The sequence below is a fragment of the Glaciecola sp. 1036 genome, assembly GCF_050306235.1.
Taxonomy (GTDB): domain Bacteria; phylum Pseudomonadota; class Gammaproteobacteria; order Enterobacterales; family Alteromonadaceae; genus Glaciecola.
On record NZ_JBLWFH010000017.1, the window covers coordinates 1 to 57,283 of the forward strand.

At 40.4% G+C, this 57,283-nt stretch carries 64 protein-coding genes (1 of these 64 cut by a window edge); 53 read left to right on the plus strand and 11 right to left on the minus strand.

What is annotated here, in order from left to right; genetic code table 11:
- Positions 1-81 precede the first annotated feature (81 nt).
- On the minus strand, positions 82-483 hold the full coding sequence (locus ACNKW3_RS17605) for a hypothetical protein (protein ID WP_427400643.1): 402 nt from the start codon (positions 481-483) through the stop codon (positions 82-84).
- Positions 484-914: 431 nt separating this feature from the next.
- Between ACNKW3_RS17605 and recC the strand changes: the two genes are divergently transcribed.
- Genes recC through recD form a run of 3 tightly spaced genes read left to right on the plus strand, consistent with a single transcriptional unit; the run spans position 915 to position 9,927 of the window.
- Positions 915-4,259 (plus strand): exodeoxyribonuclease V subunit gamma, encoded by a 3,345-nt coding sequence (gene recC / locus ACNKW3_RS17610; protein WP_427400644.1) that lies wholly within the window; start codon positions 915-917, stop codon positions 4,257-4,259.
- Positions 4,259-8,062 carry an exodeoxyribonuclease V subunit beta gene (recB, locus tag ACNKW3_RS17615; RefSeq protein ID WP_427400645.1) on the plus strand — a complete coding sequence of 1,268 codons (3,804 nt, stop codon included), beginning with the start codon at positions 4,259-4,261 and terminating at the stop codon, positions 8,060-8,062. Before recC ends, recB begins: the two co-directional genes overlap by 1 nt.
- A complete protein-coding gene (gene recD / locus ACNKW3_RS17620; RefSeq protein WP_427400646.1) occupies positions 8,059-9,927 on the plus strand; it encodes an exodeoxyribonuclease V subunit alpha in 1,869 nt (622 codons plus the stop codon). Before recB ends, recD begins: the two co-directional genes overlap by 4 nt.
- Here the strand turns inward: recD and ACNKW3_RS17625 are convergent.
- The gene (locus tag ACNKW3_RS17625) at positions 9,907-10,614 is read right to left on the minus strand and encodes a YIP1 family protein (protein WP_427400647.1); all 708 of its coding nucleotides are present in this window, start codon (positions 10,612-10,614) and stop codon (positions 9,907-9,909) included. The two genes, recD and ACNKW3_RS17625, sit on opposite strands and share 21 nt — an antisense overlap.
- A 248-nt stretch (positions 10,615-10,862) precedes the next feature.
- Positions 10,863-11,687 (minus strand): hypothetical protein, encoded by an 825-nt coding sequence (locus tag ACNKW3_RS17630; RefSeq protein ID WP_427400648.1) that lies wholly within the window; start codon positions 11,685-11,687, stop codon positions 10,863-10,865.
- Between the two features lie 258 nt (positions 11,688-11,945).
- Between ACNKW3_RS17630 and ACNKW3_RS17635 the strand changes: the two genes are divergently transcribed.
- On the plus strand, positions 11,946-14,042 hold the full coding sequence (locus ACNKW3_RS17635; protein WP_427400649.1) for a winged helix-turn-helix domain-containing protein: 2,097 nt from the start codon (positions 11,946-11,948) through the stop codon (positions 14,040-14,042).
- Between the two features lie 77 nt (positions 14,043-14,119).
- Here ACNKW3_RS17635 and ACNKW3_RS17640 read toward each other — a convergent pair whose 3' ends face one another.
- Positions 14,120-14,377, minus strand: coding sequence for a hypothetical protein (locus tag ACNKW3_RS17640; protein ID WP_427400650.1), 258 nt, complete (start codon positions 14,375-14,377; stop codon positions 14,120-14,122).
- A gap of 310 nt (positions 14,378-14,687) precedes the next feature.
- Entirely contained in the window at positions 14,688-15,320 is a 633-nt protein-coding gene (locus ACNKW3_RS17645; RefSeq protein ID WP_427400651.1) for a class I SAM-dependent methyltransferase, read from the minus strand.
- Between the two features lie 150 nt (positions 15,321-15,470).
- Here ACNKW3_RS17645 and ACNKW3_RS17650 point away from each other — a divergent pair, with 150 nt between their 5' ends.
- Together ACNKW3_RS17650 and ACNKW3_RS17655 are read left to right on the plus strand one after the other, a co-directional pair.
- A complete protein-coding gene (locus ACNKW3_RS17650) occupies positions 15,471-16,073 on the plus strand; it encodes a Crp/Fnr family transcriptional regulator (protein WP_427400652.1) in 603 nt (200 codons plus the stop codon).
- A gap of 100 nt (positions 16,074-16,173) precedes the next feature.
- Positions 16,174-16,362 carry a YgaP family membrane protein gene (locus tag ACNKW3_RS17655; protein WP_427400653.1) on the plus strand — a complete coding sequence of 63 codons (189 nt, stop codon included), beginning with the start codon at positions 16,174-16,176 and terminating at the stop codon, positions 16,360-16,362.
- A gap of 49 nt (positions 16,363-16,411) precedes the next feature.
- On the opposite strand, the gene ACNKW3_RS17660 is transcribed toward ACNKW3_RS17655, so the two are convergent.
- Complete coding sequence (locus ACNKW3_RS17660; RefSeq protein WP_427400654.1) at positions 16,412-17,839, minus strand: ankyrin repeat domain-containing protein; 1,428 nt, start codon at positions 17,837-17,839, stop codon at positions 16,412-16,414.
- Between the two features lie 206 nt (positions 17,840-18,045).
- On the opposite strand from ACNKW3_RS17660, the gene ACNKW3_RS17665 reads away from it, so the two are divergent.
- Complete coding sequence (locus ACNKW3_RS17665; RefSeq protein ID WP_427400655.1) at positions 18,046-19,248, plus strand: glycoside hydrolase family 18 protein; 1,203 nt, start codon at positions 18,046-18,048, stop codon at positions 19,246-19,248.
- An 87-nt stretch (positions 19,249-19,335) separates the two neighbouring features.
- Here ACNKW3_RS17665 and ACNKW3_RS17670 read toward each other — a convergent pair whose 3' ends face one another.
- Complete coding sequence (locus ACNKW3_RS17670) at positions 19,336-19,881, minus strand: hypothetical protein (RefSeq protein WP_427400656.1); 546 nt, start codon at positions 19,879-19,881, stop codon at positions 19,336-19,338.
- A gap of 336 nt (positions 19,882-20,217) precedes the next feature.
- Between ACNKW3_RS17670 and ACNKW3_RS17675 the strand changes: the two genes are divergently transcribed.
- Both ACNKW3_RS17675 and ACNKW3_RS17680 read left to right on the plus strand, forming a co-directional pair.
- Positions 20,218-21,618, plus strand: coding sequence for a sensor histidine kinase (locus ACNKW3_RS17675; protein WP_427400657.1), 1,401 nt, complete (start codon positions 20,218-20,220; stop codon positions 21,616-21,618).
- On the plus strand, positions 21,615-22,985 hold the full coding sequence (locus ACNKW3_RS17680; RefSeq protein WP_427400658.1) for a sigma-54-dependent transcriptional regulator: 1,371 nt from the start codon (positions 21,615-21,617) through the stop codon (positions 22,983-22,985). The genes ACNKW3_RS17675 and ACNKW3_RS17680 overlap by 4 nt, the downstream gene beginning before the upstream one ends.
- Positions 22,986-22,987: 2 nt before the next feature.
- Here ACNKW3_RS17680 and ACNKW3_RS17685 read toward each other — a convergent pair whose 3' ends face one another.
- The 3 genes from ACNKW3_RS17685 to ACNKW3_RS17695 form a co-directional block, all read right to left on the minus strand.
- A complete protein-coding gene (locus tag ACNKW3_RS17685) occupies positions 22,988-23,701 on the minus strand; it encodes an NYN domain-containing protein (RefSeq protein WP_427400659.1) in 714 nt (237 codons plus the stop codon).
- 689 nt (positions 23,702-24,390) lie between these two features.
- Positions 24,391-25,461, minus strand: a complete 1,071-nt coding sequence (locus ACNKW3_RS17690; RefSeq protein WP_427400660.1) for a toll/interleukin-1 receptor domain-containing protein — start codon at positions 25,459-25,461, stop codon at positions 24,391-24,393.
- Positions 25,462-26,098: 637 nt separating this feature from the next.
- Positions 26,099-26,734, minus strand: coding sequence for a S24 family peptidase (locus ACNKW3_RS17695; protein WP_427400661.1), 636 nt, complete (start codon positions 26,732-26,734; stop codon positions 26,099-26,101).
- Positions 26,735-26,856: 122 nt separating this feature from the next.
- Between ACNKW3_RS17695 and ACNKW3_RS17700 the strand changes: the two genes are divergently transcribed.
- From ACNKW3_RS17700 to ACNKW3_RS17835, 28 genes are all read left to right on the plus strand, one after another.
- Positions 26,857-27,138, plus strand: a complete 282-nt coding sequence (locus tag ACNKW3_RS17700) for a helix-turn-helix domain-containing protein (RefSeq protein ID WP_427400662.1) — start codon at positions 26,857-26,859, stop codon at positions 27,136-27,138.
- Between the two features lie 32 nt (positions 27,139-27,170).
- Positions 27,171-29,315, plus strand: coding sequence for a Mu transposase C-terminal domain-containing protein (locus tag ACNKW3_RS17705; protein WP_427400663.1), 2,145 nt, complete (start codon positions 27,171-27,173; stop codon positions 29,313-29,315).
- Positions 29,312-30,022, plus strand: a complete 711-nt coding sequence (locus tag ACNKW3_RS17710) for an AAA family ATPase (RefSeq protein ID WP_427400664.1) — start codon at positions 29,312-29,314, stop codon at positions 30,020-30,022. Before ACNKW3_RS17705 ends, ACNKW3_RS17710 begins: the two co-directional genes overlap by 4 nt.
- Positions 30,023-30,034: 12 nt before the next feature.
- Positions 30,035-30,592, plus strand: coding sequence for a hypothetical protein (locus tag ACNKW3_RS17715; protein WP_427400665.1), 558 nt, complete (start codon positions 30,035-30,037; stop codon positions 30,590-30,592).
- 2 nt (positions 30,593-30,594) lie between these two features.
- Entirely contained in the window at positions 30,595-30,900 is a 306-nt protein-coding gene (locus ACNKW3_RS17720; protein ID WP_427400666.1) for a hypothetical protein, read from the plus strand.
- A 2-nt stretch (positions 30,901-30,902) separates the two neighbouring features.
- On the plus strand, positions 30,903-31,172 hold the full coding sequence (locus ACNKW3_RS17725) for a hypothetical protein (protein WP_427400667.1): 270 nt from the start codon (positions 30,903-30,905) through the stop codon (positions 31,170-31,172).
- Between the two features lie 11 nt (positions 31,173-31,183).
- A complete protein-coding gene (locus tag ACNKW3_RS17730) occupies positions 31,184-31,843 on the plus strand; it encodes a DUF3164 family protein (RefSeq protein WP_427400668.1) in 660 nt (219 codons plus the stop codon).
- 8 nt (positions 31,844-31,851) lie between these two features.
- Positions 31,852-32,040, plus strand: coding sequence for a hypothetical protein (locus tag ACNKW3_RS17735; RefSeq protein WP_427400669.1), 189 nt, complete (start codon positions 31,852-31,854; stop codon positions 32,038-32,040).
- A 73-nt stretch (positions 32,041-32,113) separates the two neighbouring features.
- Complete coding sequence (locus ACNKW3_RS17740; protein WP_427400670.1) at positions 32,114-32,269, plus strand: hypothetical protein; 156 nt, start codon at positions 32,114-32,116, stop codon at positions 32,267-32,269.
- The gene (locus ACNKW3_RS17745) at positions 32,254-32,787 is read left to right on the plus strand and encodes a gp16 family protein (RefSeq protein WP_427400671.1); all 534 of its coding nucleotides are present in this window, start codon (positions 32,254-32,256) and stop codon (positions 32,785-32,787) included. Before ACNKW3_RS17740 ends, ACNKW3_RS17745 begins: the two co-directional genes overlap by 16 nt.
- Positions 32,780-33,214 carry a Mor transcription activator family protein gene (locus ACNKW3_RS17750; protein WP_427400672.1) on the plus strand — a complete coding sequence of 145 codons (435 nt, stop codon included), beginning with the start codon at positions 32,780-32,782 and terminating at the stop codon, positions 33,212-33,214. Before ACNKW3_RS17745 ends, ACNKW3_RS17750 begins: the two co-directional genes overlap by 8 nt.
- A gap of 8 nt (positions 33,215-33,222) precedes the next feature.
- The gene (locus tag ACNKW3_RS17755) at positions 33,223-33,447 is read left to right on the plus strand and encodes a hypothetical protein (RefSeq protein WP_427400673.1); all 225 of its coding nucleotides are present in this window, start codon (positions 33,223-33,225) and stop codon (positions 33,445-33,447) included.
- Positions 33,448-33,449: 2 nt separating this feature from the next.
- Entirely contained in the window at positions 33,450-33,653 is a 204-nt protein-coding gene (locus ACNKW3_RS17760) for a hypothetical protein (protein WP_427400674.1), read from the plus strand.
- Positions 33,654-33,655: 2 nt separating this feature from the next.
- A complete protein-coding gene (locus ACNKW3_RS17765) occupies positions 33,656-34,552 on the plus strand; it encodes an AAA family ATPase (protein WP_427400675.1) in 897 nt (298 codons plus the stop codon).
- A 194-nt stretch (positions 34,553-34,746) separates the two neighbouring features.
- The gene (locus ACNKW3_RS17770; protein WP_427400676.1) at positions 34,747-35,253 is read left to right on the plus strand and encodes a hypothetical protein; all 507 of its coding nucleotides are present in this window, start codon (positions 34,747-34,749) and stop codon (positions 35,251-35,253) included.
- On the plus strand, positions 35,253-35,474 hold the full coding sequence (locus ACNKW3_RS17775; protein WP_427400677.1) for a hypothetical protein: 222 nt from the start codon (positions 35,253-35,255) through the stop codon (positions 35,472-35,474). The genes ACNKW3_RS17770 and ACNKW3_RS17775 overlap by 1 nt, the downstream gene beginning before the upstream one ends.
- On the plus strand, positions 35,474-35,851 hold the full coding sequence (locus tag ACNKW3_RS17780) for a DUF2730 family protein (RefSeq protein ID WP_427400678.1): 378 nt from the start codon (positions 35,474-35,476) through the stop codon (positions 35,849-35,851). The genes ACNKW3_RS17775 and ACNKW3_RS17780 overlap by 1 nt, the downstream gene beginning before the upstream one ends.
- A complete protein-coding gene (locus tag ACNKW3_RS17785; RefSeq protein ID WP_427400679.1) occupies positions 35,851-36,144 on the plus strand; it encodes an ArsR family transcriptional regulator in 294 nt (97 codons plus the stop codon). Before ACNKW3_RS17780 ends, ACNKW3_RS17785 begins: the two co-directional genes overlap by 1 nt.
- Entirely contained in the window at positions 36,144-36,350 is a 207-nt protein-coding gene (locus ACNKW3_RS17790) for a hypothetical protein (RefSeq protein WP_427400680.1), read from the plus strand. The genes ACNKW3_RS17785 and ACNKW3_RS17790 overlap by 1 nt, the downstream gene beginning before the upstream one ends.
- Positions 36,337-36,588, plus strand: coding sequence for a hypothetical protein (locus tag ACNKW3_RS17795; RefSeq protein ID WP_427400681.1), 252 nt, complete (start codon positions 36,337-36,339; stop codon positions 36,586-36,588). The genes ACNKW3_RS17790 and ACNKW3_RS17795 overlap by 14 nt, the downstream gene beginning before the upstream one ends.
- On the plus strand, positions 36,581-37,153 hold the full coding sequence (locus ACNKW3_RS17800) for a DUF3486 family protein (RefSeq protein WP_427400682.1): 573 nt from the start codon (positions 36,581-36,583) through the stop codon (positions 37,151-37,153). The genes ACNKW3_RS17795 and ACNKW3_RS17800 overlap by 8 nt, the downstream gene beginning before the upstream one ends.
- The gene (locus ACNKW3_RS17805) at positions 37,153-38,808 is read left to right on the plus strand and encodes a hypothetical protein (RefSeq protein WP_427400683.1); all 1,656 of its coding nucleotides are present in this window, start codon (positions 37,153-37,155) and stop codon (positions 38,806-38,808) included. The genes ACNKW3_RS17800 and ACNKW3_RS17805 overlap by 1 nt, the downstream gene beginning before the upstream one ends.
- Positions 38,808-40,385 (plus strand): DUF935 domain-containing protein, encoded by a 1,578-nt coding sequence (locus tag ACNKW3_RS17810; RefSeq protein WP_427400684.1) that lies wholly within the window; start codon positions 38,808-38,810, stop codon positions 40,383-40,385. Before ACNKW3_RS17805 ends, ACNKW3_RS17810 begins: the two co-directional genes overlap by 1 nt.
- Positions 40,386-40,682, plus strand: coding sequence for a hypothetical protein (locus ACNKW3_RS17815; RefSeq protein WP_427400685.1), 297 nt, complete (start codon positions 40,386-40,388; stop codon positions 40,680-40,682).
- Positions 40,672-42,084: a phage minor head protein gene (locus ACNKW3_RS17820; protein ID WP_427400686.1), complete on the plus strand. Its 1,413-nt coding sequence runs from the start codon at positions 40,672-40,674 to the stop codon at positions 42,082-42,084. The genes ACNKW3_RS17815 and ACNKW3_RS17820 overlap by 11 nt, the downstream gene beginning before the upstream one ends.
- Entirely contained in the window at positions 42,081-42,281 is a 201-nt protein-coding gene (locus ACNKW3_RS17825) for a hypothetical protein (protein ID WP_427400687.1), read from the plus strand. Before ACNKW3_RS17820 ends, ACNKW3_RS17825 begins: the two co-directional genes overlap by 4 nt.
- Positions 42,268-42,711, plus strand: coding sequence for a phage virion morphogenesis protein (locus ACNKW3_RS17830; RefSeq protein WP_427400688.1), 444 nt, complete (start codon positions 42,268-42,270; stop codon positions 42,709-42,711). Before ACNKW3_RS17825 ends, ACNKW3_RS17830 begins: the two co-directional genes overlap by 14 nt.
- Positions 42,704-43,045 carry a DnaT-like ssDNA-binding domain-containing protein gene (locus ACNKW3_RS17835; RefSeq protein ID WP_427400689.1) on the plus strand — a complete coding sequence of 114 codons (342 nt, stop codon included), beginning with the start codon at positions 42,704-42,706 and terminating at the stop codon, positions 43,043-43,045. Before ACNKW3_RS17830 ends, ACNKW3_RS17835 begins: the two co-directional genes overlap by 8 nt.
- Positions 43,046-43,186: 141 nt before the next feature.
- Here the strand turns inward: ACNKW3_RS17835 and ACNKW3_RS17840 are convergent, their stop codons facing one another.
- Entirely contained in the window at positions 43,187-43,417 is a 231-nt protein-coding gene (locus ACNKW3_RS17840; protein ID WP_427400690.1) for a hypothetical protein, read from the minus strand.
- Between the two features lie 250 nt (positions 43,418-43,667).
- On the opposite strand from ACNKW3_RS17840, the gene ACNKW3_RS17845 reads away from it, so the two are divergent.
- The 16 genes from ACNKW3_RS17845 to ACNKW3_RS17920 all read left to right on the plus strand — a co-directional run.
- Positions 43,668-44,177: a hypothetical protein gene (locus ACNKW3_RS17845; RefSeq protein ID WP_427400691.1), complete on the plus strand. Its 510-nt coding sequence runs from the start codon at positions 43,668-43,670 to the stop codon at positions 44,175-44,177.
- A gap of 72 nt (positions 44,178-44,249) precedes the next feature.
- Positions 44,250-45,365, plus strand: a complete 1,116-nt coding sequence (locus ACNKW3_RS17850; RefSeq protein ID WP_427400692.1) for a phage protease — start codon at positions 44,250-44,252, stop codon at positions 45,363-45,365.
- Between the two features lie 70 nt (positions 45,366-45,435).
- Entirely contained in the window at positions 45,436-46,362 is a 927-nt protein-coding gene (locus tag ACNKW3_RS17855) for a Mu-like prophage major head subunit gpT family protein (protein WP_427400693.1), read from the plus strand.
- Between the two features lie 67 nt (positions 46,363-46,429).
- Entirely contained in the window at positions 46,430-46,756 is a 327-nt protein-coding gene (locus tag ACNKW3_RS17860) for a hypothetical protein (protein ID WP_427400694.1), read from the plus strand.
- Positions 46,757-46,765: 9 nt separating this feature from the next.
- Positions 46,766-47,185 (plus strand): gp436 family protein, encoded by a 420-nt coding sequence (locus tag ACNKW3_RS17865; RefSeq protein WP_427400695.1) that lies wholly within the window; start codon positions 46,766-46,768, stop codon positions 47,183-47,185.
- Positions 47,185-47,613, plus strand: coding sequence for a phage tail terminator protein (locus ACNKW3_RS17870; RefSeq protein WP_427400696.1), 429 nt, complete (start codon positions 47,185-47,187; stop codon positions 47,611-47,613). The genes ACNKW3_RS17865 and ACNKW3_RS17870 overlap by 1 nt, the downstream gene beginning before the upstream one ends.
- Entirely contained in the window at positions 47,606-47,782 is a 177-nt protein-coding gene (locus ACNKW3_RS17875; RefSeq protein ID WP_427400697.1) for a hypothetical protein, read from the plus strand. The genes ACNKW3_RS17870 and ACNKW3_RS17875 overlap by 8 nt, the downstream gene beginning before the upstream one ends.
- 3 nt (positions 47,783-47,785) lie before the next feature.
- Positions 47,786-48,730, plus strand: a complete 945-nt coding sequence (locus ACNKW3_RS17880) for a hypothetical protein (RefSeq protein ID WP_427400698.1) — start codon at positions 47,786-47,788, stop codon at positions 48,728-48,730.
- A gap of 72 nt (positions 48,731-48,802) precedes the next feature.
- Positions 48,803-49,186 (plus strand): hypothetical protein, encoded by a 384-nt coding sequence (locus ACNKW3_RS17885; protein ID WP_427400699.1) that lies wholly within the window; start codon positions 48,803-48,805, stop codon positions 49,184-49,186.
- 17 nt (positions 49,187-49,203) lie between these two features.
- The gene (locus ACNKW3_RS17890) at positions 49,204-49,500 is read left to right on the plus strand and encodes a hypothetical protein (RefSeq protein ID WP_427400700.1); all 297 of its coding nucleotides are present in this window, start codon (positions 49,204-49,206) and stop codon (positions 49,498-49,500) included.
- The gene (locus tag ACNKW3_RS17895) at positions 49,500-51,842 is read left to right on the plus strand and encodes a tape measure protein (protein ID WP_427400701.1); all 2,343 of its coding nucleotides are present in this window, start codon (positions 49,500-49,502) and stop codon (positions 51,840-51,842) included. Before ACNKW3_RS17890 ends, ACNKW3_RS17895 begins: the two co-directional genes overlap by 1 nt.
- A complete protein-coding gene (locus tag ACNKW3_RS17900) occupies positions 51,842-52,456 on the plus strand; it encodes a hypothetical protein (protein ID WP_427400702.1) in 615 nt (204 codons plus the stop codon). Before ACNKW3_RS17895 ends, ACNKW3_RS17900 begins: the two co-directional genes overlap by 1 nt.
- Complete coding sequence (locus ACNKW3_RS17905; RefSeq protein ID WP_427400703.1) at positions 52,453-53,091, plus strand: hypothetical protein; 639 nt, start codon at positions 52,453-52,455, stop codon at positions 53,089-53,091. Before ACNKW3_RS17900 ends, ACNKW3_RS17905 begins: the two co-directional genes overlap by 4 nt.
- Positions 53,088-53,534 (plus strand): DUF6950 family protein, encoded by a 447-nt coding sequence (locus tag ACNKW3_RS17910; protein WP_427400704.1) that lies wholly within the window; start codon positions 53,088-53,090, stop codon positions 53,532-53,534. Before ACNKW3_RS17905 ends, ACNKW3_RS17910 begins: the two co-directional genes overlap by 4 nt.
- Positions 53,522-56,797, plus strand: coding sequence for a fibronectin type III domain-containing protein (locus ACNKW3_RS17915; protein ID WP_427400705.1), 3,276 nt, complete (start codon positions 53,522-53,524; stop codon positions 56,795-56,797). Before ACNKW3_RS17910 ends, ACNKW3_RS17915 begins: the two co-directional genes overlap by 13 nt.
- A protein-coding gene (locus tag ACNKW3_RS17920; protein WP_427400706.1) for a hypothetical protein crosses the window boundary here: on the plus strand, positions 56,797-57,283 show its 5' portion. It continues 134 nt past the right edge of the window; the window shows 487 of its 621 coding nt (coding positions 1-487); its start codon is at positions 56,797-56,799; the stop codon falls past the right edge of the window. The genes ACNKW3_RS17915 and ACNKW3_RS17920 overlap by 1 nt, the downstream gene beginning before the upstream one ends.

Below are 57,283 nucleotides of genomic sequence, written 5' to 3' on the forward strand. Positions count from 1 at the left end.
TGAAACGCCCTGTGCGGAGCCGCATGCAGGGTGTTGTGGGGGCTGAGGGTTAGAGACCCTTGGCTACCCGATTATGCATCATTACTCCGCCTTTATTATTTCTGAAAAAGAACCAAGCTGAATGGTCTTAATTGTATTCTCACATTTATATATAAGTGTCACTGACAGTACAAATTTGCTCAGAGGATCAAAAATAATTGTTGATACAAACTTGTCTATCTGAGTTAAGTTATCTCTTAATTCACTTGAGAAAACCAAAGACCCATTTTCTGTTAAATCAGTCTGAACAGAGTAGATTTGGCAACTATCCAGCACGTTAGGTACTACTAAGTCAAAGCTACCTTCTTCGTATTCGACTATACTGCCGCCAATACTTTTCAGGCTTTTTGACTCAACCAACTCACAATAACCAATTTCGGCCGTGATTAGTAAAATAAAGCCAATAAGAATTTTCAAAATTTGAACCTGTTTACTTGGATGCATAACGCCTTATTAGCGAGCATCTCGCATATGAACGAAAGTGCAGTAGATTCATAGCTAATGTCCCTTTAATATAAACCTTTGTTATACAACATTTAATTTTAAAAGGTCAACTTTGGTTTGGGTGGTTTTGCCTTGGATTTCGCAAGCCTGTATTTAGCGAGAAAACTCGCCAAATACAAGATTTTATCTAACCTATTGATTTACTTATTTAAAAAATTGAGATTTACACAAAAAAATTTACAACAACTTGCGGTATAGCGAGCATATATCTCTTACTTCTTAAAACATTTTTTATATAACTAAAACCTCAAGTGTTTTTAGCCCATTTCAAAGATGTGCCTTATTAAAATTTATGTCATTATAACTGACCAGCATCGAAGCAAAATCTATGATTTTTATCGTGGAATAATACAGACAATAAAGGAAGTTTGATGTTCAATATTGTGCCGTCTAATCGTCAAGAGTACTTACTGCAAGTGCTCATTGAATTATTAAAAAACGATTATACTTCTGGGCGGCTTGGCATTTTTGAACCTTCAACTGTGATGGTTGAAAGTTTGGGTATGAAGCATTTTATCCATATGCGCATCGCTCAATCATGCGGCGTTGCCATGAATATCGATTTTCCTTTGGTATCTCGTGGTATTTACTCCCTCTGCCGCTGTATTCTTGGCGAAGATCAAGTGCCCAAGGAATCCTTATACAAGAGAGAAATTTTAACCTGGCGTATTGAACACCTATTGCGCACAGAAGCGTTTCAACAAGATCCAGACGCCGAACATGCGAACGCTTATTGGCAACAAGCATCTGATCCTGAAAAAGCCCGTTTTATTCTCGCTCAGGGTACAGCTGATGTATTTGAGCAATATATGCAATTTCGTCCTGAATGGTTTGAGCTTTGGCAGCGCAATCAGTCCATTTTTAGCCAAGATAGCGCGCAGCAGATGCTTGAACCCTGGCAGAAAAAACTCTGGCAGATGTTAGTGGCAACATCTGATGCTTATCCTGCGAAAATTGTGAAAACGGCCACTGAAAATTTTACACCTAACACCTATCAGCTACCTAAAGTATTGTATATTTTTGCGGTGAATGCGTTAACCCCAGAGCAGTTGACCTTTTTGGAAACCATAGGTCAAGAAGTCGATATTTACTTTTTTCATTTAAATCCATGCGTTGAATTTTGGGGTGATTTGGTTTCAACCTATGCTCTGATGAAAGAAAAGCTTGAGCAAGGTGTTACTAAACTTACCGATGAAGATTCACCCAATACTTTGTTGGCAAATTTAGGCAAACAAGGGCGGGTCTTGTTTAATCAATTACAAAAAATTGATTATCCTGATTTTACTCAACGTGCGTTGTTTGCAGATAAATTGGCGCAAGAAGAAGCCAAAGAACTCACTGTATTAAGCGCTATTCAACAAGATTTATTGCAAGCCCAAACCGGTGTAGCAGGCAAACTGCCACCTGATAATTCGGTCAGTATCCATAGTTGTCATAGCGCCTTGCGTGAGATTCAAGTGTTGCATGATTATCTTCTGCAGATTATCCAAAACAGTGACAATAGCATTAAACCTCACGACATTATTGTGCTATGTCCTGCGGTTGAAGATTACGCCCCTTATGTAAAGAGTGTATTCAGAGGCAGCTATGCCACTGACCAAGATGGCAATCCTCAGTTAGTCTGCTCAATTGCAGACAGAGCCCCCTTGGATGCTGATCCTATGGTCAGTATGTTTATCGATATGCTGCACTTACCCGACAGCCGCTTTAGCGTGACATCTCTGATTGATTACCTGCACATTGAAAGTGTGCAACGAAAATTCGGCCTAACGCCTTCAGAAGTAGAGCTTTGTGAAAAATGGATAAGTGAAGCCAATATTTATTGGGGTAAAGATGCGGAACATAAAGCTGCCATCTTGCAACAAGCAGAGGTGAAAGACATCTATACTTGGGAATGGGGATTGTCTCGTCTATTGAAATCGGCGCTTTTTGCTGACGAGGACGCCGATAATTTACCTTTTGCTATGGTTAACTGTGTAGAAGGTCAATCCTTATCCATACTGGGCAAGCTAATTCTGTTCATTGAAACCTTGCAAACCATCTACGCTGGCTTGCAAACACAGCGTAGTATGCAAATGTGGCTGGGTTTTATGCAAAGCGAAATCCTAGAACAACTGTTTGCCGAAAAAGATGACAATCGGGCTTTGGCAACGCTGAAAGCTGCCATTGAACAAATTAACAATAACATTTTAAAAGCCAAACACGAGCATCAAGTTAAATTATCTGTTGCCCGCGAAGCGCTATCTAACTTGTTATCCAAACCAGATCCAGTGAATCAGTTCAATACCGGACAAGTGACATTTTGTTCTATGGTACCCATGCGAAGTGTGCCTTTTGAAGTGGTGTGTATTTTAGGTTTAAATGACGGCGTTTTTCCTCGTAGCGCACAGCCCCTTAGCATTGATTTAATGGTCCGAGATAAAGCTAGAAGTACAGATAGATCAAGACGTAGCGAAGACAGATACATGTTTTTAGAAGCCTTAATTTCTGCTCGACAATATCTGTACTTAAGCTATCAAGGTAAGAGCATTAAAGATAATGGAAAACGCGAACCGAGTTTGGTATTGCGGGAGTTTATGGACTATTTAAAGCAAGCTTTTGATTGTGTTCCTGTTACTGAACATCCACTACAACCATTTAGTCCAAAAGCCTACGAAAAAGACAAATTAACAGATGCAGATTGGGCACAACGACCTTCGTTTTCGAGTGCTTGGCTAAAGGTTGCGAATGAAAAAGTCATAACCATGGCTGATTTACGCTGTGAATTTGAATTACCCGCCTTTATTGACGCAGATGATTTAGTAAGCTTTTATACAGATCCGCTGGCAGCTTTTGCGCACCACCATTTGCACTTATCCTTCGATAGATTTGTAGATGCACAAGACGATACCGAACCTTTTGAAGCCTCAGGCTTAGTGCGCTATCAAATTAATCAATTCTTAATAGACCTAGCAGCTAGACAAGAAGCTTTGGCTTTCGAGCAAAAAATACAGCAAATGCACAAAGCTGGAGATTTACCCGAAATTAGCTCCCAGCAAGATATTTATCATCAAGCATTTACTGGTTTAGCTCAATCGTTTGCACAAGATTCCTATCTTGATGATTCTCAAGAAGTAAGTGAATTTAATACGGAGATATCGGTCAACAACAAAACCATAATATTAAATTCATTTACGGAAGTGGATATTCACAACAATAGTCAAATTCTTGCTAATCACCAAATATCAGTAAAAGACTTATTTGGCACCTGTATCAAACATGCCATAAAGCGCATAGCGTCTAATAAACCCGTTTCCACTGTCTTGACCTTTGTCGATATAAAAGGCTATTTAAAAGGGATTCAAACTGGCGATAGTAAATCTTCGCAACCTAAAATTGGCCAGCTTGAGCTGAATGATAATAATTTTGATGCGTTCAAAGCAAAGGCATTCCTTTCTACCTTATTGCAACATTATCAAACCGGAATGCAGAGGCCAAGCATGCTGCATTTGGAGCTAGGTTGTGCAGCGAATAGAGCGGTAATAAAAGCTAAACAAAGCAATTATCAAGATACTGCTGATATTCCAGATGCACTAAATAAGGTGTTAGATAATGAATATTTCGCAAATGACTATGTAGCGTATTTTTTCCCCGACAATGTCAGCGCAGAACACATAGATAGTGAAAAGCTAGAACAGCTTTACTTTGCGCACCTACCTCAAGGGTGGGAATGCTAATGAACAATCAGCCTCTTATTCCCTCGCCTTTAGATGTTGGTGCCATGGCGCTCAATGGTAGACACATTATTGAAGCCAGTGCTGGAACAGGGAAAACCTACAATATTACCCGTATTTTTATACGTCTGTTATTGGTGAAACAGGTCGAGGTGCAACAGATTTTGGTGGTGACATTTACTAAAGCGGCAACAGAAGAACTGCGCGGTCGCATCGCTGAGGCGGTAAATGAGTTGCTAACCTGTATCACCGAAACGCCGGATAAAATTGATGATCAATTTCGTCAAATAATAGAACAAATTCCAATTGATGAAGAAGTCGACGATCAGCAACGAGCTCAATTAAAAAAAGCAGCCGTTCTACTGAAGTCCGCAGCCCTAGACTTAGATGAGGCTTCGGTATTTACTATTCACAGCTTTTGTCAGCGTGTAATTAAACAAACTGCGTTTTTACGTCATCAAAGTTTTACCCCTGAAGTCATTCACAGTAGCCGCGCCTATGTACTGCAAGAAGTGCAAGACTGGTTCAGGCGCCATCAAACTGAACAACCCATAGTGTCTCAACTTGAACAACTGGGAATACTTACGCCAAACCAATTCGTTGAAACATTTTATCCGGCGCTCATTGGCTATAATACGTTAAGTGTTATGGATATTGCCCGATGCTCAGCTGAAAGTGAATCAGTGGCAATAAAACAACAAAAAGACTTAGCACTGGCTAATTTAAACGACCTTTATCAAACATTTTTTAATCACCCACAAGTAACCACCGCTATTACACTGCTACAGACTCAAATAGCTAGCATGCAAGCCACCTTGAGTGCTGAAAAAGCTGATCGCATAGCGGCGTTTGAGGCATTGATGGATTGGTTAGCCTTACCAAGTTATGACAACTTGGTAGCAAAAACCAAAGTAAAACCGATCTTTGGTAAGAAATTAGTTGATAGATTTGTCGGTCATTTTTCAGGTAACACAGATGCTAAAGACGATTTAGCGGCATTTGCGGACAAATATGCCACCTTGTCTGATGAAGCCAAATCATTATGTTCTGAATTAAAAAAATTCGATACTGAATTGGCTAAACTTGAAAAGAAACAACAAGAAAACATCCAATTTGAAGCACTTTATCAAGAGGTACTGACTTGGATTCTGGATATTAGAGGTCGCATTCTATCCAATAAGCAGCAACATGAAGTGATAGACCATGACGATACTATCCATAGTTTAGCGGAGGCTATTTCACAGGGAAATCAAGGCTTAATAAACTACATCAGAACACATTATCCCTTTGCCTTGATAGATGAGTTTCAAGATACTGATAAGCACCAGTATGCGATTTTTTCTCATTGCTACCCCCAAGATGCCACTAACACTATGTTGGTAATGATAGGTGATCCCAAACAGGCGATTTACGGCTTTAGAGGTGGTGATATTAATACCTATATTCTTGCTCGTGAAGGGGCTCAACTTTGGTCCATGCAACATAATTACCGCTCTTCTGATGCTGTCATTAATGGCTACAATTGTTTGTTTTATGGCGCCAAAGTGACTGAAAACTCAATATTGGATATTAAAAACCGATTACCTTTAGCGCAGCATGATCAGCGCCTTGAGCAAAAAGTAGAAGCAGATAGAGATTCTATTATTCAGGATGCGCATATTTTCGATCCGCATATCCCCTACCCTTGGATTTATCCTGGCAAAGATACACAAACAAACAAGTTGTCAGACAGCAGAAAAGGTGCCATCCATTTTCAACTAAATGAAGATATTTGGACAGATACTAGCCATCATCATGGCAAAACTTTTAAGGCTGAACAAGCACTCGCAGTTGCCAATGAAATAGTGCGATTAACAAAAGAAACCAAGATTGAAGACGCGCCTGTAAAGTTTAAAGATATTGCAATTTTGGTAGCTTCAAAATCGGAAGCCAAGTATATACAAGATGCGTTAAAGCAGGCGGAAATAGCCTCGGTATACCTAAGTGAAAAAGCGGATATCTTCGGGAGTAAAGAAGCGACTTATTTGTATCAAGCGTTAGATGGCATTTTGCATGCTAATCAAAACCACAAGTTTTTTAGAGCCGTAAGTACAGAGCTTTTCGGGCTGTCCGTGGAAGAATTGCACCAGCTTACCACAGACATGGATAAGTTTGATGCGCTAAAAGAGCAAATGCATGAGTTGCAGCAAATTTGGTTAAATGAAGGTGTGCTTGTACTCATCACTAGCTTGCTGAAATCAAGGTTTAAAACCCATAGAAATGATGTGCTCAAAGAGCGCATCTTGACAAACTACACCCATTTATCTGAATTATTAAACGCACAAAGCAATGCCAGTGAGCATGCTTATCAATTACTGAATTGGTTTAAAAAGCAATTGCCACTGAATTCAGCTGAATCTGATGTTCCCCTTGAGCAAGATGAGAACGTTCAGCGCTTGGAGTCTGATGAGGCTTTGGTACAGATAGTCACCTTGCATAAATCAAAAGGTTTGGAATATCCCATAGTATTTATTCCTTTTGCGGGCCATGAGCCATATTCACCACGACCAAACCACATTTTACGTTATTTTGATCCTGAACAGGCTTGTATTAAGGTGCAAATAGGCATAGACGATACGTCTTCAGCTTGGCAAATGCAGCAAGACTTTGCTGAGCAAATACGCTTGCTGTACGTGGGAATCACGCGAGCTGTTCATCGTTGCTATTTGGGAATTGGACGTCAATCCCGTTATGAAAAAACGGCCCTTTATCATTTGCTTATTCATCAAGGAATTAATAATCCTTACGCGCAATTGGTGAGTTTGACCGAACATGCACCAGAGTTGTTCTATACCGATTTTTTTGGCAATGATGAGCAGGTTGATATAGCCAAAAGTCAGCAGTTAGCTATTGAATTACAAGCAAGTTCTTTCACTCAGTCGACAGATCAAGCATGGCAACTTGCTTCATTTTCAAAAATCGCGAGACAACATAAGACGGTAGATTTAACAGAGAAAGACCGCGACCAGAGTCTGCAATTGCCAAAACCTTCGCCCGCCGATGTAGAAGAAGAAAACAGTGAATTTAATCTAGACTGTCGTTTCAGCATTCAAAGAAGTGCTGATACTGGCAACCTACTACACAATATTTTAGAAGACCATGATTTTTCAAAACCTATTCAATTGGGTATGGAAAATCCACACGTCGCCTTTTATGCAAATACTCATGATACTCTCGATATTCAAGGACTGAACACTTGGATAAATGCCATATTGAACACGCCAATTCCAGAGGTTGATAAACAAGGTAGTTTTACTTTGGGATCTTTGACCGCACAAAATACCCTTAAAGAACCGGAATTCTATTTTCCATTAGATGAACTAAGTGCAGCCAAGATATCACGCATTTTAAAAGAGCACAGGCAACAAAATTCTATTGCTGCTGATTTTCCAATGCCCTATTTCACAATGGAAAATTTAAATGGCATGATGCATGGATTTATCGATTTATTGTTTATTCACAACGGACGCTATTATGTTGCCGATTACAAATCGAACTATTTGGGCGATAAGGCTTTAGATTACGGCGATGCACAGCTAACAAAGGCGATTTTAGAGCACAATTATGACCTGCAATACATTATTTATTGTTGGGCATTAGACAAGTATTTAGCAGCCCGAATTCCCGATTACCAAAGAGAAAGAGATTTTGGCGGCGTTTATTACTTCTTCCTACGCGGCATGTCGCCACAGTTTCCCCAAGGCTCAGGCATTTACTCCACACAACTGAGCAACACTTTGTGGCAATTGTTGGAGGATACTTTATGAACTGGCGTCATTTAATCAGCCGATTTCATGGTGTATCCCAATCAGATGCAGTAATCGTAGCTAAAATTATCGATTACTATCCTTTACCTACGTCACAGTCGTCAAAAACAGAGGTTATATATAGTGTACTGTTAAAGCTACATTTGCACTTGCAACAAGGCAATACCTGTTTGCCGCTAGATGGGATTGCTGGACAAACCTTGTTTAGTAGCCAAGTGCAAGACAGTGATCTTATTGAAACTGAGGATCATACTTTTGCCCCCGGGATACAACTACCCAATGTAGAGCAACTACAAGAACTGCTCTCACTCTGGTTGCAAACCTCGGCAGAAACACCACCTTACGTATTGATAAAAGACACATTGTGTTTACGCCGTTATTATCAGTATGAGCAAGAAATATTAGCGCGCGTGCAAATTATGAAAAAGCCTATGGAAGTCGCTATTTCAGATCAGCATAAAGCACAGTTTGACGCAATTTTTGCTAACAACAACCAGCAAATAAATTGGCAAGCAGTGGCTGTGGCAAACGCGTTAACCCAACAATTTATGGTACTAAACGGTGGGCCAGGCACCGGAAAAACCTATACGGTCGCTCGTTTATTGGCTATGTATAGATGCATTCACCCAAAACGTAGCATTCAATTGGCTGCCCCTACAGGTAAAGCGGCACAGCGTCTAAGTGAATCATTAAGTGAAGCCATTGAGCAACTTCAGGAAATCCCACTTATCACAGAACAAGTTTCCAGCATTCCGGTAATTGCAACCACTGTACATAAATTACTTGGCGCTCGCGCTGATAAAACCTCTACTCGCAAGAATCAAAATAATCTATTGCGATGTGACCTGTTAGTAGTTGACGAATTTTCTATGGTTGATAGTGCATTGTTTGCCAAACTTTTACGCGCTTGCAAACCCTCTACTCAGCTAATTCTGGTAGGTGACACCGCACAATTACCTTCGGTTGAACCTGGAAATCTGTTGGCAGATTTAACCCAAAACACCAACAATGATAAATCCGAAGCTGTCGCCCACTTTATTCAGCAATTATCAGGTATAGAAGTGCCTGTAGGCGCAAATAATCAAAGCGATCATGTAGTCACCCTTAGTCAAAACCATAGGTCAAAAAACCAAATCAATCAGTTAGCACAAGCTGTGCATACTGGAGACCTCAGTCAAATGCTGAGCTTACTCAATGCCGCCAATATTTTACCGAATGATATTACCGAATCAGCGTTTTTAGAACATCAGCAAGCTAGGCTGCAACCTTTTATAGAAGAGTATTCCACTAAAGTTAAACAGGCATCACATCCCAAAACGCTGTTTGATGCACTAAAAGCATTTCGAATTTTATCTCCCATTCGAAAAGGTCCTAGTGGGGTTGAGCAACTGAATCAATGGATAAGTAATAAACTACAAAATATCGTGGGAAGCACATCGAATTTAGGCTTATTTCATGGGCAAGCCATAATGATTACTGAAAACGATCCGTCAACCGGCCTAAATAATGGCGATATTGGCGTGATTTGGTCATCTTCTGAATCAGGACAATTAACCGCTTACATAGAAAGAGATAACGGACATCCCATGCAAATTAGTATTCATCGACTGCCCAAGTATGAAACCGCTTTTGCGCTAACCATACATAAAACCCAAGGCAGTGAATTCGAACAAGTACTCATAATTTTGCCCTATCAAATCACCCAAGGCTGTAATCGAGAGTTGGTGTATACAGGAATAACCCGTGCCCAAAGTCATATCGAAATCTTAGCGGTTGAAAAGGTATTGCGCTACAGTGCAGCGCAAACCAATAGACGGGATACTGTTTTGCAACAGCTTACGAGGCTAGAGCAGAATACTAGCTGACCAAATTCCATAGATGAGTAAAAACGGCAAAGTTGAAATCGCTGCCGATTGAATAGGACCAATGCTGGTAAGCTTTGAAAACATTAAAGCAATAATAGTAAAACTCCAAAGCATCGAAATATCTATGGTATTAAATAAAGCTGCCCATGGATGGGAACTGGAAAAATTGAAGAACAAATTGTTAAGCGACATGTAATTGATAGCCTCAATTGGCAGATATCGCATGTCTTCCCCTGAAAAATAGAGTAGCGCTCCAATCATAACCAAAGAAATCGGCAAGGTGGACCATGCCGATATAGCAAACCAATGGGTAATATTTATGCGACTTTGCTTTATAATATTGCTAGCAATAGACAAGTACAAAGATCGAACAACCAACAAAATAATAATCGCCATAGTGCCCGAAAACATATTCACCGCTAAAGTTAAACTCGGCGTTACATTTTGCATATTTTCTTCCATAGCATACACAGGCACTTCTGGGTTTTGCATAATGGCATCAGTTAACATTCGGTTCTTATACCATTCAAAGTCCACATTGGCGTAATATTTGAACCAAAGTACTGCAAATAAAACTAAAAGCGCAGCAAAAGGGATTAAGCTTAGTCTAGGGTGCGAAATGATATTATCGACTTCATTTCGTGGTGCAACTAACACATTTATAGAAGTTGAGAGTAATCCGGTCATGATTATTCCTATTTTTTGTTAATGGTTCTATGCCAATGATTCTGGTATGCACCCATTATTAAAAAAAACAGAAAATTTAAATAAATAGGTGTCCAGATAACGATCAAAGTCATTCTTGGAACATCCTGGAAAAGCACAATCAGAATATTGATGACGAAGCTAATTCCTAGACCAACCACACCAATATAGAAAAACGTGCTATATTTTTTCATCCTTTATGTCCTTACAACAAAACTTAGTGGTCTCCGTTATAGCCACTGGTCTTCTTCTTCGGGCTCTTCGTAATGCCCTAATACAAATGCACTAGATAAACTAAAATTAAAATTATCTATGCCTACCCATTTTTCGATTGATGCTTTAATCAAACTCCCTGTGAGATAACAAGCTAAGCTAAGCGTACTAGCGGCCATATACATACGTTGAATTTGCATACCATCTTCAATCATGATGTAGCGATTTACGCTTTCACTTACGTGCTGACTGCTTTCTACTAAGGATCCCAATTGTGCAAACATTATTGGTGAACTTACGAACTCATCTTGAAAGCAGTTAGCCTTTAATAATTGCTGAATTTGGCGTGATGAGCACTTTTTAAATAAATACAAACAGTGATCATACTCGTCGTACAGGTAAATACCTGTTCGAAGCGAAGTCACATTTTGTATAAACATAATGAGGCGGCAGCTACTGCCGCGCCCAGTCAATGAGGAGAGGTTGTCATGACTGAAATGCGATTCTTTTCTGTTATTGTGTTTTGGATAAGCCAAATATAAAAAATTTGATAATTCTTGCAGGCTTATCGCCTTATCCGTGTAAATACTGGTATTGCGGCGAGTAAAATAAGTGTCCAAGCTAGACAAGGAGTCAAATTTGACCGCTTCTACCTTAGGCAAAAGTATTTTTTCTAGCAATTTGTCTTGTTGAGATACGTCATATATCCATTTTATTGTCGACTTAATACTCATATTATTGCTCTGTGAAAATTTTCTTACACTTTGGTAATTCTTATTATTTTCATGAGGGCCTTGGTCTGAGATAACTAGCCTTTCACCATGTAAGAAAAAACTGTCCATGATGCTTCTCCTTTTAATTCTTTTGGAGTATTGTGATTTAGAAAATTTTGGTTTATTCCTTAACAGACATGGCAATTAAACTAAATTTTTGTCAACCATGTATGAGTTAGGCAATGGGAATGCGTGAGTTATTTGCACATCATTTGTTAGGTGGCTATCAAACAATTTTTTTATCTGATATATTGTGAGGCAAGTGTTATTTATTTGTTAGGTGAGCCTCATCAATACTCTCGAGGTCACGTGTATTAAGGGGTTGGCGTGAACACTGAAAAACGTTCCTGCTTAGTAGTTGGCGAATGGATAGTTCATACCGAACTTTCCATGCTCCAATCTAGGCATGGAGAACTTGTCGAAATGGAGTGGATGGCCATTGAATTACTCAATTATATGGCAAACCACAAGGGAGAGGTATTGTCTATTGATGACCTTATCGACAACGTTTGGACAGGAAAAGTTATCACCCCTGGAACCGTTAGACGCATCATTAGTTTATTGCGAAAAGCACTCGGCGATGACATTAAAAATCCCCAATATATTCAAAATATTCATAAGCGTGGCTACGTTTTAATTGCAGATGTGGGCTATAAAGTTCATTCTTCACCTAATTTAAAGTCGAGTGAAATCCCCAAAAATAAAAAGGTCAGCCAAGTACCTCAAAAAACCAAGGAAAACCCAAACTGGTCGACAAAATCAAAGAAGCCCCTATATCTCATTTTAACGGCTACCATTACCGCAATTTTTATCGTCGGCGTAATGCAGTTTTTTCCTTTCAATAAATCTAAGCATGTGTATCCCTTAGTTGATATTAAAGGGGGTGAAAAAGACGTTAGTTATATTCCAGATACCAATAAGGTTCTATATTCCTATAAAAGTGGTCGCGATGAACCTTGGCATATATCAAGCTTTCATCTCGTTAATCACTCTTCAACGGCATTAACGAGTGGCGACGCCGACGATTTTAAACCTGTTTATTCCGCTAACTCGAATAAACTCGCTTTTCTCCGCAAATCAGGCTCTGAATTTGCCATTATGGTAGGCGATTATTCAGACGATGGACCACCGCAAAATTTACAGAAAATATATTCAGCTGAAAAACCCATTAACACTATAATATGGAATCAGGACGGAGACAGCTTATTTTTTTCAGCCATTGATGAAAGAGATATTTATTCTGTTTTCACTGTGAATATTGACACCAAAGAGATAATACGTCTCACCCTGCCGAGTTCTCATAGTGGTGGTGATTATTTAATTTCGGTAGACGAAAGTCACTCTTATCTTGCGGTCGCTAGGCTATTCAGAAATGAAACTGAAGTCATTGTTTATCGATTAGAAGGTTTTTCACCTACCTATACAGCGAAAGTAAAATCTATTATCAAGTCGTTAACTTGGCACAACGAGCAATTACTATATCTAATAGGTAAAACGGTAATGAGTATTTCGCCAAAACAAAATTGGGCAGAAGAAACCTATTACGTGAGCCCTACGTCCATCAGTCAAATGACGTCTCAAAGCAACCGGCTATTTATCATTTCCGGCGATTTAAGCAACGTTGAAATTCGCCAAGTCAATAATCCATTTAATGAGAATTCAGGGGAAGGCAACGCATTTTCCATTAGCTCCCCTTTCCGCGACTTTTTTGGCATTTACTCAAAAGTAAGCGATAGGATTTATTATTTATCCCATAAAAGCGGATTACGACAGATCTGGCAATGGGATCCTGTCAACGGTCATAGCCAATTAACAGAATTTGATGATTATCAACAAATCGATAATTTACAAACTGCTTATGATCAGGAGTTAATTACCGGCACTATAGGTAGAAAACTCTTTGTACTAAACCCTGACACTAAAAAATTGGTGTATTATTCTCCAGAAAATCATTATGTGACCTACCCTGCATGGTCAACGGATTCGAATATTATCTACTATGTAAATTCTTATTTGAACGAAAGCGAAGTTTGGCAACTTGATATCAGTAGCGGCGAAGCAACACGTTTAGAAAAAGGCATCTCGGCAATAGCCTCAACTGCCATCAAGAACACCTTAGTTGCGCAAAGTGATCTCGGTACATTTTTATATGATGTGAAAAACAAAACACGTAAAGCCATTGATATACCAATTAATTTAAAAGTGAATTACACTTGGCAAGTAATAAACACCCATTTATATTATTTTGAAATTAATGGAACTCATACAGACTTGGTACGTTTCAATTTGAATACTGGGGAATTGGATAAAAGGGCGTTTGATGTGGAGCTATTGAATGCTAAATTTTTCATTAAGCAAGATGAAAGTAGTATTTTGGTTAACGCGTTTTCGCCGGCTCAAACTGACATAATGGAATTAAGGTAAGTTAAGAAGCATAGAAGGACACTTACCTCAATTCCACCGACTGAAATAAAACTTGGGGATTAATTGTCAATCAACAATTAGTTGCCGCCGTTAGTTTCGCCATCAGATCTGCGATCTTTAGGGATTAAACATTCTGGCATTGGCCAGCAGTTATAAATTTCCCACTCATCATCAAGACGGTCAGAGCCACCAAGTGTAAAAGGGGTGTAATCGAAAGATAAAATATCATCATCTTTAGATGTTTCTTTTTCTTCTTCCGCTGTTACAGCAAAACAAGCTGTCATTGTGATAGTAGCGACGATTGCAGTTCTTTTTAAAAAGGTAGGCAGTTTCATTATATATCTCCATTAGTACGTCTAGTACGTCAAATTATTATGTTTTTGAAAAATTCTGAAAAAAGCTTATCAACATGAAAACTTTTTTTGTTCGGCTGACCCTTATTACTTTTATTCAGCTAAATTAAAAAGTAAATGATGAAAAAGTGAGTTATTTGTGAGATTTGAAAATTGAATTTTTGTTCAATAATTTCAAAAACTTAAAATTGAAAAAGTTTGTATTAGGTTTTTGTTATGCGATCCAGACGGTTTTAAGAAGGTGATATTGAGAAATATTTAAAGGGAAATAGCGAATTATTTAATTTTGCGATTATTTTTTCTTAATACTCAAGGTTTGCCAATAAATATTGCGCCTACCAAGCTTATCAGCTACTAAATCAGTTTCTAACATCGCTATAGCCCCTAATTTATCTGCCTTAGCGATTAAATCATCAATATTTATTTCGAACATTGCTCTAGCATAAAGCTCCTGTGCCCCCATACCCAATTTTATTGTCAAGATAAGCACGCCATCGTCTGCTAATAAGCTTAAAAGCTTTTTTAGCGCCAACGCCTGCTGTTCTGGCTGTACGTGCATCCACACGGCGCTAAGTAGTATTAAATCGAATTTAGTACTCTGTTCTGGAGTATGTCTAAGGCTAGGCAATTCGTCCTGGATCCAGTCTATGTTTAGCCCAAGAGTAGAGGATTGACCAACTTTAAGCATTTCAATGGCAGGCTCAACAGCCACACAATAATAATCAATCCCTTTACTTTGCGCTGCTATCGCCAAATGCTTTATGTCTCGACCGACTCCAGCCCCTACATCTAATATTCTAACTACGTCTTTGTTCCACAATGCTTCTAAATGCCTAGACCATCCAGCATGCACTGCATCAAATGGAACTGACGAGTATTGTTGTTTAAGTTCTTGTATGTTGTCGTTGTAGTAGTTGGTTGGCATAACAAAGCAGATTATTCAAAATAGTTTATGAGGATATAGGATTAATTTCCCAATTTCTTTTACTTTGTACAATAGAGCGTGTTTATCTTTGATTTTCTTTAAAAAAATTTTAATATCTTTGGTTTGGCGTTTTAAGCACCGGATAAAATCATGACATTACTTCAGGATCCTGCCATCGACTTTGCGAAGTTCTTTGATAAGTCTCATTTGTTAGAGGTCAAGAAGGGTACCATCATGCAATTGGACGGCGCAGATTGCCCAAACTTTTTATTAGTAAAATCCGGCACGGTAAGAGTATATGCCTTGAGTGGGGACAGCAGAGAAAATACGTTATATCGCATATCAAAAGATGAGACCTGTGTGATAACTACTAGCTGTCTATTAAGCGAACGTCCTTACCCCGCCATTGCCGAGGCCGAAAGTGATGTTGAAATTCGCTTTATGCCAAAAGCGAAATTCCATGCCTTGTATGATGAGTCGCCTGAGTTTCGAAATAAACTGCTACAACTGCTCAGCCACCGAATCGGAGTACTAGTGGATACCATATCAGTACTTGGCACTTTTAGCATTGAGCAACGTTTAACAACAAGGTTACTAAAAGAAAATAGCCTTGTTATTCACGCAACTCATCAACAGCTTGCTGATGATATAGGTAGCTCTAGAGAAGTGGTGAGTCGTCAATTAAAACGCATGGAAAAAGCCGGATATTTAAAAGTGCAACGAGGTACTATTGAGCTTATTAACTTGCGCTAAATCAAAAAAATACATTAAATCTAGCATTAGGTGATTAAGTCACAGACAAACAATGTCATTAGTTGCTTAATAGGATCTCAATCAACAATGGAGATCTACCATGACAAATGAACATAACATCGATCGCGCTATAAGAGTACTTCTAGGTATTGCACTTCTTTCATTAGTTTTTTTCGGACCGCAAACCCCTTGGGGCTGGATAGGTATAGTTCCATTACTCACTGGAATTGTTGGTTTTTGCCCACTTTACAAAATCTTTGGCATCAACACCTGCCCGATTTCAAAGTAATGGCGAAGAAAAATTAAGCCCTTTATCATAAAAGAGCTTAACTAAGGATTTATTGCTGCAACAAGGAAATCGCTTCGGTATGGTTTTTACCCTTGGCCAAGTCAAGGGCTGTTTTGCCCTGCTTGTTTTTTAAATTTTTGTCAGCGCCATTTGCCAACAAGATCTTTAATTGCTCGATTTTTCCTAAATAAGCCGCATCCATGAGTGGGGTATCACCGTTGTTATTTCCAATATTTATATCTGCACCATTTTTCACAAAAAATTGAAATAAATCGATGTCCCTAGTATTCCAGCCAACGATAGTTAAGGCTGTATCTCCATTAGATGTCTGAGCATTAATATTTGCGCCTTGAGATAACAGCATTTTTATACCCGTTAACAGGCTATCGCTATCTAAAAATCGAATTACGTAAAAAGGCAGTACCTTACTCTTAGCCGCATGCACATAATCCTTGTCGCTAAAATGTTGTTGCAAGATCGCATAATAATCCTGTTTATTTTGCTGTAGTGCAAATTCAAATACCGAAAGCCCATGTATTTCAACATCAGTTGCGTCAATGCCATGTTCAAGCATCATCTTAGCTAATGAGGTTCGCGAAAGGATAATCGATTGATAGAAAGCTTCATTCACAACGTCTTTATCTAGCTTATTATTGCCTTTTAAAGCTTTGGATAGAGCCACTTTATCGTCGTTAATAATGGCATTTATTACCGGGCTTTTGGGTATATAAGCGTCTTCCGTTTCTTTTAAAACTTTTGTCAACCAACCGCTATTAGTTGAAACTCGAGTATAAAACTCCCTGACACCATAATTGCCTTCCTTAAAACCATTGCTTACTTGATAAGAACTAACACCAAGGAGGTAAAGCTTATTATCCTGTTCAACAAAGGCTGGTCCACCGCTATCACCTCTAGAGCTTATGCCTTCAAATTCTGTAGCTGTTTCAGGTGCATTGAAAGTAAACCCAATGACAAATTGATCTACGCTATCCACAGTGTTGGTTGCCGCTCTTTCGATACCATCGTCTCTGATCAAGCCGTCTTTACCATTGCCAAAAGTACCGCGCCCCACAAATACTACTTGTTTATTTAATTCCTTATCCCCTGAATATATAACCGCTGGTTTGCTATTTTTAATAGGATCCTTCAATTGCACTATGGCAATATCATAGAGCTCATCATTTTCTCGGGTAAATTGTGGATGCACAATAATGCGATTGACTCTATATTGCTGATCTAAATGGCGAGCAACATAAATGCTGTTTTCTTTGCCTTGCAAACAATGAGCAGCAGATATGATCCAGTTCGGTTGAATAACAGTTGCAGCACAGCCACCAATATATGCCACTGAAGCGGAATAATTTTCTGCTAAAGCTTTATATTTACTGTCTTCAATGTCATGGCGTATTACGATTGCTTCTGATAAGTATGAAATAAGCAGCATCAAAATAAACAATGCTTTTTTTAATAATGACATCCTTTCCTCCAATTCCCCATATTTGAAGTTTTAACTTTGATTGCGGTGAATATTGCCTCAAATTAAGGGGGCTTTCTTATCCATTCGTACAGAAAACATGATTAAATGGGTATAAGCTTACTAAGTATTTAATAAATAAAGGGTGGAATGTTAAAGTGAAACAGTAAAAACTTCAATTTTCCATTATTTTTCAAAGGACAAGCTTAATGCTTAAAGCAATTTCTTCTTTTTCTTCTATATATTTCCTTTGCTTATTCATCCTGCTCTCTACGCTGGTGAAGGCTGAGCAAGTTATTCACCCAGTAAACATGCCTAAAATCGTCGGCTACTACCCAGCATGGGAGGCTGAAAGAGGTTACACCGTTAAAGATATGGTGGAGCGCGGAGCTGCAGACAAACTTACACATTTATTATTTGCTTTTGCAGGCGTTAACGAGCAGGGACAATGCTATATCGCTGATCCGCAAGCTAGTATGAAAAAAGCATACAACTCCCATGAAAGCCTTGATGGTGTTGCTGATAATGAAGACGCGCCTGTAAAAGGTGTAATTGGACAATTTGTTCGGCTAAAAAAGCAATATCCAGACCTAAAAATCCTATGGTCTGTGGGCGGTTGGGGATTATCACCAGGCTTTGTGGAAGCCGCTAAGAACATAGAAGCCTTTGCTGACTCATGTTTCAATATGATTTACGACCCTCGATGGAATGGTGTATTTGACGGGATTGACATTGATTGGGAATATCCCAACGCTTGTGGCGTTGTTTGTGACCATAGTGGTCGCGATGGTTATTACAAACTCATGAAAGCTGTACGCACCCGTTTTGGCAACGACGCCTTGGTAACAACTGCTATTGGCGCCCAATCAACCGTGCTCAACGCCGTAGATTATGGAAAAGCCGCTCCCTTCATCGATTTTTATATGCCTATGACCTATGATTTTTCAGGCACTTGGGAAGCGCAAGGACCTGTTTATCCTCATTCTCCTTTGTTTGCCGTTGAAGGCGCCGACCCCACACGTAATTCAGATCACGCCATTAAAACTCTCTTATCCCAAAATGTGCCAGCTGACAAAATTCTTCTCGGAATAGGTTTTTATGGTCGCGGATGGCAAGGTGTAAAAAATGAATCTGTTTTAAGTATTGCCACCGCGCCAGCTCAAGGAAAGAACGAAGTTGGAGCTGAGAATTATAATACCTTAATCGCACGTTGCAGTAATATCGACGAAATTACAGGCACAGCATACAGCTTTTGCAACAATGAATGGTGGAGTTTTGATACCCCTAAAACAATTTCAATTAAAATGGACTATGTTAACGAACGCCAGCTTGGTGGTGCATTTTTTTGGCAACTCAGTGGTGATACCAAAACCAACGATTTATTAAATGCCATTCATCAAGGCCTCAACTAATTCTTAACCATTTTAGAAAAAAATAAGGCAACCATAGGGTTGCCTTACTCAACTACTATCATCTAATGACAGTAACAGGGAACCGTATTAACGTTTTGCATCTAATGCCGCTTGAAGTTTATCCAAATCTTCGTAACTTAAATCTGCTTTTTCAATGAGCTTAACTAGCGCATCGATTTTACTTTTGCCGTCACCTGAAACAAAAACAAAATCTTTATCACCCCCAGTACGGAAAACTTTCATACCTTTAACTGTAACCATCTCGGAGTCTAATTCCATGGTATTTCCGTTTTCAATAACAATGACCTTGTGCAATTCTTCTTCTGACATTTCGTGGTCTGGGGAGTTTTCACGCACATTTTCCAATACATTCATGACCTTTAGGCGGGTTTCCTCATCTAATTGATACAAATGACTTTCGACTAGGGCCATGTCTTCAAGATCGTCAAATGAAAACTCTATGGTTTCAGCATTCAAATCAGAACCTTTAACATCAATGACTACACTGTCTTCGGAATCTGCTTTAATGGTAAATACTTTGTGTTTGGTCTTATCATCGCTAGCATCAGCATTAGTAATGAAAGTGGTTAATAACGCAATAGCGAAAAGTCGCTTTAAGATAATCAGTGGCATAGTCTTTTCCTTGTAAAACAGTTTGATTAAAGAAATTTAGGCTAAATTTGCAATCTTTCATATTTGCCTAATACGCCAATTCTTTTACAAGCCTTGTGCCAAATTAAAATTTCTCATTTATTTCATACAGTTAGCTTTATAAGCTGATTTTTTCTTGGTTTTGAAGATGAAAAACATCCTCATATGAGGATATGATATCCTGATATCAGCAATGTATTCGAATCTAGCTATCACAACGTTTTAAAACTATATATTTTTCAATTGGTTATAAACCACATAAACTGGTGCATTATTTGAATAACTAAAGTGTCAAAGAATATCTCGAAGGCAGGATAAATGAAATTGGGGTCAGCTAAGAACATCTCGTTAGCCACTTATGTATTTACACTTTTAGGTGCTTTTTTAATTGTGATGGCTATTGTGCAATTAAGTTTTATATATTTTATTCAAGGGCGTATTGCCGATGAAATTGCCGACAAAAGCTTAAGCTTATCTACCGAAGTCATCGAACTTGTTATGCCAGAAGCTGAGTCTAAAACTGAGAAAGATGAAGTTGAAGAAGCTGATCCTGAGCAAGAATTAACTGAAAAAGTGACTCAATACGAGACGCATTTTGTTAAAAAAGTCATTCGTAATTGGGATGAAAGCTCTCGGATAGAAATGGAAAATGAATTAGGTAAATTAGAGCATGAATTCGCTTTTGGAAAGTTAAACGAAGTCAAAATTGAAAAATCTGAAGGCAATGTGTTTGTTATTAGTTTAGATGGGCCAGAAAGACGTTCACAAGTGATTCAATTCGACAATAATAAATCCAGCGTGAATCGGTATTTTCAATTATTAAGCGGCGCAACCCTAGCCTTTGGCTTGCTCAGTTTATTGTTTGCATATTGGTTATCTCGCCATGTCACTAAACCGCTGAGTCGACTTGCTTTAGGTTTTTCTAATCTTAGCCAAGGCAAATTCAATACCGTATTAGCAGAAGACGGTGTGCGCGAAGTCAAACTCATGCTGCAACAGTTTAATCAGACCAGTAAGCGTTTATCCCAACTTCAAGCAATGGAACATAAGTTTCAACAACAACAGCAACTCGCTGAACTAGGTGAAATTAGTCGAGGGTTAGCTCATTCTCTTCGTAATCCTTTGCATACTATAGGACTGTCTATTGACGAAATGCGCTCGGCAGAGTTATCAGAAGACGAGCGATTGTTTTTGGCGAATCAGGCTAGGAAAAAAATCACAGCCTTGGATAGGACCATTAAATCCTTATTATTACTAACGACCTCAGGTTTAGATAGATCCCAAGATTTATCGCTTAAAGATGTTGTGGAAGATGCTGTAATGCAAATTAGTATGGGACATCAGCATGCCATTGACGTTGAAGTTATCGGTACACCATGCTTACAAGGATCTGCCACAGAATTAGCAGCTGTAGTAACTACTTTGCTCAGCAATGCGGTCGAAGCCAGTAAAAATGGAGAATCGATTCACGTCAAATTATATGAAACGGATACAGACTTCGTATTGGAAGTCATTGATAAGGGTGAAGGATTATCCCCATCTATTGCGGATAAATTATTTCAGCCTAGCATTACTAGCAAAGCTGAAGGTGCTGGTATGGGTTTATACATCGCGCAGCGTATAGTGCAACTGCATTATAATGGTATTGTAACCCTTGAAAATAATAACCAAGGTGGTTGTACAGCCAGTATCATGTTTGCCAAGGAGACGCATGCATGAGTATTAAACCTCAACATCTGAACGTTTTATTAGTAGAAGATGACAAGCAGCAACGAGAGTTAATTAGCTCTATTCTTAGCAATGCTGGTTACAATATCCAACAAGCCGACAGTTGCGAAGCTGCAATTGTGCTGTTAAAAACACATAAATTTGATCTTATATTGAGTGATTGGAAGCTCCCTTCCCTGTCTGGTCTTGATCTTCTTAATTATGTGCGTAGCAATATGCCGCTAAGTGGCTTTGTAATGGCCACAGCTCACGGCAGTATTAGCCACGCAGTAGAGGCCATGCAAGCGGGCGCTGACGATTATCTCACCAAGCCGTTTCAACGTCAGGAAATGCTGCTTGCGTTGGAAAAAGCTGAGCGCGCTTATTCATTACGTAAGAAAAATAATGCGTTAAGCAACGCACTTACGACTCAGCATCAACTGATGGAATTTGTCGGTGTTAGCGACGCAATGCGACAAGTACAAGATCGCATTAGCCGGGTAGCGAATACTGATGTAACAGTTTTAATTACGGGTGAGAGCGGCACGGGAAAAGAGCTAGCCGCCCGCGCTTTGCATAATTTATCCAGTCGTAAAAATAATAGATTTGTGCCCATTAACTGTGGTGCTATTCCTTCTGAATTAGCGGAAGCTGAACTCTTTGGTGCGAAAAAAGGCGCTTTTACTGGTGCAAACGCTGACAAGATTGGCAAATTTGCATTTGCCGATAAAGGTACACTTTTTTTAGATGAAATTGGTGAATTACCCTTATCTTTGCAAGCAAAACTACTGAGATTTTTACAAGAAGGCAGCGTCTTACCTCTGGGGGATAATAAAGAATATAAGGTTGACGTTAGGGTGTTAGCGGCGACCCACAGAGATTTATCCGCCATGGTGGCTTCCGGTGAATTTAGAGAAGATTTATACTACCGACTAAACATAGTGCCTGTTGAAATTCCGCCATTAAGAGAAAGAACGGAAGATATTCCTTTGTTATTCGATTTTTTGCTTAATAAAGCGGCGCAACAATACGCATTAAGTGTCCCTGAAATTTCCAAAAATACCAAGCAAAAGCTTAAAAGCTACTCTTGGCCTGGCAATGTAAGAGAACTCAGCAATAAGGTAGAACGTTTTGTGTTGCTGCAAGATGAAGTAGAGCTGTGTAATTTTGCAGAGACATCAGCACCCCAAACATCGCCTCAAGACCTTAAATTACCCGCTGAAGGCGTAAACTTCGAAGCACTTGAATCTAGCTTTCTATTGCAAGCCCTTGAACACACCAAGGGCAATAAAGCGCAAGCTGCTAAACTCCTTGGCATGACCTACAAAGCTTTTCTATATCGATTGGATAAGCATCAGATTGGAAAGGATATTGATTAATTTTAATAAGCTCTCGCCTTGCGCTTGTCTCGTACCCAAGTACAACTGGTGTTAGTCTGCTTAATTTCAAATAAATCAATTGCCGCAAATAAATCCGTTAGTTTTTTAAACCCGTAGTTTCGTTGGTCAAATGAAGCATGATTTGAAATATGTTTGCCAATAGTGCCCATGTTTGCCCAGCCTGAGTCATCTTCAGAAGCTTCTATGGCTTGTCGAAGCATATTAATTAGTTTGGAATCACCTTTAATGTTTGTGGGGCCTGACGTTACCACCTTTTCAGAATTATTCTCTTCATCGAGAAATAGAAATTTAGAACAGCTATTCACAAATGCTTTGGGGGCTTTTCGTTCTCCAAATCCTATTACGCGCTTTCCATCCGCTAACGCTCTGGTCACTAAAGGTGTAAAGTCGCAATCTGAAGAAACCAAACAAATAGTATCAACTTCTCGAGTGTACAAAACATCCATAGCATCAATAACTAACGCTATGTCAGTTGCATTCTTTCCTTTTGTTAGGTCAAATTGTTGAATAGGTTGTATCGCAAATTCTTGTAGGACCTCTTCCCAAGGTTTTAAGTTTGAACTTTTCCAATTTCCGTATGCCCTGCGAATGTTTACGAGCCCGTATCTGGCTAACTCCGACAAAATAACGTCAATTTTAGCCGCTGGTGCGTTATCTGCGTCGATAAATAAAGCAATTTTTTGTTTTTCTTCCAACTAAACCTCCAAAACACTCACTAGCACTCTTCGATGTTCAATAGTTGCGAATACAAATTCATTAAACAACAGCCGAACGAAAGCTCAAGTATTAATGGAGATACTGTTAAACTAAATTTTTATCACCGTAGGTACAAAGAAAAAACCTTAATATACCTGATGGTTCAGATGAAAAAATCAACAGATTTGGACTAAAAACAACATATAAGTTTTAATCTTTCAAACAAATAGATAAATGTTTGGCTAGCGTTTTTTTGTAATTTGACTTTAAATGAAAATGGAGCAAAGGTAATTTTTTCAACTAGTTTTTTTGAAGGTTTAGCACAGTTTAGTTTTTAATATTTAAACGGTACTGTAAGAACTCGGTGTTAACTAAAATCCCTAAATAGACTGAGTATAGTCGGGTGGCCAAATATAAATATCTACCAATTGAATTACTGAGGAATATTAAGAAATTGAGACACTAGTTCTCGAACTATTAGCCATTTAATATGCATTAAGAATGATAATGATATTTTAGACAATCAACACGAAATACACTAAGGGTTAGATTTGTAAAACTTCAAACAAATCATTTGTCACGTTTCCATTGAAACGCTGCATTCACATATGAATTTTGGGAACTAAACTAAAAAGTGAAAATTTCAGATATCTAAATGTAAGTAAAAAATACCGCAGTATTTCTCGATTTAACGCTCTGTAATCTGGCTAAGACCTTCAACTTTCAATCGTTTTCCTGTTGTTACCTCTAGAAATCCAATAAGAGAAAGACGTTTAGTGTGTATACCAGCGCAACCATAGAGTTGATTGTTTTTTTTATAGCCATCAACTATCAATCGAAATTCTGCTTCGTCTAGAGAGTCAATAGTGCTTTTCAATCGTTGTAATGCTTCCATAGCATCAGTGTAAGAACTAGAGGAAATAAAGCTCTCTATTATTATTTGCTTTAGTCTTTTCCCCATTCCAAGATGATCAATAAGTGCTTTGTAAATTTCTGATGCGTGCACATAAATATCGTCATACGGTACTTTTAAAGCCTGACGAGCACCAATAAACCCTTGAGGATCGCAGTTGCTGACTTTTAAACAAATTATAGGAATACCTTTTCCCAAAGCAAAGCCAGCTTCTTGGTTGGTCCAGTTGCTATGATGAAAATCTTCCGTCAATAAAACGAGCATAATTTCCATTGTATTTAAGCCATTTTCTATTTCTTTCTGCCACTCCTTCATTGGCTTAATTGCATCATGTGCAACAAATGTAGTAACCCCGTATGGCTCCAGAGCATTAGCTAATTCATGTGCTTTAGCCTTGTGAGAATCTCTGTGACTGAGAAAAACACGAAGCTTTCCCTTAGCCCACAGACCTGTTTTTTCAGGATTGACAGAAGGGGGGTTTGAAATTGGTTCAGCCAGACTGTACTGACTATCATTCTCGTCAATTTGCTCAATATAGACTTCTGAAATAAATTCATCTTGAATTTTTGGAAGCACTTTGTGTAGATCATCCTTAATTTTTTTTGATACTTCAGCTTGAGTTTCGAGTTTAATAAGAACCATTTCGTCTTCTGGCACGAATAGTGTTACATTGTGTCCATGCATACCACCATTCCAATTATCGTAAATTGCACCATAATCTACGAAGACGTAAGACGAATTTATCACTCGTGAAAGTATTGACTCATCATTAGTTTCATAATAATTTCTAATGCGCTTTAATGCTGAAATTACTTTCTGGGGTAAAACAAAATTATTGGTATCCAAACTGTCTCCATTTGAGGTCATTTAGTTTGCACGATTCTAGAACGATAACACTATATTATATAGCCGCAACTTTTTAACCATCTATCACCAGAGAAATGATTTCCAGCCGTGTATAGCGCGTTTTGCTGCCAGGACGGAGCGCAGCGTAGTATTTTAAATTCACAGAAGGATAAATCGGCGCTAAATCGACGAAACTTAAGGATATCTTTTGCACGCAAAAATCTAAATTTAATTGATTGATACTCTCAAATTATGTGAGCGTCAACAATAGCTTTAGTCAAATGTTGTAACTAACCATTTAATATGAGAATAAGTGAGAAATAACGGTATTAGGTGGGATCGTGACGCGCGCCTTTTGATTAAAGGGCTGTATGGATAATCAGTGGCATAACGTCGAAGCGCAGTTTTATCACTTAATTTAAGACGGCTGGTTGTAAGCGTTGTAAATGGACTTTGAAATGAGAAATTTGCGTTGATGAATTTCATTCGTGTGATATATCGTTAAACCTAGTTTAAATAAGGTTTGAACGCGATTAAACAGTGGTTTTATTTTACTGGTAGACTAAAAATAGGATCGCGCTTGGATCGCACTTATATTTCACACTTTATAATATAGGATCGCACTTTTCTACGCGGCCTAAGTGATAAAAGTAGAAAAGGATGTCACTTTCCCCACAATGAATTGAATGTAATCTTCTTTATCTGAAAACGTGATATTGTGAAAAACGGGATTATCGCACTTAAAGATGACTTCCCTATTAATTGGCGAGACATGAACTCTGCGGACAGTTCTATATTCATTTATATCTACTATATACAAATGTCCGTCCTTGATTTTAGAGGTTAACGCTTTGTGATGTACGCTACTCCCTTTTTGAATTGTAGGCTCCATTGACTCATCTTCTAAAATAACACTTTCAGCATCTCTCCAGGTGTTTATCCTGGCATCTTGCTTTGAGGGAGATTTATTCGAAAAGTGTTTTAGCTTTTCAATTGCTTTATTGATTGTTTTTATTCTTCCGTCTGGCGCAGATTCCAGCGGGAATTGAATTAAGCCTTGTTCGAGCCTTAATAAAAGTAAATCTATCAAATTTGCTTCAGAAGCTATTGCTAAACAACAAATGTAGTCGACATCACATAACCTCTCGCCCAACTCATAGCCTCTGATTGAATTTTGATGCCAGCCATATTTTTCGTGAAATTGTTTCCTATTTAGACGAGCTCCAGTCAGTCTTAAATCCTCTAAATATTTTCCAAATTCGTATTTGTCCACGCGCGCCTCTGAATCATTTTTTTATATTTATAGCAATTTTTTGTGTTTTTTCTATTTACAAAACACAATTTTTTGATATAAATGCAATATATTGTTACTGGATAAAGTAAAACTACACCATTATGAATCGTTTAAAGGATTGGCACAACATTGACGTTGTAGCAGCTATTAAGAAGAAGACTGGCTTGTCTCTACGACAAAACTCAATCATGCGAGGATTGCATGAATCAGCTTTTCAGCAGGCATTGCACAAGCCCTACCCTAAAGTTGAAAAAATCATCTCGGAAATCATTGGTGTAAAAGAGCAAGACATTTGGCCAAGCCGTTTTGACGCTCTTGGTGTTCGCAAAGATGGACGTAGACGCAACGAAAGCTCCAAATCACCGAAGGAGCAAAGAATATGATTAAGTACACAGCTTCTCAAATCGCTGAATGCTTGGGAAAAACCAAAAGAACGGTGCTATTGCGTGCCAAAAAGGAGTGTTGGGAATTCGAAGAAACTAAGGGCCTTGGGGGTGTATCGAAGTTATTTTTTGAATCTTCATTACCTGCAGACGTGCTTGAATCTCTCCAGGATAAATCTAAGACAAATTCGTTAATAACTAGTTTAAATAAAACTAGTCCAATTATTAAAAATATAATTTCAAAACAAGATGGCGTTACGTCGTCAAAGCTTCTTAATTTGGAAGCTTTGTCTGGTATGGATCAAAGCCAGTTAAACCGAGCAATCGAAAAAGTTGAATTGATCGATCTAGCTAATCAGTATCAAATCGAACGTAACGAACCAACGCAAATGGCTTGGAAAGGGTTCTGTGACAAATTCAATTCAGACAAGGATTTAAAATCTCAGTTTACTCACATTAAAAAAATTGGATTTTCTACCTTATGCAGATGGAAACAGTCCTTTGACAAAGAAGGATTGGTGGCGTTAGTCGATAACTGGGGAAAGAAAAAAGGTAGAACGTTAATAGATTCTAATCCATCCCTAAAAAATTACTGTACCAGCGCAATCACCCAATTCCCCCATATAAAAGGACCTCAATTAGCTAAGATTATTGAAGCTGAGTTCCAGGATTCCATTGAGCTTCCAAGTGAGGTGTCATGTCGACGTTGGATCAAAAACTATAAGAAAAAGAACCCAGCGTTATTTACCTATATTTCTAACCCAGCTGGTTTTAAAAATTCATTCATGAGTGCAATGGGCGATTTATCGTCATCTGTCACAAGAATCAATCAAATGTGGGAGTTTGATAGTACTCCAACGGATGTAATGTTGACCGATGGTCGATATTCAATTATTGCAGTAATTGATGTGTTTACACGCCGTGTAAAAGCTGTTTTATGGCCTACTTCTGCGGCGATGGGTATTGCATCGCTAATTCGCAGTTCAATATTGGATTGGGGAGTTCCTGAAGTTGCAGTAACGGATAATGGTGCTGACTATGTTTCTCACCATATCGCAAGTGTCTGGGATGCGTTAGAAGTACATAATCATCGAACAAACCCTCACAGCCCTTGGGAAAAACCTCACATTGAACGCTTTTTTAGGACGTTCTCACACGGAGTTGCAGAACTGTTTGAGGGCTATATAGGGCACAATGTTTCTGACCGTGAAAAAATTAACTCTAGACTAGATTTTGCATCTAGGTTGCTCAAAAAGAGAGAAAAAGGAAAAGATAACGAAGCCATTGATATAAAACTAACTGCTCGAGAGTTTGAGCAAAAAATGAATCAGTGGATTGAGTTTGCTTATCACCATTCAACACATTCCGAAACGAAAAAAACACCTTTTGAAATTGTCGCTGAAAATCAGAATTCAATTCGCAAAATAAAAAGTGAACGCCAGCTTGATATTTTACTTGCTCCGGTACCAGGTGATGGAATTAGAACAGTTACAAAAGAGGGCGTTAAAGTTGATGGTGCTTACTACATCCACGCTGAGCTTGGAGCTTGTATCGGTGATCGGGTTATGTGTCGTTGGAACCCAAAGGATATTGGCAAAATTACAGTATTCAGCACCATTACGAATAAATTCATCTGTGAAGCTGTAAACCCCGAAATTGCAGGTAGTGAAATATCATATCGTCATGCAGTTGAGGCTAAAAAGAAACAGCGCGCAATACTTCAAGCCAAGAAGAATGCTATCAACACCATTAGCTCTAAGTTAGAGATTTCTAATGCAGCGCAAAAATATCTTGATTACAAACAGTCTCAGAATTCCAAACTGAGTTCGCTTGAATCTAGCATTGAAGAAATTGAAGCCATCGCATTTAAGGATGTTGGTGCCACGCAAGAATCAAAAATTCAAGTCGACACCACCAAGATTTCTAATCTTCAGGAAAAGCTGAAGCAAAAGCGAGACCAAACCCAATTGCAAGAGGCCATAGAAAATCATGAACCAACGTTTAATTCAGTTCATGCAAAGGCCACCTATTACGCCAAGAGAGAATGTAAGGGCTTTTTAAGCCCTGAAGAAAAAGCTTGGCTCCTAAATTATCGTCGCGATTATCCAGGCCAAGCGGCGATGTTAGAAAAAATACTTGAAGAGCCTGGTATTCAATTTAAAAAGGAAATCAAATGAGAAGCATAACTGCACATACTGCAAACGTGACAAAAGCGTTTAATGCATATCAAAACTTAACCGAAAGCGCTGAAGATGGCACCCCTGCTATGGGAATGTTTTCTGGTAAAGCTGGATTGGGTAAAACAACCGCGGGGGCTTGGTTGTTTACCAAAGCAGATGGGATTTTACTTAGATGTTTTAAAGCTGACACGCTTGGAACTTTTTTAGAACGGCTTTCGACCGAACTCGGTCTTGAGACGGATTGTACTCGGGCCAAAATGCTGTCGAATATCATTAGAGAGTTAGCAATTTGTAACCGCCCACTTTTTATAGATGAAGCTGATTATTTAGCGGAAAAAATTGCAGTTCTTGAAACCCTCCGCGACATCTACGACCTGGCAAATGTGCCAATTATCTTAATTGGTTATGAGCAGCTGCCAAAAAAGGTAAAGCGTCTTCCACAGTTACTTTCACGCATCAGTCAGCATGTAGAGTTTCAACCAGCAAATGAAAATGACATTGCCATTATGGCTGAACAGTTAGTTGAGCATTGTGAGGTTGAGCCATGCTTGCTTGCTGAGTTACTGAAAAAGAGTAATGGAAACTTTCGACTGATAACCGTTGGCTTAAACAGTATTGAGAAGTTCTGTGTGGTGAATGGATTGGATTCGATCTCAGCTCAGCAATGGGCTGGTCGTATGTTATTCCCGACAGCGGATTTATAAAAGGATTTCATAATGAAGCGAACGCTAAGCCAAAGGAGCTGGGAATGGATTAAACACCAGCATACGTTTAGTAGTAAAGAGCTGGCTAGCGAAATGGATGTCTCATTAGCACAGGCGCAAAACGCAATTTACCACCTTAAAACACTCGGTGCAGTTCGTTCGATGCACCGAGGTTATAAGGGGACTGTTTATTCAAAAATAGAGAATGCTAAACCATTTTTACCCGGCAAGAACGCGACGAGTCCTCGCGGGGTATGTGTCCGCCAACGCATATGGCAAACCATTCGATATTTAACGAAATTCACAGTGAATGAGGTTATAGCAAGTGCAGAATGCTCTCGCGCCTCAGTCGAAAAGTTTATCAGCGATTTGCAGAAATACAACTATGTGGTTTCGGTAAGACAAGTAAAGGTGACTGACCCAATGCGCAAGCGCACCGGCAACGGACACACTTATCTTTTAATTAATAACACGGGTAGAAAGTACCCTGTTATGAGTGAGAAAGGCATGCGTGATCAGAATTTAGATCGTCTCATGCCTTTAGCTACCGAGACCAGGAAGAAGGCGTAAATATGATGCACTGGTTTTCATTGCTAGAACGCAAAACCGAAGAATTAGGGAGACGTGTAGTCGAGAAGGATCTTGGTATCTCAAGGGCTGCTCTATCCCAAGTTCTTAACCAAAAATACAAAGGAAGTTTAAACAACATCAAGGACAAAGTTTTAGCTGCTTACACTAGCGCTGAGGTAACTTGCCCGATATTAGGGGATATACCTGTAAAGCGTTGTTTGTCGGAGCAGGTAAAAACCTTTAACCCTTCCAATCCACAACGCGTGCAGCTTTACAAAGCCTGCATGCGCTGCCCTCACAGGAGGTAAACATGAATAGAACACATTTACAAAAGCGGTTTATATCGCGCATTAAAACGACAAGTGAAGCACTTGTTCATTTGGACCAATTGGGGTGTGAAGTCATTGGTCTGTCAGTTAATGATACTGGCAACGATATTGAAATTTTACCACCCCCTGATAAAGCCCATTTAAACGGCTTTCCAACGGTGATTAATCACGACAATAAAGGTCGTCATTATCTGATGATGGCAAGAGTTAAAGGCTGCAATGTTAGCTGGAAAGTTAATCAATTCAATTAGGAGAAATAGTCATGTTAGACACTAAAAAGTTAGTCGAGCGAGTGCATGAATTATCTGACACCAAAGCTTTAGATGGCTTCATGTTAGATGAAGTAGGAAATCAAATTCGCGTTAGTAACATCAAGGAGTATGACCTTATTCGTGACAAGTTGGTGAAAGAAATGGCGCGCGATGCTGCTGTGCTTGCTGATGAAATGCAAGCTGCAAAAGAGCGGTTTTCAGCGAAGTTCGAGCAGCATATTGAACGAATGGAAAATATCTACAAGGTGAAAGTTGGCGGTAGAAAAGGAAATGTTTCGCTTTCAAGCTTTGACCGAAAACTAAAAATCGAGCGGACAAAGCAAGACAGAATGACCACTAATGAACACATGGTAGTTGCTGTGCAATTAGTTGATCAATGTCTTGCTGGATGGGCAAAAGGCTCAAACCGTAATTTACAGGCGTTTGTCCGTAAATATTTTAGAACAGACGCCAAAGGTAACTTCAATATAGCTGACCTACAACGTGTACGTCGTCTGGAGCTCGAAACGCCAGATCCTTTATGGGAAAAAGCTATGGAGGCCCTTGATAACGCTATTGAGCACGACACGACAGTAACCTATTTCCGTGCTTTTGTGCGTGATGAATCCGGTAAATATCTCAATATCCCCTTAGATTTCGCCAAGGTATAGGAGGCAATATGTCACTGAATATAACAGCTTTAGCCGACGGCGATGAACATCAATCGAATGTTGTCATTACTGGTAGCGTCGAAGATTTGATCCTTATTTTAAGTGAGCTTTGCGACGACTACTCAGAACAAAAAATGGAATTAACAATTCCGGTGAGGGATGGATATGTGGAACAAATCTTAAACATGATGGAATAGACCCTATCCCCTGTTTCAGGGGATTAATTAAAGCGCTGGATATCAGCGTTTTAATTAATCAAAGGAGAGTGACATGAAACGTTTACTTACACTGGTAGTTCTAATTTTGTTTGTTATAGATGCTGCGTTACAAGAGGAATATTTACTTCTTGGTATTTACATATTTGTATTATCTCAATTGGCCGTTGTTTGTTTTTTTTTAGGATTACCCAAATGCGACAAGCGTTGATTGCCAAGATACATATTGCCAAAAAGGAATTAGGACTGGATGACGACACTTACAGAGCTGCTGTTTCGCTGGCTACTAATGGCAAAACCAGTTGTAAAAATTGCTCAATTAAAGAATTAGAAAACGTCCTATTAGCAATGCGTAAACGGGGTTATGTACCCAAAGCGAAGTCGCAAGGAAAGAAAAAGAAAAGCCCAGGTTCACGCGTTCCTAGAAGATTTGAAGAAGTAAATAAAGTTAGGGCGCTTTGGTGTGAAATGCATCGACACGGTTTTTTGGTGGATGGTAGCGAAAACGCTTTGGCCAAGTACGTCAAACGAATGACAAAAATAGAATCCCCTGAGTGGTTAAATCATGAATCTGGCTACAAGGTTATTGAGTCGCTAAAGAACTGGTATAAGCGAGAAATGCTAAAAGTTCTTTTAGCTGTCAAACCCTATGAAGTCGACGAAAATGAAATTTCTTTTAACCAAACCTTAGTAGCTTACAAAGCTCATATTGGAGAAGTCGATGAATGACAATCAAGATGAATTTAGCTTTGATGATGACTTTGATTTGTTATTGGAAAACCTTCCAGAAGCGACGGCAGACAAAGATGTAGCTCAAATGCGATACAAACAACACCTTTGGGAGTTGGTATTGATCATTGAGCGAAGACTGCAAAAAGAAGGCTTAGATGAAGATGAAAGTTATAAATTGGCGTGCACGTTAATTGCTGAGATTGCCCACTATGAAGGAGGGGAAATGCGGTACCTGCCTCGTGGAGACAAGCTCAAACAAGAACTTCGTAATATTGAAATGTTCAAACTTTGGCACCTTAAAGGGTGGATGATCGAGAAAATCCACAAAAAATACTGCCCTGAATTAAACGTGATCCAAGTGTATAAAATTCTACATGTTAAGAGAAAAGAATACTTAGCAAAAATTCAACCTAACTTACTCTAGGTAAACCTATGAAAGATTTAATTCACCCAGATTATAACCCTAAAGATATGTTGTTAGACGAAGTCACCCAACAGCCATTGTCAATGGCTACATTGATCGGCGTAATGGCAAGAGATATGGAGGATGAACAGTGTTCAGAATTAAAGCAATGGCTAGGTACATTGCTCGTTAATGGCAAGCGAACGCAAGTTCAATTAGTACTAACGTCGACCGATTATGTAGACGAGGATTAAGCATGGCAGCGCTTAAACCTGAAATAGACATTGGTTTAGCTGCGCTGTGTCTTCATGCCGCGCCACAGCAAGTTTTATCAATAGATGATATTGCTGAAGTTTGTGGCTGCAATAGAAGTTATATTTGGGCACTGGAAAGAAGAGCAGTGAAAAAAGCGCTTATTTTCGCCAGACGTAAAGAATTACACTTATTTTTGAAGGATTAACCGTGTTAGATTTTTTAGAAAAATCATCTTTGACCACCTCTGATTTTAATGCTGAAGCTGAGTTTTTAATACCTGATTTTTTAGCTAAAAATATGATAACCATGATTTACGCTGATGGTGGAAACGGTAAGAGTTGGCTCGGTTTTTCCCTTGCTAAGTACTGTGCATCGTTGCCAAGTGTAAGAGTGACTTATTTGGATTTTGATAACCCTCTAACGGTCTTAAAAGAACGTCAAATTGATAAACAGCTCATAGAACCATTATCAAACTTGCTTTATGTCCAAAGGAGTAAATGCGAGATGTCACCAAGTGAGCTGCTTGGCGCGCTTCAAGCTAATGCTATTGGGAAAATATATGAAAATCACATATTCATTATAGATTCTCTTCGAGATTTTACTGATGTTGATAATAACTCTCGGGCTATGGTAACAATGGAACAGCTAAAGGATATTCGTGAAGCTGGAGGCACTTTAGTGGTGCTACATCACTCTAACAAAGATGGTCGAAACTATCAGGGAAGTAATAATATAAGAAACTCCGTTGATAACATGTTTCAGTTGAGAAAACTTGAATTATCCAGCGGAATTGGTGTATTACTGATATGCAAAAAAGAGCGCTGTGCAATACGAGATAAAGCTTTTGATATCGACCCTAAAACATTTAATTTAACTGAACGTGATGTTGCTGATGCTAAGTTAACCCAAGAGGACGTGAGCTTTGTTTCACAAGTTAAAGAGGCTCTAACCCAGCAGGGAGAGCTAAATAAATCAGCTTTATTGGAATCTTGTGGATTCACCAAAGATGATAAAACGGCTCGCAGCAGACTTGAAAAATATGAAAATGTGTATTGGAAAAGTGAGAAGCGTCATACTCGCATTTTTTACACATTGATAGATTAAAGCTACAACTGTTACAACCTTTACAACTACCAGTATTTATAGGGGTTGTAAGAGTTGTAACAGTTGTAACCTAAACTTCCAAAACCTTTCTTATTAAAATACTCTAATCCCTTAGCTCGCGCTAATATCACTTTAGGAACATGCTTCTCTACACTGCGGTTATCAATTTAAAACCCAGTTAAAACGAGCGGTTTATGAGTATCCTTGGAACCCTATTATCTGTTGGCCCTTCCGTCATTAGATTATTCTCGCAATCTCGCAATGATAATGTTGGAAAATCTGCGGGGATCTTGGCTGATGCCATTGAAGCATTTCAAAACAATCCTACCTCAAATGAAAGGTTACTTTTGCAAAGTACCATTGACAGTCTTGATCCTAATGAATTGAGTGAATTAAAAGTTGAGTTGGAGAAATTAGAGGTTGAAAAGAAAAAGCTGGTTCTAGAGCATGACGAAACAATGCACACCCAACAGCAAGAGACCATTCGAACAAGTCAAGATATCAAAGGTGTCCGTCCCGCCATAGCTTCACGTCACTCCTGGTTTACGATTGTATACATATTTGTGTTTGAACTCGCCGCAATTTTTGAAAAAGGATCAGGTTCAAATTGGGAAATTACGGTTCTTATTGCCTCCCCTACTTTGGCTTGGTTCGGGTTTAGAACGTGGGATAAATTTTCTAAACAAGGGGCGTCCGTTTAATGGATATTCACGACCAAGCACAAGCCAGAGATGACTTCTTTCGCCAAAACGCTTTAAAAAAACATAACAAAATTGCTTCTCAACCAGCAATAAAGATAGATACGAACGGGAATGCTCTTTGTATTCGTTGCGATAGTGATATTTCAGCGCGCCGTAAAATCATCCCCAACGCTCAACGTTGTATTGAATGCCAAGAAGACTTCGAAAAGGGGCTGCGCTGATGGATATTTTACTAACTCATATAAACGAACATAAATTTGTTTATACCATGCTTTTAACTTTAATGGGTTTTGCTGCACTTTGGTGGTTGAGTCGATTCTTCGCCACCAAAAAAGAGCTTCAAGAACAGCGTGAAGCAATCGAACGGCATCAGTTTGAGTTTGGATTACACAAAAAAGAACACTTCCAGTTAAGAGAAATGGTATTGGAGATAAATAGCCATATTAAACATTTACCCACCGCTGCTGAAACAGCTGCAATGAAAGAGGAAATGGCGCTGTTGCGAGGCAGGTTAGAAGGTACAGAACCGCTATTAAAACAAATCTTAAACAATCAAAACATCCTGATTGAAAACGAACTTCGCGGAGATAAATCCTAATGCCACTTGATAATATTTTAAACGAACATCAGCGTTTGAGTATTCTTCATTGCTTAGCCGCAATGGATGACTACAGAGCCAATAACAGCATAATCCAGTCGGTCTGTCAGCAATACGGCAACAATATGAGTACTGATAAGCTTGGTACCCATCTCTATTGGCTCAGAGAACAGGGGTTAATAGAGATTGAAAGTCATGAAAGTTATACCGTCGCTAAACTTACCTCTCGCGGTTTGGACGTTGAAAAGGGCATGGCAACTGTACCAGGTGTAAAACGACCAGGGATCCGATAATGAATGCTCTTATCATTAAAGTTGTAATAAGTTTTATTGTTGGTGTTCAATGGGGAATGGTGATTTTCGCCGTCCTTGGCGGAGTTCGAATTTCCAATTCGACAAAAGTCACCGCATTTTTTGTTATTTTAATTTTGCTAACCGCAGTTAATTATTTTTTGTTTAGACAGCTTAAGCGCATTGGTGGGCTAAATGACAAAGCGTAAAGTGGCAACCAAAAAAGAAAAAGAATTGATACGGAAATTAGCTGAAGCATTTGTTTGTGAAGAGATTAGCAAAGAAGTCGTTGGTGCACAAGATCCTAAGCTTGGGAAGGATTATCTAAATTTATTGCGAAATGAGTGTCCTGACTATTTTCGGCTGTTGGACGAACTGAGAAATGTAATTCCTTCAGTAAAGAAGCAGTTGTTCAAATCTTTAAAAGAGGGGCTACAGCGTGACTGATAAGAAAACCAGAGGCAAGCCTAGTAAGATTGATCAACTTCCAGAAGATATAAAGACAGAGTTAATTGAGCTACTTCGAGATAAATCAGTTACTCAAACAGAAGTGCTGCAGCGCGTAAATGGGCTTATAGAGGCCGCAGGTTTACCAGAAGATGAGCAGCTATCTCGCAGTGGTTTAAATCGCTATGCAACGCGCATGGCGACTGTGGGTAGTCGCATTCAAGAGGCGCGTGAGGTTTCCAAGCAATGGGTTGACCAATTAGGCGGTAAGCCGACTGGAGAAGTGTCTAAGGTGCTAATAGAAATGGTGCGCACTTTAGCATTTGACCAGGTATTAAAACTCTCAGAATCAGGTGCCGTGGTAGAGCCTAAGTTCATAAAGGAGTTGGCCATTGGTGTTGAGAAACTAGAAAAGGCCGCTAGTGAATCAACTAAACGCGAACGAGAGATTCGAAAAGCAATGGCCGAAGAAGCTGCAGAACGCGCAGAAAGTGCAGCAAAAGCCGCAGGGCTTACAAGTGAAGGCGCAGCTCAAATTAAACGTGAAATTCTGGGGATAGCCTGATGAAATTGCCCCCCCAATCAACCGAAACACCAAAAGAAATACAGCCTAGTAAATCCCAATATCAAAAAGCGATAGAGCAAAGCGATAGACTGGAAACTCGCTTTGGCTTACCAACGTTTATCCCCTTTGATGAAAATGAACTATTACTTGGGTACCAGAAACGTTGGATTGCTGACGATTCCCCTTTAAAAATTGCAGAGAAGTCGAGACGAACCGGTATCACTTGGGCGGAAGCTGCTGATGCCGTTCTAACGGCCAGTAAAAGCAAAGAAGCCAAAGGAACCAATCACTTTTACGTTGGTTCCAATAAAGAAATGGCCAGAGAGTTTATTGATGCAGCCGCAATGTGGGCTCAAGCATTCAATAAAGCAGCTGGAGACATAGAAGAAGAACTGTTTATAGATGATGGTCAAGAAGGTAAGGAAATTCTTACATTTGTGATCCATTTTGCCAGTGGTTTTAAAATCCAAGCATTGAGTTCGAAACCTTCCAATCTCCGTGGTATGCAAGGTAACGTTACAATTGATGAGGCTGCCTTTCATTTGCTTTTAGCTGAAGTGTTAAAAGCAGCTCTAGCTCTTACCATGTGGGGAGCGAAAGTGCGATTGATTAGTACTCACAATGGGTCGGACAATCAATTTAACCAACTAATAGAAGAAAGTCGAGCGGGAAAAAAGCGTTATAGCATTCACCGCATCACCTTAGATGACGCTTGTAATGAAGGGTTGTATCAGCGTATTTGTCAACGACTGGGTGAACCTTGGTCCATTGAGCGTGAAGAGCAGTGGAAGGCCGATTTACTTCGAGATACTGCAAGCCAAGAAGATGCGCTAGAAGAATACTATTGTGTGCCTAAATCAGGGGGTGGCGCTTATATTAGCCGAGCGTTGATTGATAAAGCCATGATAAAGCCTGGAGAAAATGGCCAACCTATTGTTATACGTTACAAACAGACGCCTGATTGGAATCAAATGCGTCCAGACCTACGTGAAGCGGATATAAAAGATTGGTGCAAAGAAGTATTACTGCCTGAGTTGATGAAGTTAGATCCAAATGTGCGTCATTGCCTTGGTGAGGATTTTGCGCGTTCGGGCGACTTAACTTGTCTATGGGTAGGCGCGATTCAGCAGGACCTTAGTTTTATTGTTCCTTTGGTAATAGAGCTGCGAAATATCCCCTATAAGCAACAAGAGCAAATTTTATTTTACATCATTGATCGGTTGCCACGCTTTATTGGTGCGCATCTAGACGCTACTGGGAATGGTGAATATTTAGCAGAACAGGCCGTTGATAAATACGGTGCCGGTTTGGTTGAAGCCGTGAAAATATCAGAATCTTGGTACCGAGAAAACATGCCTATCATGAAAGCCTACTACGAAGATTTTGAGATGGTTATTCCAAAAGATGCAGACATCTTAGATGACCTTCGTTCCATCCAAATAAACAATCGCGGCGTTCCTCGAATCCCAGAAACTAAAACAGATGATAAAAAAGAACGGCATGGAGACAGTGCAATTGCCTGCTGCATGATGGTGGGTGCTTCCAAAATGGAAGGCGGAGAAATTGATTATATTTCCATAGGTCGATCGCAACAAAACGCAAATCTACCTGTGCACGATGATGATGTGCAATTACCAAACACGGGGTGCTTTTAATGGATATCTTTGAAGTTGACGGTGTGCGCTACAGATTGCGCAGCAAAGAGCTAAAAACAAAACAATCGGAGCAGCTGCCAAATGTTGCTCACCTAAAACGAGAGTATGATGATCACCCCTCTTCAGGTTTAACGCCAGCCAAACTTGCAAGCATTATGCGAGATGCAGAGCATGGTTTGCTTATGCAGCAGTGTTATTTGGCAGAGGATATTGAAGAGAAAGATGGACACATTTACGCTGAATTGTTTAAGCGAAAAATGGCGTTAACTTCAATTCCCTTTACAGTAGAGCCGCCTCGTAATGCATCTTCCCAAGAACAAAAAGATGCTGCAGCTATTGAGGATATGTTGAAAGACATAGATTGTTTTTCATCGGTGCTATTTGATATGGCAGATGGCATCTTAAAAGGCTTTTCAAATATTGAGTTTACATGGGATATGTATAACAACTGGCGTATTCCGACAGGATTTGAGCATAAACCAGCTTCTTGGTTTCAGCTAGATATCAACGACCAGCGTAAGATTCGACTAAGAGATAACACTGCCGAAGGTGAAGCGCTTAGGCCGCTGAATTGGTTGCAACATCGCCACTCTGCAAAATCAGGTTATCCAGCTCGTCAAGGATTAGTTCGTCAGCTTGCGTGGCCATTTATCTTCAAGAATTATTCAGTGAGAGATTTGGCGGAGTTTTTAGAAATATTTGGAGTGCCTATACGAATAGGTAAATATCCATCTGGCGCGACACCTGCAGAAAAGGCAAAACTATTACAAGCCGTGGTGGGTATAGGTCACAATGCAGGGGGAATAATCCCTAAAGGCATGGAAATTGATTTTCATGATGCAGCCAAAGGTGGAGGTTCTGATCCATTTATGACAATGATGTCCTGGTGCGAAAGAACGCAATCAAAAGCTATATTAGGACAGACCTTAACAGCTGAACAAGGTAATACAGGGTCTCAAGCATTAGGAAATGTGCATAATGAAGTTAGGATTGAAATTCGTGATCATGATTTATCTCAATTGGCCAATACATTAAATCGCGATCTCGTTTTGCCAATGTACATGTTAAATGGCAAAAGCTATAACGGCGATCCGAGAAGAAAGCCGCGCCTAATATTTGATATACAAGAACCTGAAGATTTAAAGCTTTGGAGTGATGCGATCCCTAAACTGGTCGATGTAGGATACAAAATACCTCTTAACTATGCGCATCAAAAATTACAGATCCCCTTGCCTGAAAATGATGAAGAAGTGCTTTCAATTGTTAACCAGGTCACGCCTGAACCTCAAGTTCAAGCCGAATTGAAAGCTGGAGTAGCTGCATTAAGGGTTCAATCTGATGAAGATGCTGCAGATGCCTTTTCTACCCGCGCCAAGATTGAAGGTGCTAAAACCCTTATTGCTTTAATGAAGCCTATAGAAGAGTTAATAGAAAACGCTGAGAGTCTAGAAGATTTGCTGGATTCATTATTAGCACTTGAAAATAGATTGCCTACTGAGCAATTTGAAGTGCTCTTAGCTAAAGCGCTTGCAGCTTCAGAACTCGCTGGTCAATTCGATGTTACACAGGGGGAGTAAATGTCTGAATTCGACAAATGTCCCCATTGCAGGTTAAGCAGTTCAGGTGCAAATCAGAAAGAGTACTGGGCGTTAATCGAACGCTATGAACGGTTAGCGCTTGATACAAAAAACGAAAGGGAGTTAGTGTCAGCAGCGAAACATAGATTATCAATGATTGCCATTGATGTTCGCAGTATGTCTGATCCAAATGCACTGTGTTACGAGGAAGACTATCACCATCTACATGTCGCAAGAAATCTACTTGTCAGTGCAGCAAACATAAAAGCTGAGCGGGACAAAGGCAATGAGCGTTGAATACGGAAATCTTAAATTTGAAGAGGCGATAAAATATTTTCGAAAGAAAATTAACCTTCCCTCTTCGCGCTGGGCTGAAATTTTCAGGGCGCAAAATACCGTAGCTTTTCATGTTGCCGGTGCGATGAAAACAGAGCTTATAAATGATTTTCGTTCTATGGTAGATGATGCGATTGCGAATGGAAAAAGTTTATCCTGGTTCAAGGCAAACTTTAAACAGGTTGCGCAAAAGCATGGATGGCAGTTCAACGGTTCCCCCAGTTGGCGCGCAAACATCATATACGGGACAAATTTACGCCAAGCATACAACGCTGGTCGATATACTCAACTACAGAATTTTGAGTTTTGGCGTTACAAGCATGGTGATAGTCGCCAACCTAGAATTCACCATAAAGCCAAAGACCAGCTTGTGTTGCCTAAGTCTGATCCTTTCTGGGATGTTTGGTTTCCTCAAAATGGTTGGGGCTGCAAGTGTAAGGTATTTGGTGAAACTCAGCGCAGTTTGCAACGTAAGGGTTTAAACGTCGGTAGCTCTCCAAGAATACAAACGCGAGAATGGATTGATAAGGCTACTGGAGAAACCCATCAGGTACCCATTGGAATAGATCCAGGATTTGATTATTCACCTGGCACCACATCGCCCGTTCCCATGCTAAAAAAAAGAAAGGCTCAGGCAAAGAAAGCGCAGCAGCTGCCAGAGAGGCATGTTCCTACGGTTTTCAGTACAGTGCGCAATGTTGCTGTTGATAACTTTAATTGGGTTGCCGCACAATTACTGCATTCTAAAGCAAAAGAACAAACAGAAAAACTCATTGCCTTTTTAAATAAATATCAAACCAAAACGGTTGTTATAAAATCTGCGCAAATGCGAATTGGTAAGTCGTCCAGAGCCATTGCGCAAGAAGTAGCGAGTTATTTGGAAACTGATATTTATAGAGCCTTAGTGATGTTTACCACTCGTGGCCGCCGTCAACCACTCGGTTTCACCAACCGAGCTTTTAATCACGTTGTAGTTAAAGCCGGAACTAAACATAATTTATCAAAAGTGAACACCGCTGAAATGTTGGCTGGAATAGACACTATAATACGTCAAGGGATTGAAGATGCGCCTTTGAAGAAGTGGCGTTGGTGGGGAAGTGGCCAAGCAACGGAAAAGTATATGGATGATCATAATGCAACCTTTATTACATGGCTGCATGAAATGGGTCATCAAGTGCATTACAAATCAGGGTTAGCAAAACCGCCAACAAATTTAAGTATTTCGCAATATGGAAGCACAAACGAACGCGAGTGGTTTGCTGAGCATTTTGTATTTTATGTATTGGGTTACGATACAATGCGAGAGTTATGGCCAGAGGTGGCGTCATACTTCGATGATATTCTACAAAAGGTATTACAATGAAACTTTTAGAAGCAGCGCAAGAAATACTAGCATTAGAGCCGTTACCAGACGATGCGCCAAAAAGACTTCAGGAGCTATCCGATGCTGCTGAAGGTGAGGAACAGTTTCAAATTGATATGCTGCTTGAAGCGATGCACGAAAGTGCCTCGATTGAGCAATTGATGAAATGGATGGAAAGTGACAATGGCAGGAACTAGAGTTCGTGTTGATGTTGTTGGTATGGATCGGGTCCATAAAAAGCTGAATAAGCTTCTTCAAAAAGGGAGAACACTCGAACCAGCATTTGCCGAAATTGGCGAATACTTGAAGGAAGCTACGCAAGAACGGATGAATCTGCAATTAGATCCAAGCGGAAAATCTCATGAACCATTGGCACCTGAGACAGTTAGGCGCAAGAAAGGCAAAGGTCACATTTTACGAGAAGAAGGATACCTAATGGATACGTTGCATTATTCAGCGTTCGCCAGAGGACTTCTGCTTGGAACAGATTTAGAATATGCAGCAACACACCAATTCGGAAGAGAAGAGGATGGCATCCCTGCCCGTCCGTTTTTGGGTTTAACAACTTCGCCTTGGAGCGATGCTGATGAAATCGTGGAAATATTAAAAGGTCATTTAGATGGATAATATACACGGCAAACCTTTTGCTATGACGTTTGATTTTGAATTAGATGAAAAGCTAACAACAGACTTGGCGACGCATATAGGGTTGATTGATACATCTATTTGTAAAGATACCTTTGGAGAGTTTAAAGCTTATTGGGTAGGACAACCAAATCGGTGGCATACTTTGTATCAATGGCATCTAAAGTATGTTCAGCAACTAAAGCGCAAACGAACTACATTTTCATCAAAACAAAATACAGTGGTTGGGTACCAGTCTGTTCCAAGAGCCGAAAATGCTGCTAATTTAGTCACAGACGAAAATACCAAAGCGCTATTAAATCGTTACAAACAGTAAAACGCTCAGAATGGCATTCTAAGCGGTTAAGAATTGTGTAGTGTTGCCGTTATTGCAATTAAGAAGAGTTAAACAGTTCTGAGGCGATTTAAACGGCAAATAATATTATTTAGATTGATTTCTCAAGCGGATTACCCTCTTTTAACCTGGTTGAGGCTTTTTCAGTTCAGGTTCGGCTATCGACCTTAACTCTTGGCATACACTCTCTAACAATAGAGAGACACCTAAAGGCTCCAATAGCGAAAAATCATCAATTTGGGCAATTAACTGTTTTAAAGTGTTTAGTTGGAGATATAATTCACCAATCTTTTCTCTATCAGCAAAGGTAAGGCTTTGGATCTTTATTATGGAAATGGGTTCAGGATGCAACATGATAATTCCTTTAAATAACTTATGTAATCAAACTAGTTTCCTCTGGTTTGATGGTGTAAACATGGGATACCCCTCTCGTAGTATCTAATAGTTAAAAGATTTTTATATTATTTGTGTGTTTGTTTTTCGTTTGGTTATTGTTATTTCGCACAATAAACGAACAACTTTGCTGTAAATGTTAAATCTCATAATGTGAATATAGTATTTTATAACCTGTCTTATATTAGATAAATTTTAAGGATGAATATTTGTGAAAAAGTTTATATTGATAATTTTAGTGTTTGTAATCGTTGGTTGTGGTGCAACTTCTGGGAAATCAGTTCAAGTTAAACAAAGCGGCTTTAACAACTCCAAGGTGGTTTTTATCGAACCTCATGGTGGGAAGTGCAGCATGACCCAGTGCTTAGGTTTAGGGGCTCAATGGAACAGTGAGAACCCAGAGCGAGTTTTTATTATTGTAAATTCGTTTTTGGAGTATGTAGCGATAACTGGAGCAAAGCTGAGCGTAGATGGAGAGATAGTAACGTTGCAACAATCGCAATACACAACAACGTTAACCTATGAATTAGGGCTTAGAAATTCTGCAAAAGCTTTTTCTGCTGATTTCGATATCATTCCTAAAATGCTGAAGGCTGAAAATATATGGCTTCGGATGTATACCCCAAATGGATATAAGGAAGAATTAATAAAAAGTGGTACTGAAACCACCAAAGCCTATCATGCATTAGAGCGCTTTGCTCAAAACATAAATCGCTCCTAATCCCCTCACCATCCCAATATACTTAACCTAGACTAATCCCAATCGAATAACAAATGCCTGCACAATGCAGGCATGAAAACATTTAGCTTACTTTCACAACTACCTGCAAACACGGCACTTGCGTCTTGTTCATTTGTTGCATCTGTTAGCGACGAGACTGGTGCATGGCAGCAGATTTTGCCTGGTAAAGACTTTGCCGCTTACGATGGACGTCCTGATGATGTGCCTGGTGGGAAGTGGCGAATTGATAATGCCAGTGGTGAGCGCCTCGCGCAGCTCCTCAATAGCCGAGCAGCTGCAGGTGATGAATTACTGTTTGATTACGAACATCAAACGCTGTTGGCCCGCCAAAACGGTCAAAAAGCCCCCGCCAGCGGAAGAGCGAACAAATTTGAATGGCGTCCTGGTGAAGGGCTTTTTGCTTATCTTCGTTACACCCCAATCGCCAGACAGCACGTCAAAGACAAAGAATATAGCCTTTTCTCACCTGTAATTATTTACGACAAAGCCACTGGCCAAGTTAATGATATTCACTCTGTAGCACTTACCAATGACCCTGCAATTAAGGGAATGGCCAGTGCAGCCCTTTCGTTTTTAACCCAACCACCGGAGAATACTATGAATAAATCAAAGCTAGCGCTGTTGTTTAGCGTTCTTGGTTTGACTGCCCCAGAAACAACAGAAGATGCGCAACTGATTGCGGCCTTGACTTCAGAAGATGCAATTGCAGCACTAGAAGGGTTAAAGGATAAATTATCTGAAGCTGAAAATAAAACCACCGAAATTGCAACCCTTAAAGCGCAGGTTGAAAGTGGTGGTGATGTTGACCTGGCTAAATTTGTGCCAATCGATACCTACAATGGTTTGGTCACTGAAATGGCGGCATTAAAAGCGTCTAACGGTACCTTGACCGTTGATAAGGTTATCGAGGATGCGCAAAAGGCGGGGAAATTTATCGCTGAAGCCGAAATTGATTACCTAACCAAATTAGGTGAAAAAGACCTTTCCATGCTCACTTCGACGCTAGCTGCTAGACCTGTTGTTGCAGCGCTTACGGGAAAGCAAACGACCGAAAAACCCCCTATTCCCCAGCGGGAAAAAATAGCTGCGCTCACTGCTGAGCAGGAAGCCGTTGCAAAGCAATTGGGGATCTCAAACGAGGATTATCTGGCGCATTTAAATCAATAGGGCCTGATAGCAACCAATTAAACGCTGTTTAAACACTAATTTTCACCCATTTACTTAACTGGAGAAAAACATGGGAATCGTAAATGCAGCAGCCTTAGATGCAATTCGCACTGGCTTTAGTAAAAAATTCGAAGAAGGTAAAACTCGCGCTGAACCTATGTATAGCGAAGTGGCGACGCTTATACCTTCCACTGCGGCAAGTAATACCTATGGTTGGTTGGGTCAATTTCCAACCTTTAGAGAGTGGATAGGCGATAGAGTTCTGAAGTCGATGAAAGAACACAGTTATGCCATCGTCAATAAAGATTGGGAATCTACCATTGAGGTCGACCGAAACGATATTGAAGATGACAACCTAGGTGTTTATTCACCGCTTATGGATGAAATGGGCTATGCCGCTGCAGTACACCCAGACGAACTAGTCTACCCGTTATTGGCTGCAGGTTTTACAACAACCTGTTACGACGGGCAGTATTTTTTCGATACGGATCACCCTGTTAACCCACAGGTAGATGGCTCTGGTGTAGATGCGTCTGTATCAAACGTTATCGTTGATGGCGGTTACACAGGTGACGCCTGGTACATCATAGATGCAAGTCGTGCTGTTAAACCAATCATCTTCCAGCAGCGCAAGCCGGCAATGTTTACCCACATGGATAGCATGGATGATGAGAGTGTTTTCACTCGAAAATCATTCCGTTATGGGGTGGATTGCCGCGACAACGTAGGTTTTGGATTCTGGCAAATGGCCGTTGGTGTCAAAGCGGAGCTTAACTACCAAAACGTGTGGGCAGCTGTACAAATGATGCGCGGTTTTAAAGCCGACGGTGGTCGACCTCTGGGTCTTGGTAAACGAGGGCTGAAACTAGTAGTGCCATCTTCTCTTTGGAAAGAGGCCGAGCAAATCAATACGCGCGAAAACATCTCTGACGGTACCACCACTGTCAGCAATGAGCTTCGCAATAAGTTCACTGTAGTTCAGCCGGACTTCTTATAGAACAGAACTGCAACGATCCGCCTAGGAAACTAGGCGGTAGCTAACCCTTTTATTTTTGGAGAGCAACATGAAAGCAATTACTACAGTTTTATTAGTGACCGCTATGGTGGCCACTTTTCGCCGCGCTGGCATTGGATTTTCAGATACAGGTACCGTCATTCCAAAAGAGTGCCTGGACGAAGAGCAGCTGGACGCTATTCACAAAGAAAAGCGATTGTCAGTGCGAGAAATCTCCGTGGACGATATCCCAGAAGGCGCTGATAAGACGATATTCGACCAATTTGTTCGACAGTCGCCGCAAGGAAAAGAAGAAGACGAAGACCAAAAAGCGCCTAATGCGAAAGCCAAATCTTCCGCAAATGTCGAAAAGGCTAAAGCGGGCGCGAAGTCCTAAAGGTTAACTATGTATTGCACACTTAATGACATGGTTGACAGATTTGAGCTGGATGAACTTATCCAGCTCACTGATACCACAGGCACAGGGATTATTGATGAATCGAAAGTAAAGGCAGCTATCGCCGATGCGAGCAATATCATTGATGGTTACCTCGGTGGTAGATACAACCTTCCATTGGCGAATAGTCCAGCTGTACTGGTGCGCCTGTGTGCAAACATGGCGCGATACAATTTATACGACAATGCGGTTTCTGAAGTCGTTGAGAGAAATAATAAAGCAGCGCTTGATTTTCTTCATAACGTTGGTACCGGAAAAATAAAGCTTGGCCTAACGAGCGATAGCCAAGAGCTAGAAAGCGATCAGGTTATACAAATCGATTCCGATGAAACGGTTTTTAATCGAGACCGATCCAAAGGGTTTATCTGATGTTGTTGTTAGAGATTGAAGATCAGGTAAAGCACTGTTTTGACATAGTGCAGCATGCAGTGTCGCTTAGGGTGGCGCTATCTCAGCCTTTAACGCGTTCAACGATGGGGTTTATCGTCCCTATAGCTGAGCGGCCAAATGATAATGCACGGGATGTTGATGTTGGATCTCCCCTGCAGGAAGTGCTTATTACGTTTGGGGTTGTGACTGCCATTCAGTCAATAAACGATAAAACAGGCGCTAAAACTGCGGAGCGCCTTGAAAAAATCCGAGAGGATATTAGGCAAGCATTGTATGGATACAAACCGCAAGAACATGAGCCGGTTTTGATTGGGGCGAGTGATTTACTTCAATTTGTAAATGGTGGTTTGTTTTGGGTTGATAGGTTTACAACGCGCATTTGGCGCTCGGGATGTGATCATGTTTAAAGTAACGAATTCTGGCTCTCAAGAGGTAAAGAGAGCGGCTATGACTTTCAAGCCAGGTGAAACTAAAAAGAAATTCTTAACACCTGGTCAAATCGCGCAAATTAACGGCCACAAAGATTTAACCGTGACCAATGATATTGCGCCAACTGGCAACAAAAAAGAGGATTAAATAATGTCCATCACTCCAGGTTACAAATCTAAACGTCGATTTATGCAGCTTGCTCTTCGCCGTCCTGAAGACAGCGTGGGCGAAGATTATATTTCAAATGGTGCCACCCCTCTTGCAATGCAAACAAAAGGCTTAGGTGTAGAGCCTTGGATAACAGAACAAGTTACTCGTGATTTAGATGATGGTAAAAACGGCGCTCAACCTGTTATTCACACAGGAGAGATGATCAAGATTTCCGGTGCATTTGAAATGGCGGGTTCTGGCACAGCAAACACCCCAGTCGCTTTTGCGGCAATGTTACAAATGGCAGGAATGGATCAGGTTACTCAAGCTGACAAAGTTGTTCACAGCCGCATCTTAAACGCCGCAAGTGAAACGGACGGAACGATCTATTTTTGGTGGGAAGGCATGTATCACATTTTGCTGGCCGGAAAAGCTTCTCTGTCAATCGCGGCTAAAGTCGGCGAAATAGGATACATCAACTTTGAGGCTCAAGGCGTGTATGGCGGAACCTTGTCTGGTTCAATCCCTCAAGGAGACTTTTCTGCCTTTACGTTGCCAGAAGAGTTTTCTAAACAAAACACTTCATTTTCATTAGACGGCCAAGCGCTCAACTGTACGTCATTCGAGATGGCGCAAAACAACTCTATCGAATTAGATGAAGGTACCGAAGTAAAACAAATCTTCATTGATGATTGGGATGAAGAAGTCAAAGTGACGGTTGAAACACCTGAACTTGCTACCTTTGATCCTTTTGCAATAGCCAGGAGCAACACCTTCGTTCCGTTGGAATTTACCCAGGGAATTACAGCGGGTCGAATTTTCAAAGTGGCCTCTACAGCAGCCCAAATTATAACTATTACGCCTGGTGAACATAAAGGGAAAGCGACATGGGAATTAACCATGAAAGCTATCAGAGGAAACGACTGCGTTCTGACGACACAATAATTACCCTAAGAGGACAGGAAGTCTTATAAAAAGAATGGCACGGATGCGCCCTTTTACTAATAAGAGGTTTATATGACTTTTAAGTTATCTACCAAAAAAATAATCACTTGGCCCGTTACCATTAAAGCGCCCGTAGACGGTGGTCAAACCCAAGAATTCACCTGTTCAGCAGAATTCGAGATTATCGACCAAGACGAATATAACGCGCTAATAAATGACGATATAGCCTTCTTATGTCGCGTAGTAGTTGGTTTTGGTAATGACATTGCAGAGGAAGACGGCACGCCAATCCCCTATAACCAAAAAAATAAATTACGCCTTTTTAAAGCTGGCGGATATATCCGTCTAGGATTTATTGATGCTTATCATCGCGCCAGTGCTGGCATAGCTGAAAAAAACTTAAAAGGGTCGCCCGTCACTGGGCGGTCGGCCCGCAAGAGCCGCAAGAAGAAATAGACGAGCTAAGTAAGCAGATGAAAGACATGGGTGCATCCGAAGAAGTTATTCAGCAACACATTCAGCACATGGTACCAGACGATGTGTGTGAAGTGTTGCCTGAAAATTGGGATACCGTTGCCTGGTTCTTAGAAGTTGATGATTTATTTCGATATGAAAGCTCTGTCTGCTTAGGGCTTGATGTTACTGCCATAAAAAATGATTGCGAAATGTCGCAGCGCTCGTTTACACCTGAAGAATACAAAGGGTTACGACTCATTGGAAAGGAAGCTGCTGTTCATCTAAATAAGCAGCTTAAAAGTCGGAGGCATTAATGACTGATATAAATGTTGGCATTCGACTTCGCGCTGATAATAAAGGATTAGTTGGCACTGTTCGTTTGACCGCCAAAGAAATCAATGCCCTTGAGAGGGAGTTGCGCCAGCTAAATGGCCAAGCAACTCGCTCAAGTGCTGGAATGACAGCTTTGGATGCTGCAACTGGTCGAGTTGGTAGCCGAATGCAACGTGGTATTGGATTCGTTGGGGGATTTAAGGCAAGTATCGTTGGTTTAATTGCTGCGTTAGGTATTGCTCAGTTTATCCGATTATCTGACGAAATGACTAATTTGAATAACCAATTGAAGTTGGTGACCAGCTCCAGTGAAGAGTTGTATCTCATTCAATCAAATTTGCTTTCGTTATCTAATCAAACTCGCTCATCTTATACGGCAACCGCTGAACTTTATGCGAAATTACATCGTTCAACTCAAGAATTAAATGTGTCTAATGAGCAGCTTTTAGCTGTGACAAAAGCCATTAATCAATCATTCGCAATTAGTGGTGCATCAACAGCTGAAGCCGAAGGATCTACTCGTCAGTTAGCGCAGGCGTTAGCCAGTGGCGCTTTTCGTGGTGATGAATTTAACTCTGTCGCTGAGCAAGCACCTCGTTTGATGCAAGCATTGGCGGCGGAGACTGGAAAAACAACAGGTGAATTAAGAGCGCTAGCCGCTGAAGGTAAATTAACCTCAGAAATTTTAATTGCCGCCCTGGTCAATCAGTCTTCGATCATTAACGAAGAATTTGGCTCAATGCAATCAACAATTGGCCAAGCGACCACTGTATTAACAAATAACATAAGCGCTTTGGTTGGAACCTTCAATGATGCTACAGGTGCATCATCGGGTGTTGCTGATGGTATTTTAGCCATCGGTAACCACTTAGGTGACGTTAATGCTTTATTCGCATCAGGTGAGTTGGAGGGGTATTTTGATGCGCTTGCAGAAAACTGGGGGGTTAACACTGATGCAATTGGAGAAGGTCTCAATATCCTCTCTGATGCATTCTCTACTTTTTTTGATTTCATCGCTGAATACTATCAATGGTTAGGGCGTCAGGTATTAACACTTCCACAAAACGTGCGTTACGCTGCCAAGCGATTAATTGAAGAATTTAAATATATAGTTGAAATCGGCCAGTCATATGGAAAGTACTTTGCCCAAGTAGTTGAAGCTGAACTAGCTGAATTAAGTGGTCGAGTAGGAGTAATCGCCAGAGAAATTGCGGACCAGCTAGCGTTTTGGGACGGAGATACCTACAACGCAACCGAAGCAATGGCTGCTGCTAGTCAAATCGCTGAAGGGATGACAGCGGAATATCTTGCGGCGAAAGACCAACAAGTGGCAGCGGCCAACTCTGCCAGAGATGCCGCAATAATCGCGATTGGACAAGAGCGAAACGCTGCAATTGCAAGTTTTGATGCCCAAATAGCAAAAGCCAGAGCACTTCGCGACGTTTATCAATCCGCCGCCAATGACCCTGTGAATTCCAATGTTGTTCCGATTAAAGGTACTGCAACTGTTGATGGTCCTGAAGAAGTTTCTGATAGTGACGTTGAAAGACTTAGAGAATCGTTGCTGACCAAAGAGGAAGCGATTCTGGCGCATTACCAGCGTCAGCAGAACATGATTAACGAGGCGTTAGTTCAACAAAAGATTTCTGAAGATGAACATCGCCGCTTATCCCTAGCTGCCCATAATAAATATCATGATGATAAAGCAGCATATGCAGCAGCTAAAAACAATCTAATATTATCCAGTTCCCAGCAAATATTTGGAGCCTTGGCAGGTCTTGCTGAACAATTTGGGGGTAAGCAATCAAAAGCTTTCAAAGTGATGTTTGCTATCCAAAAAGGGTTTGCCATTGCTCAGGGGATCTTAAACCTAGCAACAGCGATTTCTAATGCTTCAGCTATCCCCTTTCCTGCCAATATACCGGCAATGGCTGCAGCTGCAGCTCAAGGTGCATCCTTAGTCGCTAATATCAAGGGTGCGACATATAAGGGTCAAGCGCACGACGGTGTTAGAAGAATGGCAGCTGCCAATGAGGGAACCTATTTCGTTCGTCGGGATGAGATGGTGCTAAATCCTCGTCAGCGTGAAAACTTTGAAGAAGTCGCTGCAGCGGTTACTAAACCAGGCACTGCCTATGGCACTGCTGCAGTCATAAATTTACGTCCCACAATCCAAATAGATGCAACGAATGCGGTACCAGGAATGGAAGCAATGATCCAAGAGCGCGTTCAACAGGGTTTGTTTGAATATCATGAAATGTTGGAACGAGACTTTTCTTCTAATGGGAAATTGTCTCAGACGTTAATGGGAAGTGCCGCCTAATGCAAATATTTAACTTTCCAACCTTTGGGCATTTATTTACACCTTCTAGAAGCTCATTCGACATTGTTGCCAATACAAAAATGTCAGTGAGTGAAGTGAATATGTCTCAATCAATTGAGCAAAACCCGGGTGAAGGGTTTGAGGTCTCCTATCACTTTTCTGTTATAGAAAAAGAGCAAGCAAATGCGCTGCGCTTACATCTTTTAAAGCTTCGCGGTCACACGAACCTCACAAGACTAATTGATCCACTTTACGAAACTCAACTGGGATTCTTAGGAACGCCATTAGTCGACGGTGCTGGCCAATATGGTTACGCGCTCAATGTGAAAAACCTCACCGCCAATCAAACGTGTGCCAGAGCTGGAGAACGATTTATGTTAGACGGCCAATTAAATGAATTGCTGGACGATGTAAACAGTGATGCAACTGGAAAGGCAACCCTAAACTTAGCAATTGAAGTTCGTAAACCAACAACAAACAATGTGGCATTAACAACCAATGCAGTAGATTTAAATCTATTGGCGCGATGGAAAGATCCAAAACAAATTCAGCAGTTCGCTAGCAATCGCCGCTTATTACGTAATGTCCGTTTAGATTTTACGGGGGCACGATGAGTAGAGATTTAAATCAAGCTCAAGAAGCAGCGCTTTTAGATGACACCAGCCGAAAATTGATATTCATTGAATTGGATTGGCCAAGTGGCATAGTCAGAGCGCATTCCGGCGTTGGGGAACGAGTATTCCAAGGCCAAACCTATTTAGGTGTAGGCGAGTTTGGCGGTATAGGCGATTTCACTGAAGATGAAACCACCTCTCCAACACAAATGCCCATCACGCTTAAAGTTCTCGATCCAACGCTTATGAGTACAATCATCAATGAGAACGCCGAAGGTAGAGGGATTGTGATGCACTTGGCGTTACTTGATGAGAATAGAGTAATAGAGCATGAACTTCCCAATATCTTTGATGGCCATGTTGGTAAGATTAATTTTACCCGAGGTCAATTGTCTAAAGGTATTCCATCGGTCGTTAAGATAACTGCTACTGATTGGTTAAATAGATGGTCTCAACCTGCTACTAATGCCAGAACAACCAATGAAGCTCAGCAATCGATCCATCCTGGCGATAGAATTTTTGATTTGACCGAAATCGTTGCTGGAAGCCCTCTTTCTTCCTTACCTACTAAGACCGTTGCCAATGGTGGTATGGGTGTTGGTCACTCTTCACGCAATCGGGTGCAATTACGATGATGCCTATTCGAAAAAAAGACTGGTTTAAACGCCTAATAAATTACGTTCAAACACATATTCAAACGCCGTTTAAATATGGTGAATTTGATTGTTGTTTGTTTGCGTGTGATGCAGTTATTGAAATGACAGGTAAAGACCCTGCAATTCGGTACCGCGGAAAATACAGCACCAAAAGAGGTGCTTTAAAAGCGCTTAAAAGTATTGGTGGAGGCTCTATAGAATCTGCCTTTACTAAAATGTTTGGTGACATGGATGTCCCTCTTTCGGCGATGAGGGGGGATGTTGTTTTAGTGGAGACTGAGCAAGGTCCTGCCGCTGCTGTTTATCTTGGTGCAAACAATGTGGCAGCAGCTTCAGAAGCTGGGGTTATATATCTTCCTTTTTCAAGCATTCAAGGTGTTTGGCATATTGATAATTTGGAGGTGAGTCTATGCCTCCAGTAGTCGTTGGTATCGCCGTTGCAGCAGGTGCTGCAGCTGTTGGTTTTGTGACAACAGTTGCAGCTGCTGTTGCTTTGGGTGTTGCAGTTGCCGCTGCTACTAAATATTTAGGCGACGCCCTTGTTCCGTCATATGACCAAGGGAATATAAACCCTGCAGCTGATCAGCAAATTACTACTCAAGCCAATCAACCAAGAAAAATTATCTACGGTGAAACTGTGGTGGGTGGGCAAATTATTGGCTACCGAAAAATTACTGAAAACTCTAAGCAGTACCATATCTTTGCAATCCACATTGCAGCACACCCATGTGAGAGCGCCGCTATTTATGAAATTGAAGGGCATCCGCTTTCCTACTATGGAAGCGCCGTAACTGCTTCATTTCATCTTGGAGACCAAACTGCAGCCCATCCTTTGGCGCTGCAGCACATTCAGGGTTGGACAAATGAGCACGTTGGATATGAAACCACAAATGCTTATTTGAAAGTCGAAATTGACCCAAATTTATTCCCCAGTGGCGTCAACGATATAAAGTTTTTTGTCCAGGGCCGAAAAATTTATGATCCGAGAAAAGATAGTCTCAGGGGTGGCAATGGTGAGCATCGGGCAAATGATTCAAGCACTTGGGAGTACAGCAGTAACGCAATTTTATGTGCTTATGATTATGTAAGGTTTTATGGCTATAAGCCTATCCCTAACACTCGCATTCCCTTTTCTCACATGGCAGCGCAAGCCAATATTTGTGATGAAGAGATGTTATATGAGGATGACTTAGGGCAAGTGATGTCTGAGTCTCGTTACATGGTAAACGGCGTTTTAAATACAAGTATTCGCCCGCCAGACGGTCTTAAGGAGTTGTTAAAGTGTTGCGCCGGAAATATTTACAGACCTTCAGGTAAAGTGTATTTGGTGTGTGCAGCCTATTCTGGACCCTATACAACGACTATTACAGACGCAGATTTAGATGGGGTACCTGACTATCAACCGCACCGACCAGAAAAAGAACTGACCAATTTTGTACGGGCCGAGTATGTTGCACCCGATCTTAAATGGCAGTTTACTGATGCCCCTGTGGTTAAAAGCGATCAGGCAATTGTTAGTGATGGAAGCGTATTAGAGCATAATCTCCAATATCCACTAGTTACCAGTCCGCGCCAGGTTCAAAGATTAGCTAGCCTACATCTAAGAAGAAATAGAGCTGGATTTGTTGCTCAACTTCCTATCAGGGGGTTAAGAATTGATTTATATCCTGGCAAATGCGTTCGATGGATTGACAATGAAATGGGCATAGACGGTGAGTTTATAATTCGCAACTTTAAGCCGGATTTTAAAAGTAATCGCACCATATTGACCATAGAAATTGAGGACGTTAGTTTAACCGCCGATGATTTCACCGAAGCTAATTTAAATTTACCTGAATACTCAAGCCTACCAGATGCGACTGAAGTTGAGCCTGTAACAGGAATTGGGTTTACGCAAACCGTTGTGGCTAATCGGGTTGGATACTTAACTTGGAGTCACCCTGCACCAAGTTCTATAACTGACTATAAAATTACTATTACCAGCCCTGATGGTAACATTTCTTATCCGCCGGAAAGATGGGTCAAGACTACGCAGGCTGACTTGGCGAACTTAAACGAAGGCGAATACAAAGTCAGTGTTGTTGCAATAAATCGGTTTGAGAGAGAGAGCCCTGCAACAGAAACGAATATAACAATAACGGAAGTTGCAGGCTCAGCTGCTAGTACATTTTTAACTGGATCCGCACCTCCAAGTAACGCCGTTGGTGAAGATGGCCAACGATATTTTCAATTCCCAGATGGTATTGTGTATTTAAAGGTGAGTGGTCAATGGCAGCTAGATGGAAACATTTATGGCCAAGACGGCGATAAGTGGTTATCTGGAACGGCTGAACCAGATGATAATGAAGGAACCGATGGTGACTGGTATATCCTTTTGGTTACCTTTCAGGTATGGCAAAAAGTGGAGGGAAGCTGGGAAGCTAGAGGGGTATTAAAAGGACCCAAAGGAGACAAGGGTGACGGGCCAACGGTTACTGATAATGGCAACGGCTCTGTCACTATAACTGGTGAAAACGGCAGCGTGACTGTGTTTGATGGCCAACATGCTCCTATTCCAATTTATACACAAAATGAAGACGGTTCAGTAACCATAGATCCAAATACTGGCGATGCTTCTTTAACGCTTCCGCCAGGATATACACCTGAATTAGGTGTTGACTATTTCAACGGTGTCGATGGGTCGTTTACCTCATATGTATTTAAAAATGGTACAAGTCGCCCCTCTATTCCAACTGGCGGAACCTTTGACGGTACCACAGAAACTTTTCCAGATGGCACAACCGATCTACCTAATTTTGAAAGTGGAAAAATTACCTGGCGTTCACAGACAAAGTACACAGCGTCTCTTAATACTGAGACTGGCGAGATAACCTGGTCAAACAATGGGTGGTCCCAGTTCAGGGAGAACATTATTGAAGGTGCTACAGGCCAAAATGCCGTTTTAGGCATTACTAGTGTTGATGATAATACTGTGATTTGGAAAAGATTGTCAGACGGAACCTTAAGCCCGACAAATAATACAGGTACTGTTAAAGTTTCTTTTGAATTAAATGGCGTTGAGTTAAATACTGATTTCATAAGTGCCACTGTGACATCCGTCGGTATATTTGTGCAAACAGCCGATGGAGAGCCTCTTAGCGGCATGACACTAGATGTTATTAATAATAACACGCACACGCCAACTGCTACCGTCACTCATAATGCTTCCGGCGCAAAAGTATTGGTTTATTTCTTTTATTTAAAGGATGGCGAAGAAGGGCCACCTGGTGAACCAGGAGCAGATTCGCCAGGTTCAAATGTTATTAGAGAAGATGACCCAAGTGCTGTATCGCCAGGAACGCAAACTGTCTTATCACTTACAGCTCCTGCCGGCAATGTTCGAATTAGGGCTAGATTTCATGGTAGTGCTTCAGCTGCAAAATTAGTAGGTGGTGAACCTATTGATAGACCCACTAGGATGACCGTAGAAATATTGCGTGATTCTTCGGTTGTAGCAGGTCAAACATTATATGATCCATCGTCCTCCACTTATGAGCTTAACCAGCAATTCGATCTCCTTTGGGATTTTAATTCAACTGGAGATGTCGACTTTTCAATGCGCGTGACATTTTCAATTAATGGTACCTACGACACAGCCTACACTTCAACGTTCGTAAACGGCTATTTGCAGGCAGAGGTGATTTGATGGGCTATATCACCATTACCGATGACCAGACTAACGAAATTGTAAAAACCATGTGGTGTAAACCACAGTGGCAATCATCGCAAGTAAAAAGTGGTCAAACGATACATCCTGGTTATTTTCCAAAGCGCCGCTACACATACAACGGAGACGTATTTTTAGAGGTTGAAACAACGCTAAGCGTTTCTAATTTACCAAAAATGAATGTGTTACTTAGAGAGTTGTACAAGGCAGGCTTGCAGCTGCCTTCGAATTTTCCTGACATATCAAGCAAAGATGTGGCTAAGTCATTAATTGACCAAGCTGCGGGTAGAGCTCGGGCTAGGTATGTCAGTCCTGGTTTAAAAATAGACCAGGAATACACTCAATTGCTTAGTCAAGCAAAAGACTATTTACAGGACCAAACCGAAGTACCACCAATGATTCAAACGTGGGCCGATGTCAGCTCAGTAACACCCTTACAAGCAGCGCAAAATGTCCTAGACACGG

Bases quoted from the DNA above. Each gene is read 5' to 3' on its own strand.
- ACNKW3_RS17605 (WP_427400643.1), bottom strand. From the start codon at position 483: ATGCATCCAAGTAAACAGGTTCAAATTTTGAAAATTCTTATTGGCTTT.
- recC (WP_427400644.1), top strand. From the start codon at position 915: ATGTTCAATATTGTGCCGTCTAATCGTCAAGAGTACTTACTGCAAGTG.
- recB (WP_427400645.1), top strand. From the start codon at position 4,259: ATGAACAATCAGCCTCTTATTCCCTCGCCTTTAGATGTTGGTGCCATG.
- recD (WP_427400646.1), top strand. From the start codon at position 8,059: ATGAACTGGCGTCATTTAATCAGCCGATTTCATGGTGTATCCCAATCA.
- ACNKW3_RS17625 (WP_427400647.1), bottom strand. From the start codon at position 10,614: ATGACCGGATTACTCTCAACTTCTATAAATGTGTTAGTTGCACCACGA.
- ACNKW3_RS17630 (WP_427400648.1), bottom strand. From the start codon at position 11,687: ATGGACAGTTTTTTCTTACATGGTGAAAGGCTAGTTATCTCAGACCAA.
- ACNKW3_RS17640 (WP_427400650.1), bottom strand. From the start codon at position 14,377: ATGAAACTGCCTACCTTTTTAAAAAGAACTGCAATCGTCGCTACTATC.
- ACNKW3_RS17645 (WP_427400651.1), bottom strand. From the start codon at position 15,320: ATGCCAACCAACTACTACAACGACAACATACAAGAACTTAAACAACAA.
- ACNKW3_RS17650 (WP_427400652.1), top strand. From the start codon at position 15,471: ATGACATTACTTCAGGATCCTGCCATCGACTTTGCGAAGTTCTTTGAT.
- ACNKW3_RS17655 (WP_427400653.1), top strand. From the start codon at position 16,174: ATGACAAATGAACATAACATCGATCGCGCTATAAGAGTACTTCTAGGT.
- ACNKW3_RS17660 (WP_427400654.1), bottom strand. From the start codon at position 17,839: ATGTCATTATTAAAAAAAGCATTGTTTATTTTGATGCTGCTTATTTCA.
- ACNKW3_RS17665 (WP_427400655.1), top strand. From the start codon at position 18,046: ATGCTTAAAGCAATTTCTTCTTTTTCTTCTATATATTTCCTTTGCTTA.
- ACNKW3_RS17670 (WP_427400656.1), bottom strand. From the start codon at position 19,881: ATGCCACTGATTATCTTAAAGCGACTTTTCGCTATTGCGTTATTAACC.
- ACNKW3_RS17675 (WP_427400657.1), top strand. From the start codon at position 20,218: ATGAAATTGGGGTCAGCTAAGAACATCTCGTTAGCCACTTATGTATTT.
- ACNKW3_RS17680 (WP_427400658.1), top strand. From the start codon at position 21,615: ATGAGTATTAAACCTCAACATCTGAACGTTTTATTAGTAGAAGATGAC.
- ACNKW3_RS17700 (WP_427400662.1), top strand. From the start codon at position 26,857: ATGAATCGTTTAAAGGATTGGCACAACATTGACGTTGTAGCAGCTATT.
- ACNKW3_RS17710 (WP_427400664.1), top strand. From the start codon at position 29,312: ATGAGAAGCATAACTGCACATACTGCAAACGTGACAAAAGCGTTTAAT.
- ACNKW3_RS17715 (WP_427400665.1), top strand. From the start codon at position 30,035: ATGAAGCGAACGCTAAGCCAAAGGAGCTGGGAATGGATTAAACACCAG.
- ACNKW3_RS17720 (WP_427400666.1), top strand. From the start codon at position 30,595: ATGATGCACTGGTTTTCATTGCTAGAACGCAAAACCGAAGAATTAGGG.
- ACNKW3_RS17725 (WP_427400667.1), top strand. From the start codon at position 30,903: ATGAATAGAACACATTTACAAAAGCGGTTTATATCGCGCATTAAAACG.
- ACNKW3_RS17730 (WP_427400668.1), top strand. From the start codon at position 31,184: ATGTTAGACACTAAAAAGTTAGTCGAGCGAGTGCATGAATTATCTGAC.
- ACNKW3_RS17735 (WP_427400669.1), top strand. From the start codon at position 31,852: ATGTCACTGAATATAACAGCTTTAGCCGACGGCGATGAACATCAATCG.
- ACNKW3_RS17740 (WP_427400670.1), top strand. From the start codon at position 32,114: ATGAAACGTTTACTTACACTGGTAGTTCTAATTTTGTTTGTTATAGAT.
- ACNKW3_RS17745 (WP_427400671.1), top strand. From the start codon at position 32,254: ATGCGACAAGCGTTGATTGCCAAGATACATATTGCCAAAAAGGAATTA.
- ACNKW3_RS17750 (WP_427400672.1), top strand. From the start codon at position 32,780: ATGAATGACAATCAAGATGAATTTAGCTTTGATGATGACTTTGATTTG.
- ACNKW3_RS17755 (WP_427400673.1), top strand. From the start codon at position 33,223: ATGAAAGATTTAATTCACCCAGATTATAACCCTAAAGATATGTTGTTA.
- ACNKW3_RS17760 (WP_427400674.1), top strand. From the start codon at position 33,450: ATGGCAGCGCTTAAACCTGAAATAGACATTGGTTTAGCTGCGCTGTGT.
- ACNKW3_RS17770 (WP_427400676.1), top strand. From the start codon at position 34,747: ATGAGTATCCTTGGAACCCTATTATCTGTTGGCCCTTCCGTCATTAGA.
- ACNKW3_RS17775 (WP_427400677.1), top strand. From the start codon at position 35,253: ATGGATATTCACGACCAAGCACAAGCCAGAGATGACTTCTTTCGCCAA.
- ACNKW3_RS17780 (WP_427400678.1), top strand. From the start codon at position 35,474: ATGGATATTTTACTAACTCATATAAACGAACATAAATTTGTTTATACC.
- ACNKW3_RS17785 (WP_427400679.1), top strand. From the start codon at position 35,851: ATGCCACTTGATAATATTTTAAACGAACATCAGCGTTTGAGTATTCTT.
- ACNKW3_RS17790 (WP_427400680.1), top strand. From the start codon at position 36,144: ATGAATGCTCTTATCATTAAAGTTGTAATAAGTTTTATTGTTGGTGTT.
- ACNKW3_RS17795 (WP_427400681.1), top strand. From the start codon at position 36,337: ATGACAAAGCGTAAAGTGGCAACCAAAAAAGAAAAAGAATTGATACGG.
- ACNKW3_RS17805 (WP_427400683.1), top strand. From the start codon at position 37,153: ATGAAATTGCCCCCCCAATCAACCGAAACACCAAAAGAAATACAGCCT.
- ACNKW3_RS17810 (WP_427400684.1), top strand. From the start codon at position 38,808: ATGGATATCTTTGAAGTTGACGGTGTGCGCTACAGATTGCGCAGCAAA.
- ACNKW3_RS17815 (WP_427400685.1), top strand. From the start codon at position 40,386: ATGTCTGAATTCGACAAATGTCCCCATTGCAGGTTAAGCAGTTCAGGT.
- ACNKW3_RS17820 (WP_427400686.1), top strand. From the start codon at position 40,672: ATGAGCGTTGAATACGGAAATCTTAAATTTGAAGAGGCGATAAAATAT.
- ACNKW3_RS17825 (WP_427400687.1), top strand. From the start codon at position 42,081: ATGAAACTTTTAGAAGCAGCGCAAGAAATACTAGCATTAGAGCCGTTA.
- ACNKW3_RS17830 (WP_427400688.1), top strand. From the start codon at position 42,268: ATGGCAGGAACTAGAGTTCGTGTTGATGTTGTTGGTATGGATCGGGTC.
- ACNKW3_RS17835 (WP_427400689.1), top strand. From the start codon at position 42,704: ATGGATAATATACACGGCAAACCTTTTGCTATGACGTTTGATTTTGAA.
- ACNKW3_RS17840 (WP_427400690.1), bottom strand. From the start codon at position 43,417: ATGTTGCATCCTGAACCCATTTCCATAATAAAGATCCAAAGCCTTACC.
- ACNKW3_RS17850 (WP_427400692.1), top strand. From the start codon at position 44,250: ATGAAAACATTTAGCTTACTTTCACAACTACCTGCAAACACGGCACTT.
- ACNKW3_RS17855 (WP_427400693.1), top strand. From the start codon at position 45,436: ATGGGAATCGTAAATGCAGCAGCCTTAGATGCAATTCGCACTGGCTTT.
- ACNKW3_RS17860 (WP_427400694.1), top strand. From the start codon at position 46,430: ATGAAAGCAATTACTACAGTTTTATTAGTGACCGCTATGGTGGCCACT.
- ACNKW3_RS17865 (WP_427400695.1), top strand. From the start codon at position 46,766: ATGTATTGCACACTTAATGACATGGTTGACAGATTTGAGCTGGATGAA.
- ACNKW3_RS17870 (WP_427400696.1), top strand. From the start codon at position 47,185: ATGTTGTTGTTAGAGATTGAAGATCAGGTAAAGCACTGTTTTGACATA.
- ACNKW3_RS17875 (WP_427400697.1), top strand. From the start codon at position 47,606: ATGTTTAAAGTAACGAATTCTGGCTCTCAAGAGGTAAAGAGAGCGGCT.
- ACNKW3_RS17880 (WP_427400698.1), top strand. From the start codon at position 47,786: ATGTCCATCACTCCAGGTTACAAATCTAAACGTCGATTTATGCAGCTT.
- ACNKW3_RS17885 (WP_427400699.1), top strand. From the start codon at position 48,803: ATGACTTTTAAGTTATCTACCAAAAAAATAATCACTTGGCCCGTTACC.
- ACNKW3_RS17890 (WP_427400700.1), top strand. From the start codon at position 49,204: ATGAAAGACATGGGTGCATCCGAAGAAGTTATTCAGCAACACATTCAG.
- ACNKW3_RS17895 (WP_427400701.1), top strand. From the start codon at position 49,500: ATGACTGATATAAATGTTGGCATTCGACTTCGCGCTGATAATAAAGGA.
- ACNKW3_RS17900 (WP_427400702.1), top strand. From the start codon at position 51,842: ATGCAAATATTTAACTTTCCAACCTTTGGGCATTTATTTACACCTTCT.
- ACNKW3_RS17905 (WP_427400703.1), top strand. From the start codon at position 52,453: ATGAGTAGAGATTTAAATCAAGCTCAAGAAGCAGCGCTTTTAGATGAC.
- ACNKW3_RS17910 (WP_427400704.1), top strand. From the start codon at position 53,088: ATGATGCCTATTCGAAAAAAAGACTGGTTTAAACGCCTAATAAATTAC.
- ACNKW3_RS17915 (WP_427400705.1), top strand. From the start codon at position 53,522: ATGCCTCCAGTAGTCGTTGGTATCGCCGTTGCAGCAGGTGCTGCAGCT.